We start from the raw sequence: 52626 nt of genomic DNA, 5'->3' as shown, positions 1-52626 counted from the left end.
TGTCGCGACTTCATTCTACCAGAGATCTGCAAACCATGTCTCTTTTTCTTTTTGCGAAACTTATTCTACCTTATCAGCTGATCCGGGAGCGCAAGCAGTACATCGGTGTATCAGGCCGTGAAGCTTATCAAGCCATGTGTGAGGACCTTGCTTTTGCTCAGCAATCCCTCAAAACCGTGCTCAATGATTACGCCGATCTGTTTCGGAAACGCTTTTCCGAGGGACTGTCCATCCGCAAAACGGCTGAGGCCATGCACCTGAATCGCGGCGCAATCGAGCGTCGGCAGATTGCACTCTATCGGGCGTTTGCTCAGCTTTTGCAGCAGCGGGACGAGGCAGACGGCGTCTGCCGGTTAATGCAGGAAACCGAGGAATTTTTTGAAGATATAATGGAATAACCAACGCCATTTTGAAGCGCTTGCCTGAACGGCAGGCGCTTCTTTTTTCTGCCGCTTGTGACAGAACCGTGACACCCCGCTTCATTTTGTCCGTTGTCTAGTGAAAGGGTTTTTAAGCAGGCACTTTGCTTTGCAGAAAAAGATTTTTGCATTCCCCCCAATTTCAAAAAAATTGTCCGTTGGAAAGTGAGAAGGACTTTGGAAAATTCTTTTCTGACGCCGCCTGACTTTTTCGACTTTTCTGTCCGATGGATTGTGAAAGGCAGACGAATGCTTCAAACCGTCTTTCAACCAAATTTTATCAAAACCAAAAGGAGAACCACCATGATCATTCACCACAACCATACCCGCATGACCGCCGTTCCCATGAAACTGCTGGGGAGGTAAGCCATGCCGGATCGCACACGACCCATCCGCAAGGAAATCTGCCTGAATGAACAGGAGCTGAGCCTGATCCAGCACAAAATGCGCCAGCTAGGAACCCACAATTTCGGCGCATACGCCCGCAAGATGCTGATCGACGGCTACATCATCAAGGTGGACTACACCGAGCAGAAAAAGCTGGCTGCCGCCGTCAGCAGGATCGCTGCAAACATAAACCAGATCTGCCGCCGCATCAACAGCACCGGGCATCTCTATGCAGACGACGTTGCCGAGCTGAAAGCACGGCAAGCCGAAATCTGGGAGCTGCTGAAAATGCGGCAGAAGGACGAGCTGTGACCACAACGGGGTTTTCCATGTGTGGCTTTTCCGGCACCGGTTTTCCAGGCAGTGGACAAGTTGACGCTCCGGAGGGTTCCGAAAACGGATTTCAGGACGACGGTTTCCGCGACGTTCATTTAGGCTGAATTTCATCCCCTAATCAATAAGAAATAAATCAAGATACAAGAAACTCATCCATCAATCCAATCAATACGCCTGATAGGATGGATAGGACAGGAGGTCAGATGAAAATATTCTGTAAGTTTACCACTGACAGCCCGGCGGCATCCTATGTGCCGCTTCCGAGGTTTCTGCTGCAAGACGAAACGCTCTGTGAGATCAGCAACGACGCAAAAGTGCTCTACGCGCTGCTGTTGGACAGAGCCAGCATCTCCCGGCAGAATGGCTATGTCGAGCCGGACGGCACCATCCGGCTGTACTTCACAGTGGAACAGGCACAGGCCAAGCTCCACCGCAGCCGCCAGAGCGCCACGCGGATTTTTCGAGAACTGGAGTACAGCGGCCTGATCGTCCGCCGCAAGCAGGGGCTGGGCAAGCCCGCCCTCATTACGCTGAATTACCCGGCGGATGCTAAACTCATCGCCAAGGAGGAAACGAATGCGCAGACTTGACCCCATCGAGCACCTGCCGGACGGCACGCTTTTCCGCCTGACGCCGGGACAAGTTCGCAGCGTGCGCAAGCTGGTCAAGCGCTGCTGCAACTTCGCAGACGGCGACTGCCTGCCGCTGGATGGCACCTGCCCACAGGCCATCTCCCACAGCCTGATCTGCCGCTGGTTCCGCCATGCCGTGCTGCCGGAGCAGCCGAAGCTGGAGCAGGCCATCCTCACCCCGAAGAAGCTGCACCGCTGTCAGGTCTGCGGCAAGGACTTCCTCGCCCGCTCTGGTCGGGCGAAATACTGCCGCGAATGCGCGGCCAAAGTCCACCGGCAGCAGAAAGCAAAATCCGCCCGCAGACGGCGCTCCGGCGTAGACAATTAGGTGCCGAAAAAGCCAGTGTTTCCAAGGCTTCCCGCACCGCAGAATGCACCGAGCAATACGATTTCCCCTGTATCCCCGAAAAACACGTTTTATCTGTCTACATACGCACCGGAAAACACGCATAGAGTGAAACAGCAAATGCTCTGGAAAGGAGGGCAGCGATGGAAGTATTTCTGATTTTCCCTAAATCACAGCAAGCAAACCAGGAGCTTGCACAGGAACTGGCGAAGTTCCAGTCCGAACAAGTGCTGAAGAGCGTCCAGAAGCTGCCCTGTTCCACGGAGCAGAAGCTGGAACTGGTAGATGCAGCAGTGAAGCACCTGAAAAAGCGGAAGTAATACATAAATCCGAGCAGACTGGCCTCAAGTGAAGCCGGTCTGCTCGGTTTTGTAGATGCTCCTTGCATATTCTTATTGATTTTCTTCTTTCAGAAGCCGTTTGAAAAGGGTCGGATAATTGCTTGCGCCGTAGGCAATATGGTAAACATAGACCGTTTCAGCAATCAGCCGATACACGCAGATATATTTTCCCGCGATGACATAGCGGTATCCGCCGTTTCGCAGTTCCTTATCCAGCGGGATATGGCCGGACAACGGGAACATCTTCAGACGGGAAAGCGTATCCAGAATCAGATTGGTGATGTTCCTCGCTGAGTTTGGCCCCACAAGGTTCATGTGGAGCTGCGCAATTTCTTCAAGCTCCCGCTGGGCGGGTTCCAGAATCACGAGATTAGCCACGCTGATAGATCGCCTCCAGCCGTTTCCTGGATTCCTCCAGCGTATAGGAGGGTGCATCGGAAAGCCGGGATGCCTCCGCCGCTTCCAACTTTATGCGCAGCTTTAAGGTTTCCTCTCGCTGTTCAAAGGCTTCAATGCTCATCACGACAAGATCACCCTCGCCGTTTTTTGTGATATAGATAGGTTCCGCTTCCTCATGCGCCAGATCAGAGATCGTGCCGTAGTCGTTGCGAAGCGCAGTAGAAGATTTGATAATCATGGGTCAACACCTCCTGAATTATTCTATGATAATTCTATCAGAATTATTCGCAATGTTCAAGCCTCTGCTTGAAATACTTCTCCCACGTGGATTTGAATATCTGCTTGCGGTTTTGCTCCCACTGCTTGAGACTGCCAAGGCTGACGCCCAGCTTGTCCGCATATTGTCTCTGCGTCAGCCCCAGTTTCGTTCGGATCGCCTTGATCTGCTCACCCTGACCATTTCTCAGAAATAGATTGTAGTCATCCAGAAGCATATCGACCGGCACTTCAAAAAGCTGCGCGATTTTCTCCATGTGCTCCGGTGAGTAGAAATCTTTTCCATATTCTTCGTAGTGAACATAGGTGCTCCGATCGATACCGGCGTAGTCCGCTACATCTCTTTGCCGCAGCCCTCTCTGGTATCGGAGCCATCGAAGCTTGTCCGCCGTTTCGGTGATTTCTGAGAAGTCCGAAAACCGTAAATTGAACTTTTCTGCGTCCTGAAACTTGTGCGGCAGCACCACTGGAAATTGCAAAATTTGGAGAGGGGCTACTTTTACTGCACCTGATACATTGGAAATCAGAATATAGCAGCGGAATTCCACTTGTGCCAGCAGGCGCCATTTTGCCTCAAAAGACACCCGTTCCGCCACCTCAATCGCCGATTGTTCTGCTACGATAGTATAGCATTTTCAATGCACCGGCTGGCATAGGTGGCCAGGCGCACGTTCTTATCCGCCTTGAAGGTGGAGATCCCCTTGATGAGCCCGATGGTGCCGATGGAGATCAGGTCGTCCTGGTCGTCGGTCTGGGTGTAATACTTCTTGATGATGTGGGCCACCAGGCGGAGATTGTGCTCGATCAGGACGTTCCGGGCCTCCAGATCCCCGGCGGCGCAGCGCTCCAGGTACATCCGCTCCTCCTCCGCCTTCAGGGGCCGCGGGAAAGAGCCCCCGTTCCCCCCGGAGAGCCGCAGTGTGACGAAGAGCCCGTTGAGCATCAGAAGCAGCCATGCTGTCAGCATACCATCACCCTCCATTTTTCTGCATGGTAAGGTATCCTATTCCTGTCCGGCACGTCCTTATGTTTGTTCCCTGTCCATACAGACATCCGCCCGGGCGCACATAGCGCACCCGGGCGGCTCTTTTGTGAGGCGGTTTACGTTCCGGCAGACACGGACTTCCGGATCTGGAGGAGAATCAGCAGCAGGCTGATCCCCAGCAGGATGTGGCCGATACCCGCCACGCCGGAGAGCGCGCCGTTCAGGGCGGAGGACAGGCTGGTCCCCAGCACCTGGACCACGCCCCAGAGCAGCAGGGTCAGGCCGGTCAGGTTCAGGCCCACGTGGTACACGGCCAGCACCTTTCCCGTGCCGGCGCCGGAAAAGCCCACGGCCTTCTCCAGCAGCAGGAGCAGCAGGAAAAAGGCCACGCCAAGGACAAAGTAGTGGGGGTGGATGGCGGAGAGCACAGTGCGGCCCGTGAAGCCATTGAACTTGGTGAATTCCCGGTAGAACACGCCGAAGATCATGGCGATCACGGCGTAGGCCACGGCAGTATTGGCATAGCGTTTCATACAGAATTCCTCCTTATTTTTCGTTCGTCATGGTCCGGTAGCCGATGAGCACGGTCCACACATAGGCGCAGGTCTTGGGGATCATCAGCATGCCGATCATGGGCACCACGTCGGCCCAGAGGACCACCGGGATATAGAAGGCGAAGCTGAGGACAATGGTCAGCCACATCCAGCGGAAGGCCCGGTCGTTCCGTTCCCCGGCGCTGCGGTAGAACAGGACGATGATCAGCACACCCAGCAGAGCAAAGGGGATGTTCCGCCAGATACCCCAGGACAGAGGTCCGGAGGCGCTGAGCCAGTCGTTCTGAGGCATCATGCACAGGAAAATCCGCAGACCAGCCAGGATGTACACGGCAGCGGTGACGCCGTGTTTTCCCTGAATCTGATAGCGCTGCCGCCAGACATAGTAGAGGAGCACATAGAAGATGGTCATGGTGATGGAGGTGATCCACTTGCCCAGCCCCAGGGGTACGGTGTAGTGCTCCAGACCGGTGGTGCACAGGGCCACCGCCCGGGGCACCAGGTGGAAGGCATCCCCCGCCCCCAGCACCACGGCCATCACGCCGAAGAGCCGGTACTGGTTCCGGCCTCCGCTGCCCCGGATCATGAGGATACCGATGGTAATGACTGAAATGAGATAGACCACGTCAAACAGGGTCTCTGCAATTGCCTGCATGGTAATGTTCCTTTCCTTGTTTTTCGTTCTTTCTCTATATCAACCGCACGCTGCCGCACGGACCGCCCTCCCGTAGTTCCGGCCGAACAGGCACCCGGCCAGCAGCAGGGCCGCCCCCAGGCCGGAGTAGAACACGGCGATAAACCGCTCCGGCGCCAGGCCGGAGGCCCGCAGGCCGATGCCGCCGGTCATCATCACCGCCATGATGGCAAAGGCCTTTCCGTCAAAAAATTTCAGAAAAAACTGGAGTTTTTCCTCCATGCCCGCAATGCGGCCGGTGTGCTTTTTCACCAGCCTCCCGAAGACAAAGCGCTGGAACAGCACAAAGACCACGGCGGACAGCAGCAGGTTCACCGCTGTGACATAGGCCGGGTAGGCCAGGACGCCGATCCGCAGGATATTGAATCCCGCCGCCCCCCACACCAGGCAGGCCAGCAGCAGGAGGGTATTCTTCTGTACTTTCATATCATATCGCTCCTTATCTGAACGCTGTTCATTTTGACTCTAAAAAAATCCCGCGCCCATCCCCGGGCCACAGGCCCGGAAAGATGGGAGAGCGGGGTATGTTCTGCTTCAAGGCTCCGGGGACAATCAGTAGACGGTTCTCCGGATCAGCTCCAGGACGGGGGACGGGTCATAGTCCTCCCGGAGCAGGGCGGACAGGAAGAGGGAAAACAGGATGTCCGCAAACTTTTCCGCCGTGAATTCACCGTCAAAGGCGCAAGTCCGGACTTTGGGGTCCCGCTTCAGTACGGCGCACAGTCCCCCCAGGATGTGCTGCCAGGTCTGCTCCATCCGCTCCCGGCCGCCGGCCTTCTCCATGCCCAGAAAGCCCATGGAGTGGAGGGTGAAGAACCCGGGATACGCCCGACAGCCGTACTCCATGCGCCCGTAGATCCAGGAGACGCAGGCCAGGGTGTCCCGGAACACCTCCTCCTGCTCCGGCAGGTGGAAGATGTCGCACCAGACGCTCTCCACCGTGGCGGACACCAGGTCGGCCTTGGAGGCAAAGTAGTTGTAGATGGACCCCACCGACACGCCGCAGGCGCCCGCCACGGAGCGGATGCTGACCGCGGACCAGCCCCGGCTGCGAATCAGCTCCCGGCTGGCGGCAAGGATCTCCTCTTTGGATGTGACAACGGTATTCATGGCCCGACCTCCAATATGAACAATGTTCATTATAGCGACGGCGCCCTGTCCTGTCAAGTATCCCGCTCAAATTTTTTCTCTTTCCCCATGCCGTTGTATCCGGCATGAAAATCACGTATAATGGGGATATCCTTCGCCGTCAGGCCAACCGAGGTGATAACCATGGACAATCCGGAACATCTGCTGGCCCATACCCTCCCCTTCTGGCCGGAGCTCAGTGCCGAAGAGCAGGATACCCTGAAACGGAGCCTTCTCTCCGCCGCCGTGCCCAAGGGCACGGTCACCCACCGGGCAGACCAGGAGTGCCAGGGCCTGCTTCTGCTCCTGTCCGGCCAGCTGCGGGTGTATCTTCTCTCCGAAGAGGGCCGGGAGGTCACCCTTTACCGGGTAAGAGCGGGAGAACTGTGCGTCATGTCCTCCTCCTGCCTGATGGACGCCATTGTGTTCGACGTGCTGATTGAGGCCATGGAGGACACCCAGGCCGTCACCATCCCGTCGGCCATCCTGTCCCCTATCCTCCAGAACCACCCCAGGGCCGAGCTTTTTCTCTATAAGACAGCCAGCGAGCGGTTCTCCGATATCATGTGGACCATGCAGCAGATCCTCTTTATGGGCATCGACCGGCGTGTGGCCATCTTTCTGTGGGATGAGATGCTGCGAAACGGCCCGGTCATCCCCCTTACCCACGACGAGATCGCCCGGTGCATCGGCAGCGCCCGGGAGGTGGTCACCAAGGTGCTCCGCTACTTTTCCCAGGAGGGCATCGTATCCCTCAGCCGGGGCAAGGTGACGGTCACCGACCGGGAAAAGCTGCGCGCCCTGACCTGAAGTGTAAGACAGTCACATACACCGCCCCCCGGTTCCGGTATACTGTACTGGAATCGGGGGGCGTCTGTCCGCCCGCCTGAAATCAGAGAGTTTTGGAGGTCTGTATGCTGTCAAAACGAGTTGCTGAGGTGAATCGGTCGCGCTGCGTGGCCTGTGGGGCCTGTGCAAAGGAATGTCCCAGAGGCGCTGTGGCAGTCCATCGGGGCTGCTTTGCCGCGGTGGAGCCGGTCCGCTGCGTGGGGTGCGGAAAATGCGCCAAGGTCTGCCCTGCGGACTGCATTACACTGCTGGAACGGGAGGGTCAGGCGTGAAAAAGACACATTGGTACGACTATCTCTGGCTCTGGTCCATTCTGTTCTTTGCCCTGGGCTTTTTCAACATCCTGTTTGCCTGGCTGGGCATGATCGACTTTCTCCTCCCCCTGGCCCTGGCCATTTTTGGGGGGAACAAGTTTTTCTGCAACAACCTGTGCGGACGGGGACAGCTCTTCTCCCTCCTGGGAGGACGGCTGAAGCTGTCCCGCGGAAAGCCCGCGCCCCGCTGGATGGCCTCCAAGGGCTTCCGGTACGGATTCCTGGTCTTTTTCCTGGCCATGTTCGGCAACATGCTGTTCCAGACCTGGCTGGTCTTTGCCGGAGCCTCCTCCCTGCGTGAGGTCATCAAGCTCTTCTGGACCATCCGGGTGCCCTGGGGCTGGACCTATACCGCCGGTATGGTCCCCGACTGGGTGGCCCAGTTCAGCTTCGGCTTCTACAGCCTGATGCTCACCTCCCTGCTCATCGGCCTCATTGTCATGGTCCTCTACCGGCCCAGAACCTGGTGCTCCTTCTGTCCCATGGGCACCATGACCCAGGGCGTGTGCAAGCTCCGGAACCGGGGTTGGAAGGAACAGGCCTGACATACCGCGGATTCTGTGCTATACTGGGAGCACATCACAGCGGAAGGGGTATGGATATGGACACCATACAGGAAAAGCTGTTTGCCCTCCAGGATCTGGACTACCGGCAGTTTCAGGCCAAGCTGATGCCCACCGTGGACCCGGAGCGGGTCATCGGTGTGCGGATGCCCGCCCTGCGGAAGCTGGCAAAGGAGCTGAAGGGCACGGCAGAGGCGGAGGCATTTCTCCAGACGCTTCCCCACCACTACTACGAGGAGAACAACCTCCACGGCCTGCTCCTGTGCGCCCGGTCCGGCTATGAGGAGACAGTGGCAGGACTGGATACCTTTCTCCCCCATGTGGACAACTGGGCCACCTGCGACCTGCTCTCCCCCAGGGCCTTCCGCTCCCACCCGCCCCAGCTCCCCGGGCAGATCCGGCGCTGGCTGGACAGCGGGGACACCTACACCGTCCGCTTCGGCCTGGAGATGCTGCTGTCCCTCTATCTGGACGAGTGTTTCCGCCCGGAGTACCTGGACTGGGCGGCGGAGGTGAGGAGCGAGGAGTACTATGTGCGGATGATGGTGGCCTGGTACTTCGCCACCGCCCTGGCCAAGCAGTACGACGCCGCCCTCCCCTATCTGACACTCCGCCGGCTGGACCAGTGGACCTATAACAAGACCATCCAGAAGGCGGTGGAGAGCTACCGCATCACCCCGGAACAGAAGGACGCGCTCCGGGCTCTGCGGTGGAAAAACAGCTGAAAAAAACGGAAGGCCTGACGGCCTTCCGTTTTTCATATCCAGGATGCTCAGCCCTTCAGCTGCTCCGCCGCCTTGATGAGGCGGAGGACATTGTCAGCGGTGAGGGTCATATTCTCCACGCTCTTGTACCGGGAGACCGAGAAGTCCTCGGGCAGGCGATTGATGGAGAACACGGCGGTGACGCCCATGCCGTAGGCCGGGTCGATGTCGTTGTCCGCGCCGCCCACGATGACGGTGACGGGCACGTTCTGGAGCTTGGCCCGCTTGGCCACGCCGATGACCACCTTGCCCCGGAGGGACTGGCTGTCGATCTTGCCCTCGCCGGTAAAGATCATGTCCGCGTCGGCGATGACGTCGGCAAAGCGGACGGTGTCCAGCACGGTCTCAATGCCCATCTGGAGCCGGGAGCCGAAGAAGGCCACCATGCCCGCGCCCATGGCGCCGGCGGCGCCGGAGCCGGGCATGAGGGCGATGTCCTGGCCCAGATCCCGCTGGATGACCTCGGCCAGGTGCTTGATTCCCTCGTCCAGGAAGAGGACCATCTCCGGGTCGGCGCCCTTCTGGGGGCCGAACACGTGGGAGGCGCCGGTGGGGCCGTACATGGGGTTGTCGATGTCGCACATGGTGACGATCTCCACGCCCTCCAGGCTCTTGTCCCGGCCGGACATGTCGATGCGGGCGATCTCGTGGGTGGTGCCGCCGGTGGGCACAAAGGTCTCACCCTTGTCGTTGTAGAACTTCACGCCCACAGCGGCGGCCGCGCCGCAGCCGCCGTCGTTGGTGGAGCTGCCGCCCAGGCCCACGATGATCTTCTTCACGCCCCCGGCCGCCGCGGCCAGGATCAGCTGGCCCACGCCGTAGGTGGTGGTCTTGCGGGGGTCCTTCCGGTCCTCCACCAGGGGCAGGCCGGCACAGGCAGCCATCTCGATGACAGCGGTCTCGCCGTTGTCGATGAGGCCGTAGAAGCCCTCCATGTCCTCAAAGTAGGGGTTCTTGACGGTGACCTTCACCTTCTCGCCGCCCAGGGCGGTGAGGAAGCAGTCCACGCTGCCCTCGCCGCCGTCGGCCACGGGGATGGACACCACCTGGCAGCCCGGGAAGTGCTCGGCCACCTTGCCGCCGATGATCTCGCAGATCTGGGCAGAGGACAGAGTGCCCTTGAAGGAGTCGGGAATCAGGACAACTTTTTTCACATATATTCCCCCTGAAGTGGAAAAGCCCGCCGCCGCACCTGCGGCGGCGGGCTCCCGTTGAATTTTGTCTGCCGGTTCAGGCTCAGATGACGATGACGGACACGCCGTCGGGGATGGCGCAGATGCTGGCGTTGGGGTTGCCCACGATCTCCTCGGCCTTCTTCAGGGCCTCCTCCAGGGAGTGGGCCGGGATCATGTGCAGGTCGGACACCATGTCGTCGGGGGCGTCGGAGATGTAGATGACGGTGGCGCGCATGAGCAGGCGGGCGAAGATCTGGGACTGCCACTGGTCAATGCGGGTCTGGTCCTTGGGGGTGGCCAGGAAGGTGGCCATCATCCGCTTCAGGTCCTTCTCCTCTTTGAAGGTCTTGTAGAACTCGGCGCCGCCGTGGCCGTCGTTGGACTTGGCCAGCATGATGATGACGCCGCCCTCCTTGACGGTGGCCTCGGCCGCGGTCATGCCCTTGACGGCCTGGTAGATGTTCTGGTCCAGGGGGTAGCCGCCGTTGGTGGAGATGACGATGTCGCTCATGACGGCGTCCACCTTGCACTTGGAGCTGAGGAACTCACGACCGGCGATGTGGGCCTGGTCCACGTCGCCGGAGACGGCGTAGATGACCTCCTTGTCGGAGTTGATGACCACGTTGCAGATAAAGGCCAGATGGGCGGCCCGGGCGGCGTAGAGCATGTCGATGTGGATGGGGTTACCGTCCACGATACCGGTGCGGGCCCGGTCGCTGGCGATGAACTCGGCGTTGTGGTTATAGATGACGGTCTTGCGGCTGGCGATGCCGGGCAGGATGCTCTTGCGGCCGCCGGAGAAGCCGGCGAAGAAGTGGGGCTCGATGAAGCCCTCGGCCACCAGCAGGTCGGCCTCCACGGCCAGACGGTCGATGATCAGCTCGCCGCCAGAGGGCAGCTTGCCCAGGCTGACCTGAGTGGGATCGTCGCAGTCGTGGACCACGATCTTCTCCTTCTCCACGATCTCGGGACCGAACTTGTTGATGAGCTCCTCCTTGGTGGTCTCACGGTGGCAGCCGGTGGAGATGAGGATGGTGATGTCGGCGTCGGGGTTGCCCTTGCGGATCTCAGCGAGCATCTGGGGCATGATGATCTTGCTGGGCACGGGACGGGTATGGTCGCTGGCGATGACCACCACCTTCTTCTTGCCCTCAGCCATGACGGACAGCTTGGGGGTGCCGATGGGGTGCTCCAGGGCCTGGCAGACCAGCTCCTCCTGGGACAGCTCAGGCTTGTAGTCGTGCATCTCGGAGGTCAGGACGGCGCTCAGCCGCTCCTGAGGGATGTCGATGGACAGGGTCTCCTTGCCATAAGGGAACTGAATGACGGGCATGGGTATTTCCTCCTTCACTGTGTTGGACGGCAATACAGGGCGGCGCAGGAGCCGCGCCCCACGTAAGAGAGAATGGTGGGGGCGGTCCTGATCGCCGCCCCGCGTACGACCGTCTATGTTTCTCAGAGCTTCTCGCCGATCTCAATGGCCTTGAGCAGGCTGTCCTCTTTTGCAATGCCCTTGCCCGCAATGTCAAAGGCAGTGCCGTGGTCCACGCTGGTGCGCACCACGTCCAGGCCAACGGTGATGTTGACGCCCGAGTCAAAGGCCAGCATCTTCAGGGGGATGTGCCCCTGGTCGTGGTACTGGGCCACCACCATGTCGAACTCGCCCTTTACCGCCCGCAGGAACACGGTGTCCGGCGGCACGGGTCCGGTGACGTTGATGCCCTCGGCCTTGCAGGCCTCAATGGCGGGGCCGATCTCCTTGATCTCCTCGTCGCCAAAGATGCCGTTCTCGCCCGCGTGGGGGTTGAGGCCGGCCACCGCGATGCGGGGATTCTCGTATCCCACCTTTTTCAGGGTGTCCCAGGACAGGTGGATCACGTCCATCTCCCGCTGCTTGGTGCACAGGTCGCAGGCCTGGCGGAGGGAGACGTGGGTGGTGACATGGATGGCCTTCAGCTTGTCGCTCCACAGCAGCATGGCGAAATGGTCGCCGTGGGTGAATTCGCCAAAGATCTCCGTGTGGCCGGCGTAGTTGTACCCGGCCAGGTGGAGGGCCTCCTTGTTGAGGGGGGCGGTGACCACGGAGGTGATCTCCTTGGCCAGGGCCGCGTCAATGGCCGCCTTCACGTAGAGGAAGGCGCACTTGCCGCCTGTGGCGCAGACCTTACCCACCGTAATGTCCTCCAGGGCGATGGGATTGGGGTCCACCACGTTGAGGCAGCCGTCTGCCGCCTCCGCCCCGTGGGAGACTGTACGGATGGTAAAGCCGTAGCCGAACTTCTCGTTGTAGTGCGCCAGCAGCGCGGCGCTGCCGAAGACCAGGCAGCGGTCCAGGTAGTCGCCTCTGGTTTTCAGGGCTTTCAGAATGATTTCCGGGCCGATCCCGCAGGGATCGCCCATGGTAATGCCAAAACGAGCCATTACTCGGGGATCACCTCCTTCAGTTTTCTCAGTGCAAAGGTGATGGCGTCCTCCTTGCCGAAGGCGCCCGCCTTGGTGACCACCTTCAGCCCGGCGAAGGGACCGCCGGACAGGCGCATCATGGGGATGCCCACCGCGATCTCGGTGACAATGGAGGAGCCCAGGCTCCGGGCCTCCATGAAGAAGCCCAGGGCGGTGTCGCCGCCGGTGAGGAACAGGCCGGACACCGGGGTCTGTTCCAGGATGAGCCGGGTCATCCCGCCCATGACCATCTGGGTGTAGCCGCTGACCTGCTCCCGGTTCAGGTTCAGCTTCTCGCCCACCGCCACCGAGCGGTCCAGCTCGGCCCGGTTGCAGGAGGCGGAGGAGGCCAGGATGGCGTCCTTGCCCTCCTTCAGCAGCGCCACGGTCTGCTCCACGTAGGTCTCCAGCTTCTGCTCGCCGGTGAGCAGCTCGGGAATGGGCACGCTGACCAGGGGGATGCCCTCACCGGCGGCAAAGTTGACCTGCTCCCGGCTGACAGCGCTGACGCTGGCCACCACGGCCAGGGCCGGGGGCACGTCCACCTCCACGCCCAGCAGATGGTCCGCCATGGCGGCGGTGCCCACCCACAGCGTCCGCTTTCCGGTGGCCACAGCCGCCCGGATGACAGAGCGCAGGTCCGCGTTGGTGGCGCTGTCGCAGGTGAAGACCCGACCGCCGGAGAAGTCGATCTCCCCGGCGGACACCTTGTCCTCGGAGATATGGGTCACCGGCTCGTCGTACACCGCCTGAAGCAGCTTGGTGATGTTGTCCTCCGTGACAGGGGTCTTGGGGTCCTTGGCCAGCTCGGTGCGGGTGATGGGGATTCCCTTGAGCAGGTGCACGCCCCCCACCGTGGTGCGGCCCAGGTCGGGCAGGGCCGGGGCAAAGACCACCAGCTCGCTGCCGTACAGCTGATCCACGGCCTTGATCTCGGCGGCCACGCTGCCCCGGAGGGTGGAGTCCACCTTTTTCATCACCCGGCCGAAGGACGTCAGGTCCACGCCCTTCAGTCCGGCGCGGACCGCGGCGGCAGCCTCCTCCGGCCCCAGGGCCCTGGACTCGGTGTCCAGGACGAAGGAGCCCTCGGAGGCGATAAAGTCGCTGGAGAAAACCACGCTGGTGGGGACGCCCCGCCGCTTCAGCTGTACGCCTGTGTCATTGGCGCCGGTAAAGTCATCCGCAACGATCAGATATCTGTTCAACGGGGTTCCCTCCTATGTACGAATCGTATACGTCTGTGCTGTCCGGACGGCCAATCAGACCATCTCGCCGTCAATGGCAGCCTTCTCCCGGTTGTCATCCACATAGCGCTCGGGGTGCTTCTTCCGCTCCACGCGGTCCAGGAAGGTGACCAGCAGGGGGCAGAGGATGGCGGTGACGATGATGGCGGCGGAAATCTGGACGGTGGCGGAGGCGGCCACAATGGCCAGAGTGGGGTCTGCGTTGGCCAGAGCCTCAGGGGTAGCGGCGGCGTTGCCGGCGGTGGTGCCGATGGCGGCGCCCACCTGGGGACGCTTCACGCGGCCGATCTTATACACCAGGTAGCCGATGAGGCCGGTGACAGCGGTGCAGACCACGCCCAGCAGGATGCCGGGGAGACCGGCGCTGATCAAGTTGGTGAAGGTGAGGCCGGCGCCCAGAGGGAAGGCGAAGAAGGGGATCATGATGGTGGCGCCGGGGGCGCAGAACTCCCGGATGTCCTCGTCGATGTTGCCCAGGATGCAGCCAACCACGATGGGGAGCACGCAGCCAACCAGGGTCATGAAGGGGATGTCGGCCATACCGGTGGCGCCCAGGGCCACCATGGTGAAGAAGGGACCGTCGTTGATGGACAGGATGGACACGGCGCCCACGTCGGTCTCGTCGCCGAACTCACCGGCCAGAGCGGCGTACAGGCCGCCGTTGGAGTTGGAGATGGCGCCCACGATGGCCAGAGGCGCGATGCCCAGGATGCCGTTGGGACCCCAGATCTTGTTGACCAGCACGCCCAGGATAATGCCCAGGCCGACCTTGACAACGGTCAAGACCACGCCCTTGGCCAGGGGGATACCGGCCCGCTTGACGTTGATCTGCGCGCCGTTGCAGAACAGGAACACTGCCAGGATGGGCATGGCGCCCGACTTCCACAGGTAGGACGTGAAGGTGCCGCTGCCGCCCAGGGTGATCAGGCCGGGCAGCCAGGTGTTGAAGGCAGCACCCAGAAGCAGGGGGACGATCATCAGACCGCCGGGGACTTTCTTGACCATTTTCAGAATATGCATTACGAAATCCCTCCTATTCAGCTTTGCCCGTCTCTCTCCGGGCCACGTACTATGTTTCAATGCAAATCCTGTGCCAAGTCGAAAACCCCTTATTTCCAGGAATTTTATGAACAAACTGCAAACAAGTGTTTAATATTGCAACGCATTTGTGTTTTAATTTGCAACTCATGTTGCTTTTTTAAACAGTACTTGTCTGCTCCTTGAGTCTTCTCCATAGAGTTGTATGATTTATGCCAAGAATTTCACAAGTCTTTTGGATATTTCCCCCTGTCCTCTGATAGACCATCTCAATGTACTTCTGCTCCAGGCTCCGCAGATCCAGCCCGTCCCAGTCAGGCGGGAGCACGTCGGTGCACACCGGCGCGCTCTCCTGCGCCGGCGGCTGGGCGGAGCGGTTCTCCGCCTCCCGCTCGGCCAGGATGGCGTCAAAAGAGGACAGGATGACGCACCGCTCGATGAGCCCCTCCAGCTCCCGGATGTTGCCCTCATACTTCCGGTTGAGCAGATAGCGCTCCACATCCGGGGTGGGCTCCAGCAGGGGCTTGCCGTATTTCTCCGAGTATTTGCGGATAAAGTAGCGGGTCAGGGCGGGGATGTCCTCCCGGCGGCGGTCCAGGGGCGGGATGCGGAGGGTGAGCACGTTGATGCGGTAGTACAGGTCCTTGCGGAACCGGCCCTCCTCCATCTCCCGCTTCAGGTACTTGTTGGAGGCGGTGATGATCTTCACGTCAATGGGGATGACCCGGCCGCCGCCCAGGCGCATGACCTGCTTCTCCTGGAGCACCCGGAGCAGGCGGCCCTGGAGCTCCATGGGGATCTCGCTGATCTCATCCAGGAACAGCGTGCCGTTGTGGGCCAGCTCGAACATGCCGGTCTTGCCCTTTTTCCGTGCGCCGGTGAAGGAGCCCTCCTCATATCCGAAGAACTCGCTCTCGATCAGAGACGGGGCGATGGCCGCGCAGTTCACCGCCACAAAGGGCCCCAGGTGGCGGCGGCTGTAGTTGTGGATGCTCTGGCAGAACAGCTCCTTGCCCACGCCGGAGGCGCCGCAGATGTGGATGGGGGTATCGTACATGGCGAATTTCTTGGCGGTCTTGATGCACTCGGCGATCTGGCGGCTGGCGTAGACGATGTCGTCAAAGGTGTACTTGGCGATAAACCCCTTCTCGCTCATGGAGCGTCGGATCTTCTCCTCCAGGTTCTGCACCTCGGTGACGTCCTGGAAGGTGGCCACCGCCCCCTTCACCTCCCCGTCCACCGTGATGGGCACCCGGTTGGTGACGATACGGGAGTCCCACAGGTTCTGCAACTCCCCCAGCTGGGGGATTCCGGTGGCCAGGATCTCGGGCAGCTTGGTGTTGGGCACCACGTCGGAGATGAGCCGTCCCCTGGCCCGCTCCTGGGGCACACCGAACACCTGCTCCGCCCGGCGGTTGTAAACCGTAATCTTCTCGTTCTCATCGATGGCGATGATGGCGTCGTGGACAAAGTCGGTGATGGTGGCGATCTGCTGGGCCCGGCGCTTCTCCTCTTTCGTGGCCCGGAGGATCCGCCGGGCCTCCTGGATGGCGGTGTGGATGGAGGCCTTCTGGGACTGGATCATGATGCCGTTGCAGTTGAGCTCCCGGATGATGCGGGTGATATTGGCGTCGCCGATGTAGGTCTTGATGCCCCGGCGCTTGTGGTCCTCAATGACGGCGTAGATGTCGCTCTCCCGCTTCAGCTCCACCAGCACCACCGGGTTGGGCAGCAGTTTGCGCAGCAGGTCGTACCCGTCCACCACGTTGGAATAGCCCACCACACCGATGGTCTCGTTGGGGTCGTCCACCTGCTCAAAGCTCTGGAGCACGTCGTAGGCCGACACCTTGATCTCCACCACCGGGATGGGGAAGGCCTCCTTCACCAACTGGTAGGTGCCGCCCCGGCTGACGATCAGCTCGGCGCCCTGGGCGATGGCCTGGCGGGCCACCTCCACACCCTCGCTCATGCTGCCCAGCAGCACCTCCACGTTGTGGTAGCCCTGCTCCCGGACGATCTCCTCCGCCCGCTCCTTCATCTCCCGCAGGGGCGTCAGCACCACGATCTCCTTCACAGCTCTCTCTCCTTCCGGGGAACCCGAATTCTGATTTCAGTATAGCGATTTCCCTCTGGAAATGCAAGAAAGAGCCTGTTTTCTCCCCCTTTCCCCCACCCACGTCCGCCACAGCGCCAGGGCCTCCGGCGAGAGCAGCAGGATAGCCGTCAGGTTGGGCAGGGCCATGAGGCCGTTGAAGATGTCCGCCATCTGCCACACGGCGGACATGTCCCCCGCGGCCCCCACCGCGATCATCACCAGGAACACCGACCGGTAGGCCGGACGCAGCCGGTGGGAGCCGGTGAGGTACTGGAGCCCCCGCTCGCCGTAGTAACTCCAGCCCAGCAGGGAGGTGAAGGCGAAGAGCAGCAGGCACACCGCCACGAATGCCCCGCCCCATGGGCCGTACACCGTGGAAAAGGCGGCGGCGGACAGGGGCGCGCCCAGCATGGCGTCGGACACCGTGCCATTTTGGATGGCGGCCAGGGCATCCGCCGGGTGGTAGACGCCGGTGGTGAGGATGACCAGGGCGGTCATGGTACACACCACCAGGGTGGCCACAAAGACCTCAAAGATGCCCCACATGCCCTGCTCGGCGGGCTCCTTCACGTCAGAGGCGGCGTGGGCCATGGCCGAGGAACCCATGCCCGCCTCGTTGGTGAACACCCCCCGGGCCACGCCGTACCGCATGGCCCGGGCCATGCCGTAGCCCAGGCCGCCGCCCACCGCCGCCGACGGGGTCAGGGCCCCGGTGACAATGGCCTCCAGCGCCCCGGGCAAAGCGGAGGCGTTGACCGCCAGCACCACCGCGCTGCCGCCGATGAACAGCAGGGCCATGGCGGGCACCAGCTTCTCGCTCACCGCGCCGATGCGGCCGATGCCCCCCAGGATGACCGCTCCGGTGAGGACTGCCGTCACCACCCCCACCGCCAGCCGGTCCCAGCCGAAGCTGTGCTCCAGCGCGGTGGCAATGGAGTTGGCCTGGACCATGTTGCCGCCCCCCAGGGAGGCCCCCACGCAGCACAGGGAGAACAGGCAGGCCAGCCCCCGGCTGCCCAGGCCGTGCTCCATATAGCACATGGGTCCCCCCTGCCAGCCCCCCTCGGGGGATGGCTCCCGGTAGCGGACGGCCAGGATCTTTTCCAGGCAGCCCGTCATCATGCTCAGAAAGGCGGACACCCACATCCAGAACACCGCCCCCGGACCGCCGTAGAAGATGGCGGTGGCCACCCCGGCGATGCTGCCCGTACCGATGGTGGAGGCCAGGGCGGTGGACAGGGCCTGGAGCTGGGTGATGCCCCGGCCCCTCTTTTTCTTATTTCCCAGGAATACCGACCCCAGGGTGGTCCTGAGCCACAGCGGCAGCCCGAAGAGCTGGAAAAACCCCGTCCGCACCGAACAGTACAGCCCCGCCAGCAGAAACAGCCCCAGCAGCCACGGGTTCCATATAAAGTCCCCCAGCCGCTCCAAAAACGCCATGGTACCACCTCCTCTGTCCACGGGTATGCGCTCCACGGTGGAATTATGAGGGCAGCCGCATAGGATGGAGGGAGTCTGGAAAACTGGGAGGGGACGCCTGTGTGTACCATCAGCCTGTGTATGATCGTGAAGGATGAGGAGGCCGTGCTGGGCCGGTGCCTGGAGAGCGCAGCGGATCTGGTGGACGAGATCATCATTGTGGATACCGGCAGCGCCGACGGGACCAAGGACATCGCCCGGCGGTTCACGGACAAGATCTTTGACTTTTTATGGGTGGACGACTTCGCCGCCGCCCGGAACTTCTCCTTTGACAAGGCCGGCGGCGACTACTACATGTGGCTGGACGCGGATGACGTGATCGAGGCGCCCGACCGGGTCCGGTTCCGGGCCATGCGGGAGGCGCTGCTACCGGAGGCCGACGTGGTCATGCTGCCCTACCACACCGCCTTTGACCCCCAGGGACAGCCCACCTTTACCTATTACCGGGAGCGGGTGGTGCGCAACGACCCCCGCTTCCGCTGGACCGGGGCGGTCCACGAGGCCATCACCCCTGCCGGCCAAGTCCGCTGGTCCGACGCGGCGGTGAGCCACAAAAAGGAGGGTTCCGGAGACCCGGACCGCAATCTGCGCATCTACGAGGCCCAGATGGCCGCGGGCAAGGCTCTGGACCCCAGAGGACAGTTCTACTACGCCCGGGAGCTGTGGTATCACGGCCGCTTTGCCGACGCGGCGGCGGAGCTGACCGCCTTTCTGGACAGCGGGAAGGGCTGGCTGGAGAACGAGATCGACGCCTGCCGCCTGCTGTCCAAGTGCATGGCCGCCCTGGGCCGGGGGGAGGACGCCCTCGCTCCCCTGCTCCGCAGCCTGGCCCTGGACACCCCTCGGGCCGAGGTGTGCTGCGATATCGGCGGCTGGTTTTTAGCCCGGGCGCGGTGGCGGCAGGCCGCCTTCTGGTATGAGCTGGCCCTCACCCGGAAGCGGGACGACACCTCCGGCGCCTTCGTCTCCCCTGACTGCTACGGCTACCTGCCTGCCATTCAGCTGTGCGTCTGCTGGTACCACCTGGGGGACGTGGAGAAGGCCAAAGCCTTCAACGAGCTGGCCGCGTCCTTCCGCCCCGAGGACCCATCTGTCCTCCACAACCGGACATTTTTCTCTTCTTTGTCTCCTGTTTGACGTTCCTTGACAACCTCCCCCCAAAAAGGGTATACTTTTTCGGTCGAATGTCTATTTTTACAACTCGCTTTACGCTGCTCTTGACGAATCCATACCAAAATAGTATAATTAGCATAAGCTAACCATTGCGGTATTGCAATCCGCCCGGCAACCAAATCTGTACCAAAGGAGACTTCTATGGAAGAAACGCGTATCGTACCGGAGTGGGACTCCTTCACCCCCGGCGTGTGGCAGAAGGAGATCAATGTCCGGGACTTCATCCAGAAGAATTACACCCCCTATGACGGCGACGAGTCCTTCCTGGCCGGTCCCACCGAGGACACCAAGGCCCTGTGGGACCAGGTCATGGACCTGTCCCGCCAGGAGCGGGAGAAGGGCGGCGTGCTGGACATGGACACCAGCATCGTCTCCACCATCACCTCCCACGGGCCGGGCTATCTGGACAAGCGCAGAGAGAAAATCGTGGGCTTCCAGACCGACAAGCCCTTCAAGCGGGCCCTGCAGCCCTACGGCGGCATCCGCATGGCGGTGAAGGCCTGTGAGCAGAACGGCTACCATGTGGACCCCCAGATCGTGGAGTTCTTCACCAAGCACCGCAAGACCCACAACGAGGGCGTATTCGACGCCTACACCCCCGAGATGCGGGCCTGCCGCTCCAGCCACATCATCACCGGCCTGCCCGACGCCTACGGACGGGGCCGCATCGTGGGCGACTACCGCCGCGTGGCCCTCTACGGCGTGGACCGGCTCATTGAGGACAAGCAGCACCAGAAGGACACCACCCGCATCATCATGTACTCCGGCGTCACCCGGGAGCGGGAGGAGCTGAGCGAGCAGATCAAGGCCCTCAAGGAGCTCAAGGAGCTGGGGCAGATCTACGGCTTTGACATCTCCCGGCCCGCCGCCAACGTGCAGGAGGCCATCCAGTGGCTCTACTTCGGCTACCTGGCCGCCATCAAGGAGCAGAACGGCGCGGCCATGAGCCTGGGCCGCACCTCCACCTTCCTGGACATCTACGCCCAGCGGGACCTGGCCGCCGGCACCTTCACCGAGGAGCAGATCCAGGAGTTTGTGGACCACTTCATCATGAAGCTGCGGCTGGTCAAGTTCGCCCGCACCCCCGAGTACAACGCCCTCTTCTCCGGCGACCCCACCTGGGTCACCGAGTCCATCGGCGGCATGGGCATCGACGGCCGGAGCATGGTCACCAAGATGTCCTACCGCTATCTCCACACCCTGGAGAACCTGGGCACCGCCCCCGAGCCCAACCTGACGGTGCTCTGGTCCACCCGGCTGCCTATCAACTTCAAGCGCTTCTGCGCCAAGACCTCCATCCTCTCCTCCTCCATCCAGTACGAGAACGACGACCTGATGCGGGTCACCCACGGCGACGACTACACCATCGCCTGCTGCGTGTCCAGCATGCGGGTGGGCAAGGAGATGCAGTTCTTCGGCGCCCGGGCCAACCTGGCCAAGTGCCTGCTGTACGCCATCAACGGCGGCGTGGACGAGATCTCCAAGAAGCAGGTGGGCCCCAAGTACCGGCCCATCACCAGCGAGTACCTGGACTACGACGAGGTGATTGACCGCTTCCAGGACATGATGAAGTGGCTGGCCAGCGTGTACGTCAACACCCTGAACATCATCCACTACATGCACGACAAGTACTGCTACGAGCGCATCCAGATGGCCCTCCACGACCGGAACGTGAAGCGGTGGTTCGCCACCGGCATCGCCGGGCTGTCCGTGGTGGCCGACTCCCTGTCCGCCATCAAGTACGCCAAGGTGCGCACCATCCGGGACGAAAACGGCATCGTGGTGGACTATGAGGTGGAGGGCGACTTCCCCAAGTACGGCAACGACGACGACCGGGTGGACTCCATCGCCTACAACGTGGTCCAGGGCTTTATGGACTACGTCCGGGGCAACCACACCTACCGGGGCGGCATCCCCACCACCTCCATCCTGACCATCACCTCCAACGTGGTCTACGGCAAGAACACCGGCTCCACTCCCGACGGCCGGAAGGCGGGCGAGCCCTTCGCCCCCGGCGCCAACCCCATGCACCGCCGGGACACCCACGGCGCCGTGGCCTCCCTCAGCTCGGTGTCCAAGCTGCCCTTTAAGGACGCCCAGGACGGCATCTCCAACACCTTCTCCATCATCCCCGGCGCCCTGGGCAAGGACGACCAGATCTTCTTCGACGACGCCATCACCTTTGAGATGGACCCGGACTGCGCCTGCTGCGAGCCCAACCTGAGCGACGAAGAGGAGTAAAACCGTACTTCATTCATCCCCCCGAAAGGAGCAAAGTTCCATGAACGTCACCGATTCCCAGATCGACAACCTGGTCTCCCTGCTGGACGGCTACGCCGAAAAGGGCGGCCACCATCTCAACGTCAACGTGTTCACCAAGGAGACCCTGCTGGACGCCCAGGCCCACCCGGAGAGGTACCCCCAGCTCACCGTCCGGGTGTCCGGCTACGCGGTCAACTTCCACAAGCTGACCAAGGAGCAGCAGGACGAGGTCATCGCCCGCACCTTCCATGAGAGCATGTAACACCGGCCGCATCCACTCGGTGGAGAGCTTCGGCACGGTGGACGGCCCCGGCGTCCGCTTTGTGGTGTTCTTCCAGGGCTGCCCCATGCGCTGCCTCTACTGCCACAACCCGGACACCTGGGCCACCGAGGGCGGCACCGAGATGACGGTGGACGAGCTGCTGGCCGCCTACGAGCGGAACAAGGGCTTTTACCGCCGGGGGGGCATCACCGCCACCGGCGGAGAGCCCCTGCTCCAGCTGCCCTTCCTCACTGCGCTGTTCACCGCCGCTAAAGAGCGGGGCATCCACACCTGCCTGGACACCTCGGGCATCGTGTACCGGCCTGAGCGGCAGGGGGAGTTCGACGCCCTCTTCGCCGTCACCGACCTGGTGCTGCTGGACGTGAAGCACGCCATCCCGGAGGGCCACCGCAACCTCACTGGCCACGACCAGGCCCCGGTGCTCTCCTTCGCCCGGGCTCTGGACCGGGCAAAGGTGCCCATGGTGGTGCGCCATGTGGTGGTGCCCGGCCTTACCGACGCCCCCCAGGAGCTGAAGGCCCTGGGCAGGCTCCTCGCCCCCTTCCGGAACCTGAAGGGGCTGGAGGTGCTGCCCTACCACACCATGGGCGCGGCCAAGTATGAGGCGTTGGGCATCCCCTATCCCCTCTCCGGCGTGCCCGCCATGGATAAGGACAAGGGCCGGGCCGCCCGGGACACCATCCTGGCCGAACTCCGCCAGGCCCACAGCGAAATGCGGAAATAAACTGCACAAAGCCCGGCTTCCCAATGGGAAGCCGGGCTTTCTGTCTGTATACGGTTTCGATGCCCCGTTCAGTCTCTGTCGGCAGAGGCGGCCTTCACCTGGAAGGTCAGCTCCACCGGCTGGGTCTGGGGGGCGGTGATGCGCAGGGTGGCGGCGCCCGTCCGGCCGGTGGTCCTGACGTAGGTGCCGCACATGCCGCCGTCAGAGCAGACCGTGTCCGGCCCGATGAGCTCCACAGGCCCGGACACCTCGAAGTGGACGGGCAGCTGGGCGTAGGGGGCGGTGGAGCCGTTCTCGTCCGCGATACGCACCCGGATGGCGGCGGCGTCGTAGGTGTCCCCCTCGGTGAGGGTGGAGGCGCTCACGTCGGCGCGGATGCTCAGTTTGGCGTTGGAGGACTTGGAGATCTCAGCCACCACCTTGCCGTCCTTCACCGCCTGGAAGCGGTACACCGGCGCGGAGGTGCCCCAGTTCTCAAAGTATTTGGCGTACAGCCGGGAGAAGGTGCCCGGACCGGCCAGATAGCGCACCGCCCGCAGACCGGTCTTGAGGATGTACTTGGCCGGGATCTTCACGCCGAAGCGCTGGATGGCCAGCAGGGAGTCCTTGAGGGCCTCGGCCTTGCGGTGGCTCCAGCCCTCCCCCTTCTCGATGGCGTCGCCGATGGTGTCGTTGAAGGGGATGGGCGGGTGCTTCAGGTGCTTCCAGCGCTTGCCGGTGGGGCGGTACTCGCCCAGCAGGCGGTCGTCCCGCCAGACCCGGACAAAGTCGGCGTTGGTGAAGATGTAGTTGTCTCCAATGCTGCCGGCGGGATAGTCGCCGATGTCCATCTCGGAGCCCACCGCCAGCACCGGCGCGCCGTCCCCGGCGGAGGAATACACCGCCGCGGCCAGCTTGTGGTTGCGGAACATGTCCAGCACGCCGTGGTAGCAGATGCGGTCGCCGGAGCCGAAGTCGCCGTGGGTGTAGTAGTCGGCCATGCACCAGCCGAAGCCGCCCGCCACCTCGTCCTTTCCGTAGATGGCGTCCAGCACGGTGGCAAACCGCAGGGCGTGGTCCAGCCGGTTGGCGGCGGTGTCAAAGGATTTTGTGGGGTACATGTGGCCGTTGTACTCGCTGATCAGATATCCCTTCTCCTTGCCCGGGGAGATGAGCCACTTGGGCAGCAGACCGGCGTTGTTGCCGGCGTGGGAGAAGTCGTTGAAGGCGTACACGTCCTCCAGCAGGCTGCTCTTCCAGAGGTACCGCACGCCGCTGGTCTGGCGGGAGGGGTCCAGCTCATGGGCGATGGCGTTGGTGCGGGTGTAGAAGGGGTCGTCGTCCTGGGACTCGTTGATGCGCACGCCCCACAGCACAATGGAGGGGTGGTTGCGGTACTGGAGGACCATGTCCCGGGTGTTGTCACAGGCCACGTCCTTCCAGTGCTCGCCGCCGATGTGCTGCCAGCCGGGCATCTCGGTGAACACCAGCAGGCCCAGCTCGTCGCAGGCGTCCAGGAAGTGGTGGGACTGGGGGTAGTGGCTGGTGCGCACCGCGTTGCACTGGAGCTCATACTTGAGGATCTCCGCGTCGTGGCGCTGGACCGAGGCGGGCATGGCGTAGCCCACGTAGGGGTAGCTCTGGTGCCGGTTCAGGCCCCGGATCTTCAGCTTCTTCCCGTTGAGGTAGAAGCCGTCCTTCTCAAAGCGGGCGGTGCGGAAGCCGAAGCGGACCTTCTTCACGTCCAGCACAGTACCGGCGGCGTCCTTCAGGGCGGCCTCCAGGGTGTAGAGGGCGGGGCTGTCGGGGGACCAGGGCTGTGCGCCGGCCACCTGACAGGAGAAATCGCGGATGGCCTCCGCCGCCTTGGCCGCGCCGGTAAAGACGGTCCGGCCCGCGCCGTCCAGAATGGTCAGGCCCACCGTGTCCGCCAGGGCGCTGTTCTCCACCGCCAGGTCCACCAGGGCCTTGTCCAGCTCCGGGGTGCGGACGAACACGTCGGACAGGAAGGCGGGCTCCTTCACCTCCAGGTACACCTCCCGGTAGATGCCGCCGAAGGTCATATAGTCGATGACGTGGCCGAAGGGGGGCTGGTCCAGGCTCTCCCGGGTGTCCAGCTTGACGGCCACTGTGTTCTCCTTCCCGTACGCCACCAGATCGGTCAGCTCCACGGTGAAGGCGGTGTAGCCGCAGGAGTGGCTGGCCGCCTCCCTGCCGTTGACGTACACGGTGGCCTGGTGGGCCGCGCCCTCCAGGGTGAGGAAGAGGCGCTTGCCCTGCCACTGCTCCGGCACGTCAAAGGTCCGGCGGTAGCCGCACACCATCTGGTAGTCGTGCTCGTCGGCATAGTGGAGAGGGAGCATCTTGCAGGTGTGGGGCAGCCGCACCATAGTGCTCTCCCCCGCTCCGTTGAGGAACGCCTCGTCAAAGGTCTCGGTAAACGCCCAGTCGTTGTTCCACGGAATGCGTCTTGTCAAATCCATCTTCCCCTTTACTCATTCTTCTCAGCCCGGCGCTCTCTCCGGCGCTGTTTTTGCCTGCATACAGAGTAGCACAAAAAATTTTCCCAGGGACAACGTGCCCGTGAACAGTTGGTTTTCTCCCGCAAGCCGCCGCTCGAACTGCTGAAAAGCACAAAAATAAACCCGGACTTTTTGGATATTCCTCCAAGTCCGGGCTTTAGGGAGTCTCTTCTATTCACTTAATGGGAGCAGGATCCGTAGTTCGAACCACGCTCCCTTGGCGGCCACCGTGGCCGAGCCGCCGTATTTCTTTGCCGTCTGGCGGATGCTCTTCAGGCCATAGCCGTGGTTCCGGCTGTCCGCCTTGGTGGTGATGGGCAGATCGCCGTCAAATTTCAGCTCTCCCGCGTAGGTGTTCTCCAGCCGGATGTGGACAAAGCCCTTTTGCCGCGCCACCGACAGGTGAATCAGCCGCTTCTCCAGGTCCTGCACCTTCTCCACGCTCTCGATGGCGTTGTCCAGGGCGTTGCCGAACAGGGTGCACAGGTCCATCTCGTCCATGAAGTCCAGCAGCGTGCCGTCCACCACGCTGGTCAGGCTGATGTCGTGCTGCTGGCAGTAGAGGCTCTTGCTGGTGAGCACTGTGTCCAGCACCTGGTTGCCCGTCTTGTTCTGGGCCTCGTAGGCCTTGATCTCCTCCTCCATCCGGTCCAGATAGGCGTTTTTCTTCTCTGTGTCCGCCTCCGCCCGGAGCACCGCGATCTGGTGCTTCAGGTCGTGGTACTTCCGGTTGATGAGCTCGATGCTCTCCTGGCTCTGCTGGTACTGGGTGTACTGGGCCTGGAGCACATTCTGGAGGGCGTCCACCTCCCGCCGGGCGTGGAGCTCGGAGAGCTGGACGTGGTAGCCGTGGAGGATGGCCATGCCCCCCAGGTCCACCAGGGTGCGGATGTTGAAGATCTCATAGACCCCCTGGCCGGAGAAGGGCGTGTTTTCCGTCACATAGCTCAGGTTGCTCAGGCCGTAGATGGCCGCGGCGATGGCAATGGAGGACCACATCTCCCGGGTGGTCAGCTCGGCGCTCTGGAGCGCCACATCGCTGTTCCGCCGCCGGAACTCCAGCAGATACACCAGCCCGAACACCGCCAGGTAGGTGCCCAACAGGACCGCCCACCGCATCAGGTAATTGGTGCCCTGTCCCTCTCCCGCAAAATACCAGTAGTAGCTGTACAGCTGCCACTCCAGGGAGGCGGCAAATTCCGCGATGATAAAGACCCGGACGCAGCAGTAGGCCGCGTTTTTCAGGGGGATACGGCAGCACAGCGCCAAAAATCCGAACATCATCAGCACTGCGCCGATAATACAGGGCAGGAACCAGCCCACAGGCAGATTGCCCGTCAGCCCGAGGAAGACGCACAGCACCGCCAGGAAGCCCCCCGCCGCACTCCACAGCTTCACGCCGTGGAACCGTTTGGGCAGCTGGGCCACGCAGACCATGCAGGCGGTCCACTCGGCCAGCGCGGTGTGGATTCGCGGGATGTTCCCCAGCAGCTCCTCGTTCATTTGCTCACCTCGCCCAGATAGTTGTTCAGGGCGTCCAGGAACGCCTTCTTTCTGGCCCGGCTCACCTGCACAATCTCCCCATGGACAACGGCACTGTCCTCCCTGATGCTGTCCACGTGCTCCAGGTTCACCAGATATCCCTTGTTGCAGCGGAAAAAGGCGCACTCCCCCAGGGTCTTTTCTGCCTCCCGCATGGTGCCGGTGGTGGTGATGAGCCCCTCGTCCGTGTGGTAGATGAGATCGTGATCCCGCACCTCCACAAACCACAGCCGGGACACGTCCAGCTTTCTGGTGCCGCCCCGCATGCTCACCGTCAGGTACTTCCGGGCCCGGTTGCCCAGCCGCTCCAGCGCCCGGTCGATCCGCTGAGAGAAAGCGAAATAGGTCAGGGGCTTGAGCACATAGTCCAGCGCGTCCACCGCATAGCCCTTGATGGCGTACTGGGGGGAGTTGGTGATGAAGATGATGATGACCTCCGGGTCCACCTTCCGGATCTCCTCGGCGGCGGTCATCCCGTCCATAAAGCGCATCTCAATATCCATGAGGATCACGTCGTACTCGCTCCTGTAGCCCAGGGCGATCTCGTCCCCGTCGGAAAACACCGTGATCTGGAGCCGCTCTCCCCGCTCCCGCTCGTAGCGGGAGAGGAACGACCGAAGGGTCTCCACATAGCTCTCCTCGTCCTCTACCAGGGCAATCCGTATCATGGCTGACGCCTCCTCCGGTTGGTACTTTGTTCCTTTTATCATACCATTCTCCGGCCTGTTTCGCAACAATTGCCGCGCAGGCAAAGCGGGGGCCGGAGGCATAAAGCCTCCGGCCCCCGGACAGAACAGGATTTTCCGCTCAGGCGAAGAACTTGGACAGGGGCCGCTTCTCCTCCACGGCCTTGATCATGTCGGCCATCTTGGACTGGTCTCCCACCAGGATCACGCCGCACAGCCGGCCGCCGGTGAAGTAGTACCGCTCCAGATTGCCCTGGACGTCGTCCCGGATCTCCACGGTCTGATAGGCGGTGCCGGGGACCTTGCCCGGGTCGCCCAGGGAGAAGAGCTCGGTGTCCATGCCGTGGAAGGCCAGGATGGGAGAGATGGTCTTGTAGGCGGCCAGATCGCCGGTGGCGCAGGCGCCGGCCACCTTGCCCTGCTCCTGGGCCTCGGGCCAGAGGGCGAAGTTGACGCCGCCAAACTGGGCGCAGTCGCCGCAGGCGTACACGCCGGGCAGGTTGGTCTCCATGTTCTCGCCCACAACGATGGCACGGTCGGTCTCCACGCCGGCGGCCTTGGCGATGGCCGTGTTGGCCCGGACGCCGCAGGACACCACCACCAGGTCGGCGGGGATGACCTCGCCGGTGCCCAGCTTCACGCCGGTCACCTTGCCGTCGCCCTCAATGGCCGCGATCTGGACGCCGGTCTCCACCCGGACGCCCACCTTGTCGCACTGCTTGAGCAGCAGCTGTGCCGCCGCGTCGTCCAGCTGGCGGCCCATGAGCTGGGGCGCCAGCTCCAGCACGGTCACCTCGCACTTGGCCTTGCGCAGCTCCCAGGCCGCCTCCAGGCCCAGCACGCCGCCGCCGATGACCACGGCCCGCTTCAGGGCGCTGCCCATGGCCTGGATCTTCTCCACGTCGGCCACCCGGCGGATGGCCACCACGCCGGCCTGGTCATGGCCGGGGATGGGCGGGATGAAGCACTCGCTGCCCAAGGCAAAGATAAGCTTGGTGTAGGGCAGGGCGTCGCCGCCGTCCAGGGTGACGGTTTTGCCCTCCGTATCCACGGCGGTGACCTGCCGGTTCAGGATCTGCACGATGTTGTTGGCCTCGTACCAGCCGGCGGGATGGAGGGCCATCTGCTCCTCGGTCAGGCCGGAGAGCATGGCCTTGGTGAGCATGGGCCGCTGGTAGGCGGGGCCCTCGTTGGAGATGAGCAGGATGCGGCCGGTCTTGTCCCGCTCCCGGATGGCCTCCGCCGCGCTGACGCCGGCGCAGCCGTTGCCCAAGATGACGTAGCTGTTCTGGGTGTCGTTGCGGAAGGTGGTCTTCTCCTCCTCCACCTCCACGAACTTGTCCCGGCCCACGCCGCACACCGGGCAGGAGTCCAGGGAGGCGTCGAAAATCTCGCCGCACACCAGGCACTTCACCAGCTTGCGGCCGCCCTTGGCGGGGGCGGCGGCCTTCTGCTCATCCAGCTTCACGTAGTGCTCAGGGCCCACGCCGCACACCGGGCAGCGCTCCTTGGAGCCGTCGAACACGGCGCCGCAGATCTTGCAGCGCACCTTCTCCCCGGCCTTGGGAGCGGCGGGGGCGGCCTCCTGGTCCAGGGGCACAAAGAACTCGGGGCCCACCTTGCACACGGGGCAGACATCCATGCCCTCGTCGAACACGGCGCCGCACACCTTGCACTTCACCTTCCGGGCAGGGGCCCGCTTGACGGGCGTCTGGTTGTCCAGCAGGGTGCGGCCGAAGTTCTGGCCGAACTCCCTGGCCTGCTCCATCTGCCCCTCGCTGGGCTTGAACCGGACCCGGAAGGGCTCCACGGTCTTCATCTTCAGCTGCTTGAGCCGCTCCATGATGTGGGGCACGCCCTCGCCGCTCCAGCCGTAGCTGCCGAAGGCACTGGCCAGCTTGCCGCCGTGGGTGGTGGCGAACATGCCGGTGGTCAGGTCCCAGATGGGCTTGAGGGCCTCGCCCACAATGGTGGGCGTGCCCAGCAGGAAGCCGTCGGCGTACAGCAGCTCCTCGGCCACCTTGGCCGCGTCGGCCTCCACCATGTCATAGGTGCGCACGTCGATGTCGCCGCTCTCCTTGACGCCCTGGGCGATGGCCTGGGCCAGCTTGCCGGTGTAGCCGTAGGCGCTGACGTAGGGGATGATGACAGTGGTCCTGGGGTTGGGGTTGATGACGGTGGACCACTCCTCGTAGGTGTCCAGCATCCAGGGGATGTTGCAGTCCAGCACCGGGCCGTGGCCGGGGCAGATCATGTCCAGCTCCAGCTGGCGCACCCGCTTGAGGGCGGCGAGCATAAAGCGCTTGTAAGGCCCGATGATGCAGTCAAAGTAGTACTTGGTGGCCCGGAGATAGCCCTCCCGGTCGGTGACCTTGCTGGCCACCACCTCGTCCATGGCGTAGTGGGAGCCGAAGGAGTCGCAGGTGACCAGGGTCTTGTCCTCCCGGATGTAGGTGTACATGGTGTCGGGCCAGTGGAGGTTGGGGACCACGATGAACTCCAGGGTCTTGCCGTCCAGCTCCAGGGTCTGGCCGTCCTTGATGGCGATGGAGTAGAAGTCCTTGTTGACGATCTCCTTCAGGAACCCCAGGGCGCAGCCGGTGGCCACGATCTTCAGGCGGGGGTTCAGGTCCAGCAGCCGCTCGATGCTGCCCGAGTGGTCGGGCTCGGTGTGGCTCACCACCAGGTAGTCCACCTCTTCGATGGGGGTGATCTCCCCCACCTTCCGCAGCCAGTCGTCGCAGCACTTGGCCTTGGCGGTCTCAAAGAGCACGGTGTGCTTGCCGGTCTTGAGGACATAGGAGTTGTAGGTGGTGCCGAACTCGGTGTACATGATGATGTCGAACACCCGCAGGTCGTGGTCAATGGCGCCGGTGAAATAGAATCCCTTTTTCAGCTCAAACGCTTCCATGTTTCATCGTCCTTTCTCTTGCCCCGGTGCGGGGCGCATGTTTTCTGTGTCTCAGTGCTTCCGCACACAATTGTCTCATGGCTGGGGCGGTTATATCCGGAAGGCAAACAGCTTCTCCGGCGGCACCTCCAGGGCGTCGCAGATGGCAAAGACCACGTCCAGGGATACGGCGCAGTCGGCGGTCTCGATCCGGCTCATATGGGTGCGGCTGACGTTGATCCGCTCGGCCAGACGGCTCTGGGAGATCCCCCGCTCCTTCCGGTAGTAGGCGATGTTCAGTCCCAGATACTTGTATTTTTGGAGCTGTTCCTTCCGCATGATATCACCCTGTATAGTATACTTTTCCGCTATGATTTAGGCCACAACGTGAAAGTGTAATTTTGAAACATGTAAAGTTGCAAAATTAGTGTATTACAGAACTGACAAAACCGCAAGCCGATTTTGTATCGGGAGATGGAGCGCGCCCGCCGCGGGGACTGCGGCGGGCGCGTCGGCTCAGATCGATTGTCTCAGACCAGGGTGGCGGGGTCCACCTGCTCCAGCCACCGGAGGGCGGCGGCGGAGACGGTGCGCAGGGCGTCGTCCCCGAAGGGGGTGTCCAGCCCGGCGGAGGCCACCAGCTCGGTGAAGGTGCGGGTGCCCGCCAGCTTCACCAGGCCCAGGTACTTCTTCCAAGCGCCGGCCCGGTCGGCCTGCATCAGGTTCCAGAACTCCAGGGCCACCGTCTGGGCCAGGCAGTAGTCGATATAGTAGAAGGGCCGCTCGTAGATGTGGCTCTGGCGCTGCCAGCCCTTGGCGTCGCCGTAGAAGGGGATCTCACCCAGCTTCATCCAGGGCATGTAGACCCCCAGCAGTTCCTTCCACACCTCGTGGCGCTGGGCGGGGGTCATGTCCGGGTTCTCGTACACGATGTGCTGGAAGTGGTCCACCATGGTGCCGTAGGGGATGAAGGTGATGGCGTCGGACAGGTGCTTGTAGCGGAACTTGTCCGCCTGGGGCCCGAAGAACTTCTCCGACCAGGGCCAGGCGAAGAACTCCATGGACATGGAGTGGATCTCGCAGGACTCATAGGTGGGGCTGTGGTTCTCCATGGGCACCATGTCCCGGGCCACATAGGCGGCGAAGGCGTGGCCCGCCTCGTGGGTCATGACCTCCACGTCGCCCTGGGTGCCGTTGAAGTTGGCGAAGATAAAGGGGCTGTGGTAGTCGGGAATATCGGTGCAGTAGCCGCCGCCTGCCTTGCCGGTGCGGGAGAGCACGTCCAGCAGCTCCCCGTCCATCATGAAGTCGATGAACTCCGCCGTCTCAGGGGACAGGTCGTGGTAGAATCCCACGCCCTGGGCCAGGATGTCGTCGGGGCCGCCCTGGGGCACCGCGTTGCCGCCCCGGTAAAAGAGGGCGGCGTCGGCAAAGTTCAGGGGGTACTCCTTGCCCAGCCGCTTGGCCTGGGCCTTCACCACCTGCTCCGCCGCGGGCACCAAGTACTTCACCACGGCGGAGCGGAACTTCTCCACGTCCTCCTTGGTGTAGCTGTTGCGGCTCATGCGGTAGTAGCCCAGCTCCACGTAGTTGTCGTATCCCATCTCCCGGGCCTGGCGGGTGCGGACCTGGACCAGCTCGTCATAGAGAGCGTCCAGCTCCTTGCCGTGCTCCAGGTAGAAGTTGCCCTCCGCCTCCCAGGCGGCCCGGCGGCGGTCGTCGTCCGGGTCCTGCTTGAAGGGGGTCAGCTGGGACAGGGTGTACACGCCCCCCTCAAAGGGGATCTGGGCGGAGGCGATGAGCTTTGCATAGTCCAGCGTCAGGGCGTTCTCCCGCTGCATCTGGGGCACGATGGAGGGGATGAAGGTCTTGAGTTCCATCTCCATGTTCTTCAGGAACAGCCCGCCGTACTCCGCCTCAAAGTCCGGCCGGAAGGGAGAGGCCAGCAGAACCTTCTGGAACTCCTGCTGCACCTCCCGCAGGAGGGGCAGGTGCTCGGCCATGAAGCGGGCCTCCTCGTCGTAATAGGCGTCCCGGGTGTCAATGGTGTGTCGGATATAGGCCAGGGTGTCTGCGGTGTAGAGGTGGCTCTGCAGCTCCTGCAGCTTCAAAAATGCGGCCTTGGCCTCCTCATAGCAGCCCGCCCCCTTCAGCGCCTCCGTGCAGGCGATGATCTCGGCCTTGGCGGCCTCCAGGTCGGGCCGGGTGTAGGTCATGTCGGAAAATTTCATTTTCTTACGCTCCTTTCCGTCAGCCCCTCCCCTGCTCTGGGCGGGAGAGGGTCCAGATTCCATATTAGGGCACAACCGCGCCTTTGGCAAGGATTATTTTTCCGCACGCCATCCAAAAAATGCGCAGAAAACCGCCCCCGGCCGGTTGGCCGGGGGCGGTAAGGAAGGAACTGGGATTACTGGGCGTAAGCCGCGGCGTTGGCGCCGGCGATGCGGCCCCAGGCGAAGCAGTTGGCCAGGGTGAAGCCCATGTAGGCGCTGTTGGCGCTGGCCTCGCCGGCCACGTACAGGCCGGGGATGCTGGTGCCGTCGGCCCGGATGACCTCGGCGTTCTCGTTGCGGGCGATGCCGCCGTAGGTGATGATCTCGCAGGGCACCAGGGGGATGGCCACGTAGGGGGCGGTCAGCTTGGCCAGCTCGTCGCCGGTGCGGCGGAACTCCTGGTCATAGCCGGCGTCCACGTAGGCGTTGAAGTTGTTGATGGTCTCCTCCAGCCCGGCGGCGTCCACGCCCAGGTTGGCGGCGAACTCCTCGATGGTGTTGCCGGTGACGTACTCCAGGTCCAGGTTGCGCTTGGTCTTGCCGTTGGTGGCGTCAATGGCGGCCTGGTCGGAGATGGCCCAGACGTAGCCCAGGCCGTCCTTGTGCATCTGGTCGAACACGGGGCTGTTGAGCTTCTGGGTCATGTAGCCCTGGTCCTTCTCGTTGACAAAACGCTTGCCCTCGGCGCCCACCATGATCACGTTGGGCAGGGACATGAAGCCGTTGTTGTTGGCAGTGGCGGAGGTGCCGTTGTGCTCGGCCATGATGGTGTAGTCCTTGAGGACGCACATCATGTCGTCGGTGTGGGTGGTGGCGGCGCCCACGTTGCTGGCCATGATGATGCCGTCGCCGGTGGAGCCGGGGAAGCCGATGCCGAAGGTGCCGGCCAGCTCGGGGGTGAAGCGGGCGGTGAGCTCGGGGTTGTAGGCGTAGCCGCCGGTGCAGATGACCACGCTCTTGGCGGTGATGGTGAACTCGCTGCCGCCCTTCTCGGCCTTCACGCCGCCCACGCTGCCGTCGGCGTTCATGACCAGCTCAGTGGCCTTGGTCTCCAGCATGAGCTCCACGCCGGCGTCGTCCAGGGTCTTGCTGAAGGGCTCGGCCATGCCGGCGCCCGCGCCGTCCACCTGGTGCATCATCTGCAGGGGGCCGTAGCCCACCTTCACGTCGGTGAAGTTCAGACCCACCCGGTCGGCCAGCCAGTTGATGGTCTCGCCGCTCTTCTCCAGGGTGATGGTGGTGAGCACCGGGTCCAGATGGTAGGAGGCGTTGCTCATCAGGTTGTCGTACATCTCGTCGAAGGTGAGCTCAATGCCCATCTCCTTCTGCAGGTCGCTGCCGTAGGCGCCGATGACGCCCTGGGAGGTGAAGGTGGTGCCGCCGATGGAGGCCATCTTCTCCAGCAGGATGACGGTGCCGGCGCCCTGGTCCTTGGCCTCGATGGCGGCGCACAGGCCGGCGCCGCCCGCGCCGATGACCACCACGTCGGCGGTCATGTCGCCGGTGGTCTCGGTCTCGTCGGACTGGACGGGCACCTGCTTAAGGGCCTCCACATCGCCGCCGGCCTCGGTGATGGCGGCGGCCACGGCGGTCAGGATGGCGTTGCTGGTGTTGGTGGCGCCGCTGACGGTGTCAACACCCAGGGACTGGTTGTCCACGATGGCCTTGGGGATGCGCTCCAGGGCGGGGGTGGCGATGCTCTCGGTCTCGGACTGCTCGGTCACCACCACGCTGGTGATGGCGCTGTCGCTGACGGTGACCTCAACGGTCACAGGGCCGTTGTTGCCGTCGGCAGTGCCGGTGTAGGTACCGGCGGTGTAGGCGCCGGCAGGAGCGGGGTTGCCGCTGGGGTTCTCGGAGCTCTGGGGCTGGCTGTTACAGCCGGCCAGCATGCCCACCAGGAGCGCGGAGCCGAGCAAGAGGCTGATTCCTTTTTTCAGATTCATTGAGGTGTTCCTCCTTCTTCTTTCCTGAGCTGTCTTTCCCTCGGTTCAGGTTGTCAAGATTATAACATTTTTCTCACCCTCTTACAAGCTAAATTTGACAAATTATTTGCATTTTTGTCCATTAGTTATTTTATTTTTTGTATTTGTTGCACATTTCTTTCGTTATCTTGCGGTCAGAATCTCCGCCGCAGCAAGAACACAGGTGAATTGACAGGCGTACCTTCCGCCGATATACTGAACGTAAGAAATTATGGGGAGGCGCGGCCCATGGACGACTATATCAGGCTGAAAAAGTCCAACTGCAAGAACTGCTACAAGTGCATCCGCAACTGTCCCGTCAAGTCCATCCGGTTCTCCGACCACCAGGCCAACATCGTCCCCGACGAGTGCATCCTCTGCGGCCGGTGCTTTGTGGCCTGCCCCCAGAACGCCAAGGAGGTGCGGGACGACCTGCCCGCCGCCCGGGCCCTGCTCGCCGGCGGCGCGCCGGTGTATGCCAGCGTGGCCCCCTCCTTTGTGGCCGCCTGGGACGGGGTGACCATCTCCTCCATGGAGAACGCCCTGAAGGCCCTGGGCTTTGCCGGGGCCGAGGAGACCGCCCTGGGGGCCACCATGGTCAAGACGGAGTACGAGCACCTGACCGCCGCCGGGGAACAGCAGGTCATCATCTCCACCTGCTGCCACACGGTGAACCTGCTGGTGCAGAAGCACTTCCCCGAGGTGCTGCCCGCCCTGGCCAAAGTGGTGTCCCCCATGCAGGCCCACTGCCGGGACCTGAAGCGGCGGCACCCCGGGTGCCGCACCGTGTTCATCGGCCCCTGCATCTCCAAAAAGGATGAGGCCGAGTCCTACCCCGGCATTGTGGACTGCGTGCTCACCTTTGAGGAGCTGTCCGCCTGGCTGGAGCAGTCAGGCGTGACCCTGGAGCAGGGGACTGACGGCAACCAGGAGAGCCGGGCCCGGCTCTTCCCCACCACCGGCGGCATCCTGCGCACCATGGCGGAGCGGAACCCGGACTACGCCTACCTGGCGGTGGACGGCATCGACAACTGCATCACCGCCCTGCGGGACATCGCCGAGGGCCGGATGGGCAAGTGCTTCATCGAGATGTCCGCCTGTCCCGGCAGCTGCATCGGCGGTCCGGCCATGGGCAAGAACCGCCGGGCTGCGGTGCGGGACTTTGTCACCGTGGACCGGTACGCCGGCCCCGCCGACTTCCCCTTCGAGCCCCTGCCGCCGGAGAAGATGAACAAGCGCTTTCCCCTGCTGCTCAGCGGACAGGTCAAGCCGGGCAGCGCCGCCATTGAGGAGGTGCTGCGGCAGATGGGCAAGACCCGCCCCTCCGACGAGCTCAACTGCGGCACCTGCGGGTACGACACCTGCCGGGAGAAGGCGGCGGCCGTGCTGGCGGGCAAGGCGGACATCACCATGTGCCTGCCCTACCTGAAGGAGCGGGCCGAGTCCTTCTCCGACCACATCATCCAGAACACCCCCAACGCCATCGTGGTCTTTGACGATACCCTGGTCATCCAGCAGGTCAACGACGCGGCCTGCCGTCTGCTGGGGGCCGGGCCGGAGGAGCTGAAGGGCACCCAGCCCGGGGGGCTCCTGGCCCCGGAGGTCTACGCGGAGACCCTCCAGCTGGGCCGCCCTTACCACCAGAAATGCCTCTACCTCCAGGATTATGACAAATATGTGGAGCAGATGGTCACCTACGACGAGGGCTACCATATCCTCATCTGCATCATGCGGGACATCACCGCCGAGGAGCGGGAGCGGGAGCGCCGGGAGGCGGTGAACGCCATCACCCTGGAGGTGGCGGACAACGTCATCGCCAAGCAGATGCGCACCGTCCAGGAGATCGCCTCCCTGCTGGGGGAGACGGCGGCGGAGACCAAGGTGGCCCTCACCAAGCTGAAGGAGAGCCTGGGCCATGAGTGAACTGATTCCCGACGTGGGCTATGTGAGCCTGAACAAATTCGGCGAGCAGCTGTGCGGCGACCACGTGGAGATCGTGGACGGCGGAGACGGCAGCCTGGTGGTGGTGCTGGCCGACGGGCTGGGCTCGGGCGTGAAGGCCAGCATCCTGTCCACCCTGACGGCCAAGATCATCTCCACCATGATGGCCAACGGCCTGTCCCTGGCCGACTGCGTGGACACCATTGCCGCCACCCTGCCGGTGTGCTCGGAGCGGCAGGTGGCCTACTCCACCTTCACCATCCTGCGCTTTGCCGGGGGCAAGACAGCCCAGATCATCCAGTACGATAACCCCCACGTCATCCTCCTGCGGGACGGCCACCCCTACGCCTACCCCCAGGACATGGTGGAGATCGACGGCAAGAAGATCTACCAGGCCAGCCTTGACCTGATGGAAAACGACACCTTTGTGGCCTTCAGCGACGGGGCCCTCCACGCCAGCGTGGGGCCGGTGCTGGACCTGACCTGGGACCGGTGGGCCATCGGCCAGTTTCTGGAGACCATGTACGACCCCCACGCCACCGCCAAGACCGTGTCCTCCGTTCTGGCCGGAGAGTGCAAGCGGCTCTACGGCGAGCGGCCCGGGGACGACACCACGGTGTGCACCGTCCGGCTCCGACGGCGGCAGTCCGTCAGCCTGATGCTGGGCCCCTCCCGTGACCCGGACGACGAGGAGGCCATGCTCACCGCCTTTTTCGCCGAGCCGGGCAAGCACATCGTCTCCGGCGGCACCACCTCTGCCCTGGCCGCCCGGCACCTGGGCCGTGAGCTGGACACCACCCTCCCCGCCTACGTGGACCCGGAGATCCCGCCCACAGCCAGGCTGGAGGGGGTGGACCTGGTCACCGAGGGGGTGGTCACCCTGGGGCGGGTGGTGGAGTACGCCAGGGACTACCTGGGGGACAACGCCCGGTACAGCCAGTGGGGCTATAAAAAGGACGGGGCCTCCCTGGCCGCCCGGATGCTCTTTGAGGACGCCACCCACGTCAACCTGTACATCGGCCGGGCGGTCAACCCGGCCCACCAGGCCGCCGGCCTGCCCATCGGATTCGACCGGAAGATGCAGATCGCCGACCAGCTCTCCGACTGTCTCAAGCAGATGGGAAAGACGGTCAAGATGTACAAATTCTGACCAAAAGGCTGATTTTTTGTGGAGAGGAGGGATTTTGTGTTCCGAATCGCCATCGCGGAGGACGACGAGGCCTGCGCCCGGCAGCTGCGGGAGTACCTGGACCGGTACGGCCGGGAGAACGGCGAGGAGCTGGAGGTCCGGTGGTTCCCCGACGGCCTGGAGCTGGTGGAGGAGTACCGCCCCATCTACGACCTGATCCTTCTGGACATCGAGATGCCCCACCTGGACGGCATGACCGCCGCCCAGAAGATCCGCCGCGCGGACAGCGAGGTGCTCATCCTCTTCATCACCAACATGGCCAAGTACGCCATCAGCGGCTACGAGGTGGAGGCCCTGGGCTTCATGCTCAAGCCGGTGAACTACTTCTCCCTGTCCCTCAAGCTGAAAAAGGCCTTCTCCTACCTCCACAGCCGGGCCCAGAAGAGCCTGATGGTCCCCACTCAGGAGGGGATGCAGAAGATCTCCGCCTCAGACATCCGCTACGCGGAGGTGGCGGACCACCGGCTCCAAATTCATACCGCCCAGGGGGTATACACCATGCGGGGCACCCTCCAGGAGCTGGAGGAAGAGCTGGAGGGTCAGCACTTTGCCCGGTGCAACAAGGGCTATCTGGTCAACCTGCGCCACATCCATCTCATCAAGAGCGACCGGGTGGTCGTGGCCGGGGGCGACGAGCTGCTCATGAGCCGCAGGAAGAAGGAGGAATTCCTCCTGGCGGTGACCGAATACTATGGAAAAGGGGGCCGGTAGATGGAATTTCTCGACTTAGTGGACGATTTTCTCAAGCAGACCATACAGACCCGGGACCTGCTGCTGGCCTGCGGGCTCTTCGCCATCCCCCTGGCCAAGCGCCCCCACCTGTGGGTCAAGCTGGCACTGGGTATCCCCGCCTCCCTGGCCCTCTCCTGCCTCATCCCCCATGGCACCTTCAGCTACCTGCTGGAGCTGCTGGTGGTCATCGCCCTGGTGTGGCTGTGCTGCGACCTGCCGGTGACCGACGCCGTGTACTGCGGCGTGTGCGGGTACGCCTGCCAGCACATCGCCTACGCCGTCTACTCCATTATCCGGGCCCTGCTCCCCGGCGTGTCCTGGGAGAATCCGCCCGGTCTCTCCCTCCCCTATTTTCTGATCTATCCCCCGGTCTTTGTCCTGCTCTACTTTCTCTTCGGCCGGAACCTGGCCGGCGGCGGCCGGTACGATGTGGACGTACACCAGACCCTGTTCTCCTCCATCGGCACCCTGGCGGTGGTGTGGCTCCTCAGCACCGTGGCCCAGACCCTGGCGGCGGGCAATCCAGGCATCAGCATCGTGTGCCATCTGTACGGCATCTTCTGCTGCGTGTCCATGTTCTGGGGGCAGGTCAACCAGCGCAACCGCTCCCGGCTGGAGCGGGAGCTGGTGCTCCAGCAGCAGCTCGCCCGCCAGCAGCGGGAGCAGTACGAGCTCACCCAGGAGACCATCGACATCATCAACCGCAAGTGCCACGACCTGAAGCACCAGGTGGCCGCCCTGCGGAACATCTCCTCGGAGGAACAGCGGGAGGCCCACCTGTCCGAGATCGAGCGCTCCATCCAGATCTACGACTCCACCCTGGAGACGGGCAGCCGGGTGCTGGACACAGTGCTCACCGAGAAGAGCCTGTACTGCGGCGCCCACCAGATCACCATGACCTGCATGGCCGACGGACGGCGGCTCTCCTTCCTGGACGATGTGGACGTGTACACCATCTTTGGCAACGCCATCGACAACGCCATTGAGAGCGTCAGCGGCCTGACCGACCCGGAGAAGCGGGCCATCGCCGTGTCGGTGTGGAGCAAGAGCGGCCTGCTGCTCATCCAGTTTGAGAACTACTATGAGAAGGAGCTCCGCTTTGAAAACGGCATTCCGGCCACCACAAAGGCGGACAAGGCGGACCACGGCTTCGGCATCCGCTCCATCGGCTACACCGTGAAGAAGTACGGCGGCCACCTGACCATCAGCGCCGAGGACCACCTGTTCCTGCTGAGCATCTCCATTCCCCTGCCCTGACACAGCAAAACTCCCCGCCGCAGTGTGCGGCGGGGAGTTTTTGTGCCTCCAGGCTCAATAGTCCGGGTCCAGAGAGGTGCGCAGGGTGGAGTGGTCGAAGCTCAGGTTGGCGGTGCCGTCGCCATTGTCGGTCCAGATGCCCTCGATGTGAGAGGGGCCCTGGGGCGGCATCTCGCTGTACTGGTCAAAGCGGAAGGTGCCGTCGGTGTACAGCTCCAGGGTGCCGTCCTTGATGGCAAAGGGGCGGTTGTCGCTGGTCATGCTGTAGGTGTAGGCGGAGCCGGCGGAGGCGGCGGTGGGCGTGGCGGTGAAGTTGAAGCTGATGGAGCTGTTGCCGCAGTTGAACACGCCGCCGTTGGTCAGGTCAAAGCGGTCCACGTACTGGGGATAGCTGAAGGAGTTGCGGGCAATGCCGTCGGTGTAGTAGTAGTTGGCGGAGATCACGTTGTGGCCGTCAAAGGTGACGCCCTGGGCCACCTGGGTGGTGTCCGAGGTGGGATTGGTGACAAAGGCGCTCTCGCTGTGGGCCACCGCGGTGATGTCATAGGTGGCGCCCGGGGTCAGGGCGTCGGAGACCGCGTTGTAGTGGTCGGCGGACAGGTCCTCCACCGTGACCACCACCGCGTCGGCGGCGTCGGCCGTGTTGGTGAAGGTCACCTCCACGGTGTCCGGGTAGACCTGGTACATGTAGTCGGCGATGTTGGACACCTGGACGTCAACGGTGCCGTCAAAGGTGTTCCACAGGTAATCCACCACCGGGGCGTCCTGGGCGCCGGAGAAGGAGTAGGTGGCGGTGGCGGCGGTGGACATGGCGTGGGCGGAGTCGTTCAGGCTGGGGAAGGCGAACACCTTCACCAGGTACTCGCCGTAGCCGTACTGGACCAGGTCGTCGATGTTGCCCGAGTAGGTCTCGCCGCCGGTGCCGGTGGCGGCGATGGAGTTGCTGGAGAAGAGGAAGGGGTCGCTGTCGCCGGTGGCGTCGGGGGCGCAGAAGTAGACCAGGTAGTAGTCCGCGTTGGCCACGCCGGTGAAGGAGTAGTCCCCGTTCTCGCTGAGGGTGAAGTCGGCAGGGGCGTCCAGCTTGGCGGCCGTGCTCTGGCTCTCCGTGGCGGAGCCGCCGGCGGAGGTGCTGCTGGCGAACCAGTCGTCCATGACGGCCCCCACCTCGTCGTAGTAGGTGTTGATGTTGTCCAGGGCCGTGGTGGCGCAGGAGGTGCACAGCAGGCCCAGCACGCCCGCCGTGAGCAGCAGGCTGAGAAGTTTACGCGGTTTCATTCAAGCCGCCTCCTTTCTGGTGAAGCAGGAGGCAATCCCCAGGATGGCCGTGGCGAAGCAGAGCAGAATGATGGCCACCACAGGCACCAGGGAGCCCCGGGCGCCGTACATGGTGATGTTGTTGAGCCGGTCGGCCCAGACGGGGTAGCTGTTGAGGAAGAACAGGCCCACGCCGTAGGACACCAGGAGCACCTGGACCAGGTTGAGGAACTCGGTGGCCTTCTTGTCCACCAGGGCATAGGCCAGTCCGCAGACCGCGCCCAGCAGAAGGGCCAGGACCACGATGGAGTCCATATAGCTGTAGATGGCGCCGTAGATGATAAACGCGACCAGAGCAACCAGATTGACCGCCGCGGCGATCAGGCTCAGCTTCGCGCTGATGCTTTTTCCCTTCATACCTTACTTCACCTCCGCAGTGTGCTTTTTCTTGTACACCATGACGGCGCTGGCGGCGGTGCAGACCACAAAGCCCACGCCCAGCACTGCTGTGGCGATCAGCAGGGCCTTCTGCCAGCCGGGTACGATGGTGAGGATGGTGCTGCCGTTGGTCAGGCCGTTGACCGACCAGGTCCGGCTGAGGACATACAGGTCGTGCTTGGCGGCCTCACGCAGGTAGGAGAGGATGGCGGTGTCGCCGCCGTCGATGAGCCCCTGGATGGCGTTGCGGTAGGCGCCGGCGTCCAGGCAGTAGTAGTCCTGACCGGTGACCAGGAACTCGGCGAAGTGGTTCTTGTAGGCGTAGGAGGAGTAGCCATCGGAGGTGACGTGGCCCTTGAAGCCCCACTCGCCCCGGAGCACGCCGTCCAGCAGGGCGGGGTTGGCGTTGTTGGGCACGCAGCCGATGCGGTTGAATGCGGTCATGACGCTCAGGGCGCCGCCCTCACAGAAGGCCCCCTCAAAGGCCCGGAGATAGTTCTCACGCAGGGCCTGCTCGTTGGTGAAGGTGGCCACGCCGTCACGGGCGTAGTCCTGGTCGTTGAGGGCGAAGTGCTTGATGCAGAAGGTGGTGCCCACGGCCTGCATGGCGGCAGCCTCGTGGGTGCCCACGATGTAGCCGAAGTTGCCGTCCTCAGACCAGTACTGGTGGTTGCGCCCGCCGAAGGGGGTGCGGTGCAGGTCGCCGCCGCCGTACCAGATCTCGGTGGCGCCGCAGAACAGGGACTCGATGCCCAGCAGGCGGCCCCGCTGGTCAAACCGCTCGGTGTTCCAGGTGCGGGAGGTGGTGACCTCGGACACCCAGCCGATGCAGCTGGCATTGTTGCACACCAGGTTGCCGATGCCGGTGTTGTCGTCGGTACGGTTGGCGCCGGGCATGCCCACGCTCTCAATGGGGTCGTAGCCGTCGTTGTCGGAGATCAGGCTGAGCATCTCGTCGATGGACAGCTGGTCCAGGAAGGCGTCCCAGGTCTCCTCGTCGTCAAAGTCGGTGTAGTACAGGTCGGCGAAGGTGAGGCCGTTGTCCGCGCCGGTGGTGAAGGTCTCGCCGGTGTCATAATCCGCGGCGCTGTACCAGTCGGGGATCATGTCCTCCAGCATCTCCTCGGTCATGGCCACCTCGATGGCCTCGGCGGGGTAGGTGCCCTCCCAGTCGGAGCGGGAGAGGTAGGTGAAGTCGTAGTCGTAGTAGTTGATGTCGGCCTTGTCAAAGAGGTTGGTGACCTCCACGCCGGTGAACCGGGACAGGTCATAGCTCTCGGTGTCCAGCTCGGCCTGGTTCCAGGTGTGGGTCTTGGCGGCATCGCCGTCGTAGTCCATGCCGTTGGCGGTGGTGCAGCCCTTGGCGGCCAGGATGTTGTTCAGCGCGTCGTGGGCGCTGGTGCCGATGGCCAGGTAGTAGTCCCCGGCGCTGAGGATGTATCCGGCGGCGCCGTAGGTGTCGTAGCTGGCCAGGAAGTAGCGGTCCACCTCAACGGTGACGGTCTCGCTGGCGCCCGGCTCCAGGGTGCCGGTCTTGCCCATGCCCACAAACTGGACGGCCGCCTTCTCCACGTTGTTCTGCTTCTCGTAGTCGCCGTAGGGGGTCTGGGCATAGACCTCCACCACGTCCATACCGGCTACATCGCCGGTATTGGTCACGGTGACCTCCACCAGGTAGGAGTCGGTGTTAGGGTCGTACTCCACGCCGTCCAGGGTCTGCTCAAAGGTGGTGTAGCTCAGACCGTAGCCGAAGGGGAACACCACCTCGTCGGTGTAGCTCCAGGCGCTGCCGGTGGAGGAGCCCACGGCGCTGGAGGCGTTGCCCGCACCCAGGACGGTGTCCTCGTAGCGGGTCTCATAGTACTTGTAGCCGGTGTAGATGCCCTCGGCGTAGAGGATCCAGTTGCTCTCCGAGGTGCCGTCGGCGCCCCAGTCCGCGTCATTGGCGGCCACCCAGTCCAGGTTGGACCACTGCTGGGTGTTGTTGCCCGCATAGGTGACGGCGGGAGCGGACAGGGAGTTGGCGGCGTAGGTGTCCACCACGCGGCCGGAGGGATTGGCGGCGCCCACCATCAGGTTGACCACGCCGGTGTAGCCCACCGCGCCGGGACGGCCCACCAGCATGCAGGCGTCCACGCCGTAGTCGTCCAGCCAGTCCAGCTCCATGGCCTGCTCGGAGTTGATGAGCACGATGATGGAGCCGAACACGCCGGCCTCCTTCTGGCTCTGGAGGTAGGCCATCAGATCGGCCTCGTTGTCGGACAGGCCCAGATAGTGGTTGCCGTCGTCGTTGTAGAGGGATGCGTCGTTGCTCTCGCTGCCCGCCCGGGACAGAACCACGATGGCCGCGTCGTTGCAGCTGCTCTGCCAGGAGCTCTCCTGGGCCTTCACGTCGGCGATGGGGGCCTCCATCACAGAGGTGATGCTGGTGGTACCCAGGTCGGCGTAGGCGGTGTCGCCCAGGGTGGCGTTCACGTTCTCCGCGCCCAGGGCGTCCTGAAGGGCGGAGGTCAGGGTGGAGGCCACGATGGACTCAAAGGGGGTGCGGGTGGAGGTGCCGATGGGGTGGAACGCACCGTTGCCGAAGACGGTCACACCGGCCCCCTCCGCCAGAGGCAGAGCCCCGTTGTTGGTCAGGAGCACGGTGCCCTCCTCGGCCTGCTTGATGTTCTCGGCGGCCACGTCCATCTCCAGCATCAGGGCCGCCTGGTTGTTGTTGGGGTCGGTGCCGTACTCGTTGTCATAGACCACCGCGTCGGCCGCCGCGGCGTCGTCATTGTGGATGATCTGGGTGGTGGAGACGCCCAGGGCCTGGTTGATGACGCCCGCATAGTGGAAGGTCAGCGTGGTTGCGGCGGTGCACAGGAAAAACAGAAACGCCATGATTCCGGCCACGCCGCGCAAGATTGCCGCTTTTCTTTTCATATACGTCCTCCTCTGCTTGTTCTTGTTGTGCCAGGATGTTCCTCTTTTTCTTCCTCCTCCGTCAAAAGTTCAGAGGGCCGTCCGCCCTCCGTGCTGCGGAGCATGTCTCCCGTGACACGTTCTGTCTGTCAGTATAGATATTTACCGCCGGTTCGGCGCGGTTTTGTCTCAAGCGGTTTATTTGCCGCCCGAAACGGTCAAAGCGGGCAAGAAAAAGCGCAGCTGTTTTGGTCATTTTCGCCAAAACAACTGCGCTGAAAACAGCAAAATGCCCCGCCGGGCGTGTCCCATTACAGGCACATCCGGCGGGGCAAAAGAGTTCTTTTTCTATTAAAGCAGGACCAGGCCGTATTTTTTCGCCATCTCGGCCAGGAATTCCGGCTCCAGGTCGCCGGTGCCGTCCCAGAAGGCCCGGCCCTGGTACACCCGCAGGGCCTGCTCCAGCAGCTCGGGCACGTCGGACCACAGGCACAGGGCATCCCGGATGGCGTACTGGTTCTCCGCAAAGACGGCCACGTCGTCCTCCTCCAGAATGGCGATCTTCAGCGCCCCCTGGGGACAGATCTCCTCCGCCTCCAAGATCTCCTCCATCAGGTCGGGGGTACACTCGATGGTCTCCCCTACGTCCACGTCGGGGGTGATGAACCGGGCCTCCTTCTCGCTGGCGCAGGGGATCACGTCCGGGTCGCGCTCCGGCGGCACAAAGCGGGAGAGGTCCACCTGCTCCAGGTCCCGGCTCAGGGCGGCCACGCCCTCGCCGCTGATGCCTCCGCCGCAGGCAAAGACCCGAACCCCCGCCTCTGCCAGCGTCTGGGGCGCGGGCATGGCGCTGTCCGCCACCACCGCCAGAGGGATGGTTGCGTAGGGCGTCAGCCGCTGGAGCTGCTCCAGCAGCACCTCCGCCCCCTCGCCGCAGGACAGCCCGAAGGCGGCCGCGCCCATGCCCTGCATCACGATCAGGGCGGCCAGCACGTCGGTGCCCGACTCCGTGCGCCCCTCCTCGTCGCAGCGGGCCAGCACCACCACCGGCTTCCCCGAGGCCTGTCCCACCGCCAGCATGGCGGCCCGCTCCTCGGCCATGGTCATGCCCTCCGCCAGCAGGAACAGGTCCACGCCCGCCTCCTCCAGGGCGGCGGCCTGTTCGGCATAGGCCGTCACCAATTCCTCAAAGGTCACGTCGCCGAAGGGCTCCAGCTCCTGCCCGGCGGGCCCCATGCCCCCGGCCACCAGGACCTCCGGCCCCACCGCCCGGCGGGTCAGCTCCACCAGGGTGCGGTTGTACCCACGCACGTCCTCCTCCCCGTCCCGGCGGGGCAGGCGGAACCGGTTGCCCCGAAAGGTGGGCGCCGCCACCGCGCCGCAGCCGGCCGCGGCCCAGGACCGCTGGAGCAGGTTCAGCTTCTCCCGGTGCCCGGGGAGCCAGGTGCTCTCCCGGCCGCCGTCCGTCCCGCCGTCCTCGGCGCCGCCGATGAGAAGAGGCACAGGTATGTCCATGGAATCGTTTCCTCCTTGGGCTTCATATATTTGGAATTCAGTATACCGGGTTCTGCCTGAAATTGCAAGGCAATCTTCCCGCTGCCGGGCAAAATACGGCAGAAGGGCGGACGCCGCTCTCTGCGGCGTCCGCCCCGGGTGGTTCAGTCTGGAGTTTGGTGCCCGTCTCAGCGGAACAGGGGCAGCAGGGCCGCGCCGATGATGCCCGCGTCGTTGCCCAGCTGGGCCAGAGTGAGGATGGTGCGGCGCTTGCTGTCCCGGGCGTAGTCCTCCCGGTCCACGATGGCCCGCACAGGCCCCATCAGGGTCTCGCCGGCGCCGGCCACACCGCCGCCCACGCAGAAGATCTCGGGCTGGAAGATGTTGATCAGGCTGGTGATGCCGCAGGCCAGATAGGACTGGTACTCCTCCACCAGCTCCTTGGCCAGCAGGTCCCCCTGGGAGGCCGCGTCAAACACGGTGCGGGCCTCCACCTTGTCCAGGTCGCCGTCGGCCAGCTTCCACAGCAGGGTCTCCCGGTTGTCCTGCATCCGCTCCCGGGCCCGCTTGATGATGGCGGTGGCGGAGGCGTAGGTCTCAAAACAGCCCCGGCGGCCGCAGGTGCACAGCCGGCCGTTGTACTCGATGACGAAGTGGCCCACTTCCAGACCGGCGTAGTTGAAGCCGGTGTACAGCTTGCCGTCCAGCACGGCGCCGCCGCCCACGCCGGTGCCCAGGGTGATGGCCACCATGGACTGGCTGCCCTTGCCCGCGCCGGCGGCATACTCGCCCAGAGCCGCGGCGTTGGCGTCGTTCTCGATGTAGACCTCCTTGCCCAGGCGGGCCTTGAGCATGTCGGCCAGGGGCACGTTGTGGAAGTCCAGGTTGGACCAGTACTCCACGATGCCGTTCTTGGGGTCAATGACGCCGGGGGAGCCGATGCCCACCGACGCAATATCATCCATGGTGAAACCGCCGGCGGTCAGCGCCTGCCGGGCCGCCTCGGCCATGGCGGCGGCAACGGCCTCCGCGCCGGTACGGGGCGTGGAGATCTTGCCCCGGCTGAGAATGGTGCCCGCTTCATCCACTACGGCGGCCGCCACATTGATGCCGCCCAGGTCAATGCCCAGATACTTCATAAGAAAAAGTCCTCCCTTTTTCTGCTTTGTTCTCCGCAGCCGCTCCCCACTCCCTCTTGACCCTGTCCCTGAGGACCGGGCCCATAAAAGCGGCCGCGCTGCCGCACCGGACCAGCGCGGCATTTTCTTCTCTATTATAGCGAAAAAAGCCGTGCCCCACAAGAGGGCACGGCCGTTTCCGCTGTAAAAATAATCCTTTCTCCAAGGGCATTTCAGAGGCAATCTGTGAAAACAGGTTCTGTTTTACCTGTATTTTCCCATTTTGTCCGCTCTTTTTCCACCTGCTGCGGTGAAAATGCTTCTCTCTGCACCGTCTTACGCGGTGGGGACCGCTCTATTCAGCCCCGCAGCCGCTGCGCATGTGTTTTTTTCGCTGTTGCGGCGCTTGGTGGACAGGTGGACCGCCAGGGTGACGCAGCCGCTGAGGAGCAGGAAGGCGTAAAAGCTGATGCCCCGGGACACCAGCACCGCCGGCGTCACCAGGGAGGTGCCGAAAAACAGGGCGAACAGGGTGACAAAGCCGCCCTCGGTGGCGCCCACCGCGCCGGGCAGGGGCAGCGAGGAGGTGGCCAGGGTGAGCAGGGCCTGGGCGCCCACCAGCTCCATGGCCCCGTGGCCGCTCAGGCCGAAGGCCTTGTACACCACAAAGGGCACCAGGAACAGGGCGGTGAGCTGCACCAGGTTCAGCCCCAGCAGCACGGGCACCAGAGCGGCGTTTTTCTTAAAGCACTCCGCGCCGGAGCGGTACTCCGCCATCTGCCGCTCCAGCTTCTCCGCCGCGGCGGCCCGGTCCCGGACCAGCCGCAGCCGGGCGCCCAGGTTCAGCAGGCCGTTCATCAGCCGCCGGGCTGCGTTGGGCAGGAACATGAAGCAGAGCATCCCGGCGGTGAGGGCCAGCATGACCACCCCGCCGTAGAGCAGCAGCAGGCCCATGCCGGGGCCCATGGCGGTTATGAGGCCCGGCATGGCGATGGCCGTAACGGCTGCGTACAGGAGCACGGTCACCTGGTAGCACACGGCGATCATCATCATGTTCAGGGCCCCGTGGGCGGGGGGCACGCCGTTTTTGCTCATGTAGTAGATCTGGGCGGGCTGGCCGCCGGTGGCGGAGGGGGTGATGGAGCTGACGTAGAACCCCACAAAGGAGAAGCCCAGGCAGCGGCGGTAGGGCAGCGGATGGCCCAGGCGGCCCAGGATCAGCTTGGAGCACATGGCCTCGCTGCCCACAAAGACGAACATCAGCCCCAGGCCCAGGACCACATAGCCCGGCTTCACCCGGCCCAGCACTTCCAGCAGCTGGGAGACCGGCTGATTGCGCAGCAGCAGGTAAAAGGTCAGGGCAATGAGCCCCAGCAGCAGGATGCCTCCCGCCAGACGTTTTCCCTTACTCATGGGTGTGCACCTGCCTCCAGCCCCACGCCAGCCGCCCCGCCAGGACCAGCAGCGCGGCCAGGGCGGTCAGGGCCGCAAAGCGCCCCGCAGATTTCCTTTTCTTCATCACGCGCACGCTCCCTTCATCACACGCAGGGTCTCCAGAATGGCGCCCAGGCTGTTCTCCGCCAGCTGGCCCTTCAGACGGCGCATATTGTCCGCCATGGCCGAGAGCTTCTCCCGGTCGTAGATCAGATCGCGGATCGCCTCCAGGCAGTCCTCGATCTCCTTGGCCGCCACGGCGCCGATGCCGGCGCGGAGCAGGAACCGGGCGTTGTTGATCTCCTGCTGGAGGAAAGGCTCCCAGGTCAGCAGGGGCAGTTCGGAAAAAATGCTCTCAAACATGGTGATGCCGCCGGGCTTGGAGAGCATCAGATCCGCCTGGGCCATGTAGTCGTACACCCGGTCGGTGTACCCCACCACATGGATGTGCTCGTACTTCCCGTCCAGCCGTTCCCGCAGCTTCTCGTTCCGGCCGGCAATGATGGTGGTCTCCACCCCGGGCAGGGCGTTGAGCTCCTCATAGAACCGGTCCTTCCGGGGCAGCAGGCCCAGGCCGCCGCCCATAATGAGCAGGTGCCGCCGCTGGCCGTCCCGGCGGTGGGGGGTGGTCTTGAACTGGGCCTTCACCGGTATGCCGGTGGCCACGATGATGGCCGGGTCCACGCCCTTCCTGGCCAGCCGCTCCCGCAGCTCGGGGGTGCCCACCAGATAGCAGTCGGTGCCGCTGTTGATCCACTCGCCGTGGACGGACAGATCGGTGATGCAGGTGACCAGAGGCAGCGCCGCGCCGGTCTCCTGCTTGTAGCGGGACACCAGCTGGGCGCAGAGGGGGTGGGTGGCCACCACCATGTCTGGCTCCTCCTCCCCCAGCAGGGTGGACAGACGGTCCAGGAAGTGCCACTCGAAGGGCGGATGGGCGTCGCTCTCCATGTTCTCGGTCATCTTGTAATAAGTATTGTAAATCCCGCTGCCGTGGGTGACCAGCAGGGAAAATCCCTTGTACCACGCCTCAGAGGCGCTGGGTACGGCGTAATCGATAAAGTCCAGCACCTTGACCTCCGTGCCGGGCTCCTCGTCCTGGAACTGCTGCGCCAGAGACTGGGAGGCCGACCAGTGGCCCATGCCGAATTTTCCCGTCAGAATCAGGACCTTCATGTCCAACCCTCCTGTCGTTGCCTGTCTTTTCCTCTTTACAGGTCTGAGTATAGCCCGCTAATCTTTAGAAAACCCTGCCCCAAAGCTTAAAGAATCATTAAGAAAAAGGAAAACCTTCCGCGCGTTTTAGATGGATTTATATTCCACAAGTAAAAATTTGCACAGATAACAAAACTTTTATTCATTCGTTACAATACACATAAATAATGAATTAATAACAAAGCAAGCCCCCGTCGGAATGTTCTGGCGGGGGCTTGCTTCTTATTCTCTCGTATTTTCGGTTCCGGCTCCAGCCTGCTCACCAGCGCTGTCCACGGCGTCCAGGCTAATCTGGAGCAGCTTGGTCAACCACGCGGGGACCGGCGCGCCCATCAGGACAGCGTTCTCCACGATGCTGCCCAGCTCAGTGAGGCAGTACCATACCAATACCAGCGGGCAGACGATGCCCCGGAAGGCCACAGGCAGCTGCACCACCGGCAGGTTGTCCAGTACCAGACTCAGCAGCAGGTCTGCGGCTGCTGCCACCAGGACCACCACTACCTCGCCGGCCTTGTGCCACACACCAGAACGGGCCGCAGACGAGGACCACTCTCCGTTTTTACAGGCGGCCGCGCTGCCGGTCAGGTAGTCCAGCAGCATCAGGCCCACCCACGCGAACGCCAGCCAGCCGAACCAGCCCCAGAAGGCCGTCAGCGCACCCAGAACGGCGGCCACAGCGGCCTTGATTGCGGTCAGATTATCCATATGTATCTCCTCACTTTCCGGCCTTGACGGCCTCATAAAAGCGCCTGAACATTACCGCCACCTCCTGGCGGGTACTGGCCGCCGTGGGCCGGGTGCCGTCCAGCAGACCCATGGCCTTGGCCCACGCCCAGGCCTCCGCCGCCCAGTCGGCGGGCTGCTCCGCTGCGGGCTGCTGGGGCTCCTCCGGCTCCGTCTGGCCGTCCCCGCCCAAGGCCGCCTTGACGGCGGCGCGGAAGTCGTCCATGGTCTTGCCGTGCCTGGGCCACCAGTGCTCCACGTCGGCGTGGTTGGAGGCGATGCCCGCCCGGTAGCCCTCCGCGTGGCAGAGGATGTCCTGCTCCGGGTCCAGCTTGTACTCCTTGCAGAGGTAGGCGCACAGGGCCACGGCGCGGGCCCACACGGCCTCGAAGTAGTCCGCCGTCTCCTCCGGGTCGTAGGCCATGAGGGAGCCGGGCTGGGCCGCTGCCGCCGCCAGGGTGGCGGGACCACAGGAGCCGTCCTGAGTGAGTCCCAGGGCGGACTGGGCGGCCCTGGTGGCCGTCTCGGTGGCCGGGCCGAAGCTGCCGTCCACCTCCCCGGTGTACAGTCCCATCCGCTGGAGCTCCTGCTGCCAACGCTTGACGGCCCAGGCGCTCATGCCCTTGGCCCCACGGTACAGAGGCGCCCACTCTACCGGCAGCAGACGGCACTGGTCGGGCTCGCAGATCTCAAAGGCAATGTGGGTGTCGTTGGCGGTTGCACCGCTGGTGCCGGTTCCGGCGTGCCAGCCACGGCAGGTCCAGGGCAGGGTCTGGAGTGTCTGGCCGTCGTCCACCATGGCGTGGACTGCCGCCGTGGCCTGGGCACTGTCCCAGCCGGCCCGGAGCTGGCCGGCCATGGCGCCGGGGGTGCCTGTGCTGTGCACCATGATGCCCTTGGGGGTGATGGTGCGGCCCGCCTTGCAGCAGGCGCTGTTGGTCATGATTGCCTGGGTGATCTCGTCCACGGGCTTGTCCTCCTTGTCGTTGTCCTCTTCCTCCAGCCAGAGGCACAGGTAGCTGTCCACGGGGCGGGCGGAGTCGATGACCTGGCCGCCGCCGAAGTCGCACTGAGCACTGCCGCCGCCGTCCAGCATGACGGCCGTCTCCGCCCCCAGGGCGTACAGCTCCGCCCGCAGCTCCTCGGGAGTTGCCGCGTCCGCCGTGCCGTCGCCGGAGACGTACAGGATCAGGTGCTCCCCGTCCAGGGCCATGGCCGTGCGGCCCCGGCGGCTGCCCAGCTCCGCGCCGTAGCTCAGGGCGTCTTGGATGCCCACCATGGGGGTGAGCAGCTCATAGCCGCCGATGTAGTTGGCCCGCTCATCGGCGGGCAGCGCGGTCAGTGCGATATCGCCGCCGGAGTCCCAGGCATAGCCCCAGCAGCCCCAGCTCTCTTTTGCCCGCACCACCCCGTCTGCCTTCAGGTGGTGGGTGGGGTGGTTGATGCTGTCAAAAAATCCGGCGTTGCAGATGAGGTCGGGCTGCTCCGCCGCCTTGACCTGCTCCAGGCTCCGGCCGCCGCCGGTGACCAGGGCCAGTCGCTTGATGTGTCCAAGTCGGACACGCTGGATGTACTTGCTCATGATACCACCTCCCACTGCCACAGCCCGGCGGTGCCGGGAGTCCAGACGCAAGGAAGCATGTCTGATTTACACAGGTATGTCTTGCCCTCGTAGGAGTAGTATTTGCCGTTGTAGCTGTCCATACCGTACACCCACGGGATAGGGTCATACTGCGTTCCGGCGTGCTCACGCTCAATGGGTCGGTAGATTGCAAACATCCCGTCTGCGTCCGGAGGCTGGTGCGCCTGCGGTGTCACAGACTGTACAACACGGTATGTTTGTCCATTGCATGTCAGGCATACCCCGGCGGAAATTTCGGTACCAGCGGCCAGCAGCTCCTCCCAGGTTGGAAGGAGATCAGGGACAGACAGGGCCACCGCGTCGGTGAGTGTGGTTACAGAACGCGCTATAGCTCGCATGAGGGTGACACCTTGTTCCTGCGTGCTGGGCGGGGGTGCGGGTTGGTTGGCAGCAGCCTCCCATGCCGCGATCTCCTCCGGTGTGGCGTCCCTGTATTCAGCTCCGTCAAATACTCTCAAATCGATACCCCCTCAGTACAATTCTCGTCCCGGCTTCCACATTCCCGGCCGAGTTCTTTACAGCAATCG

The 52626-nt window shown here is 63.3% G+C and carries 46 protein-coding genes and 4 pseudogenes; 17 read left to right on the top strand and 33 right to left on the bottom strand.

Going from position 1 to position 52626, the window contains the following annotated elements; translation table 11 throughout:
- Positions 1-398, top strand: a pseudogene (locus Q0K23_RS06365) (hypothetical protein); the annotation flags it as partial.
- 81 nt (positions 399-479) lie between these two features.
- On the opposite strand, the gene Q0K23_RS06360 reads toward Q0K23_RS06365, so the two are convergent.
- Positions 480-743 (bottom strand): hypothetical protein, encoded by a 264-nt coding sequence (locus tag Q0K23_RS06360; RefSeq protein WP_294519426.1) that lies wholly within the window; start codon positions 741-743, stop codon positions 480-482.
- Between the two features lie 45 nt (positions 744-788).
- On the opposite strand from Q0K23_RS06360, the gene Q0K23_RS06355 reads away from it, so the two are divergent.
- From Q0K23_RS06355 to Q0K23_RS06340, 4 genes are all read left to right on the top strand, one after another.
- Positions 789-1118, top strand: coding sequence for a MobC family plasmid mobilization relaxosome protein (locus Q0K23_RS06355; RefSeq protein ID WP_294519423.1), 330 nt, complete (start codon positions 789-791; stop codon positions 1116-1118).
- 227 nt (positions 1119-1345) lie between these two features.
- Positions 1346-1732 (top strand): replication initiator protein A, encoded by a 387-nt coding sequence (locus Q0K23_RS06350; protein WP_294519421.1) that lies wholly within the window; start codon positions 1346-1348, stop codon positions 1730-1732.
- Positions 1719-2102, top strand: coding sequence for a cysteine-rich VLP protein (locus tag Q0K23_RS06345; protein WP_294519418.1), 384 nt, complete (start codon positions 1719-1721; stop codon positions 2100-2102). Before Q0K23_RS06350 ends, Q0K23_RS06345 begins: the two co-directional genes overlap by 14 nt.
- Positions 2103-2263: 161 nt before the next feature.
- Positions 2264-2440, top strand: coding sequence for a hypothetical protein (locus Q0K23_RS06340; RefSeq protein ID WP_294519416.1), 177 nt, complete (start codon positions 2264-2266; stop codon positions 2438-2440).
- A gap of 72 nt (positions 2441-2512) precedes the next feature.
- On the opposite strand, the gene Q0K23_RS06335 is transcribed toward Q0K23_RS06340, so the two are convergent.
- From Q0K23_RS06335 to Q0K23_RS06300, 8 genes and pseudogenes are all read right to left on the bottom strand, one after another.
- Positions 2513-2839 (bottom strand): type II toxin-antitoxin system RelE/ParE family toxin, encoded by a 327-nt coding sequence (locus Q0K23_RS06335; RefSeq protein ID WP_294519413.1) that lies wholly within the window; start codon positions 2837-2839, stop codon positions 2513-2515.
- Positions 2832-3098 (bottom strand): type II toxin-antitoxin system Phd/YefM family antitoxin, encoded by a 267-nt coding sequence (locus Q0K23_RS06330; RefSeq protein ID WP_294519409.1) that lies wholly within the window; start codon positions 3096-3098, stop codon positions 2832-2834. Before Q0K23_RS06330 ends, Q0K23_RS06335 begins: the two co-directional genes overlap by 8 nt.
- A gap of 43 nt (positions 3099-3141) precedes the next feature.
- Complete coding sequence (locus Q0K23_RS06325; RefSeq protein WP_294519407.1) at positions 3142-3720, bottom strand: helix-turn-helix domain-containing protein; 579 nt, start codon at positions 3718-3720, stop codon at positions 3142-3144.
- Between the two features lie 38 nt (positions 3721-3758).
- Positions 3759-4103, bottom strand: a pseudogene (locus tag Q0K23_RS06320) (sigma factor); the annotation flags it as partial.
- A 134-nt stretch (positions 4104-4237) separates the two neighbouring features.
- A complete protein-coding gene (locus tag Q0K23_RS06315; RefSeq protein ID WP_294519404.1) occupies positions 4238-4654 on the bottom strand; it encodes a DUF2871 family protein in 417 nt (138 codons plus the stop codon).
- A 13-nt stretch (positions 4655-4667) separates the two neighbouring features.
- The gene (locus Q0K23_RS06310; RefSeq protein WP_294519401.1) at positions 4668-5330 is read right to left on the bottom strand and encodes a hypothetical protein; all 663 of its coding nucleotides are present in this window, start codon (positions 5328-5330) and stop codon (positions 4668-4670) included.
- Between the two features lie 39 nt (positions 5331-5369).
- On the bottom strand, positions 5370-5795 hold the full coding sequence (locus Q0K23_RS06305; RefSeq protein ID WP_294519400.1) for a hypothetical protein: 426 nt from the start codon (positions 5793-5795) through the stop codon (positions 5370-5372).
- Between the two features lie 126 nt (positions 5796-5921).
- Positions 5922-6479 carry a TetR/AcrR family transcriptional regulator gene (locus tag Q0K23_RS06300; protein ID WP_294519397.1) on the bottom strand — a complete coding sequence of 186 codons (558 nt, stop codon included), beginning with the start codon at positions 6477-6479 and terminating at the stop codon, positions 5922-5924.
- Between the two features lie 162 nt (positions 6480-6641).
- Here Q0K23_RS06300 and Q0K23_RS06295 point away from each other — a divergent pair, with 162 nt between their 5' ends.
- The 4 genes from Q0K23_RS06295 (at position 6642) to Q0K23_RS06280 (ending at position 8948) form a co-directional block, all read left to right on the top strand.
- Positions 6642-7307, top strand: a complete 666-nt coding sequence (locus tag Q0K23_RS06295) for a Crp/Fnr family transcriptional regulator (protein WP_294519394.1) — start codon at positions 6642-6644, stop codon at positions 7305-7307.
- A 104-nt stretch (positions 7308-7411) separates the two neighbouring features.
- A complete protein-coding gene (locus Q0K23_RS06290) occupies positions 7412-7618 on the top strand; it encodes a 4Fe-4S binding protein (RefSeq protein WP_294519391.1) in 207 nt (68 codons plus the stop codon).
- Positions 7615-8205, top strand: coding sequence for a 4Fe-4S binding protein (locus tag Q0K23_RS06285; protein ID WP_349231027.1), 591 nt, complete (start codon positions 7615-7617; stop codon positions 8203-8205). Before Q0K23_RS06290 ends, Q0K23_RS06285 begins: the two co-directional genes overlap by 4 nt.
- Positions 8206-8255: 50 nt before the next feature.
- On the top strand, positions 8256-8948 hold the full coding sequence (locus Q0K23_RS06280; protein ID WP_294519385.1) for a DNA alkylation repair protein: 693 nt from the start codon (positions 8256-8258) through the stop codon (positions 8946-8948).
- A 47-nt stretch (positions 8949-8995) separates the two neighbouring features.
- Here Q0K23_RS06280 and Q0K23_RS06275 read toward each other — a convergent pair whose 3' ends face one another.
- The 7 genes from Q0K23_RS06275 to Q0K23_RS06245 form a co-directional block, all read right to left on the bottom strand.
- The gene (locus Q0K23_RS06275; RefSeq protein WP_294519382.1) at positions 8996-10141 is read right to left on the bottom strand and encodes a glycerate kinase; all 1146 of its coding nucleotides are present in this window, start codon (positions 10139-10141) and stop codon (positions 8996-8998) included.
- Positions 10142-10223: 82 nt separating this feature from the next.
- A complete protein-coding gene (gene larA / locus Q0K23_RS06270) occupies positions 10224-11495 on the bottom strand; it encodes a nickel-dependent lactate racemase (RefSeq protein WP_294519379.1) in 1272 nt (423 codons plus the stop codon).
- A 122-nt stretch (positions 11496-11617) separates the two neighbouring features.
- Positions 11618-12583: a 4-hydroxythreonine-4-phosphate dehydrogenase PdxA gene (pdxA, locus tag Q0K23_RS06265; RefSeq protein ID WP_294519376.1), complete on the bottom strand. Its 966-nt coding sequence runs from the start codon at positions 12581-12583 to the stop codon at positions 11618-11620.
- Positions 12583-13809, bottom strand: a complete 1227-nt coding sequence (locus Q0K23_RS06260; protein ID WP_294519373.1) for a four-carbon acid sugar kinase family protein — start codon at positions 13807-13809, stop codon at positions 12583-12585. Before Q0K23_RS06260 ends, pdxA begins: the two co-directional genes overlap by 1 nt.
- 54 nt (positions 13810-13863) lie before the next feature.
- Positions 13864-14868 carry a 2-keto-3-deoxygluconate permease gene (locus tag Q0K23_RS06255; protein WP_294519370.1) on the bottom strand — a complete coding sequence of 335 codons (1005 nt, stop codon included), beginning with the start codon at positions 14866-14868 and terminating at the stop codon, positions 13864-13866.
- A gap of 178 nt (positions 14869-15046) precedes the next feature.
- A complete protein-coding gene (locus tag Q0K23_RS06250) occupies positions 15047-16960 on the bottom strand; it encodes a sigma-54-dependent Fis family transcriptional regulator (RefSeq protein ID WP_294519367.1) in 1914 nt (637 codons plus the stop codon).
- Positions 16961-16996: 36 nt separating this feature from the next.
- The gene (locus Q0K23_RS06245; protein ID WP_294519364.1) at positions 16997-18421 is read right to left on the bottom strand and encodes a sodium:alanine symporter family protein; all 1425 of its coding nucleotides are present in this window, start codon (positions 18419-18421) and stop codon (positions 16997-16999) included.
- Positions 18422-18520: 99 nt separating this feature from the next.
- On the opposite strand from Q0K23_RS06245, the gene Q0K23_RS06240 reads away from it, so the two are divergent.
- The 4 genes from Q0K23_RS06240 to pflA all read left to right on the top strand — a co-directional run bounded on the left by Q0K23_RS06240 (position 18521) and on the right by pflA (position 22902).
- Positions 18521-19597, top strand: coding sequence for a glycosyltransferase family 2 protein (locus Q0K23_RS06240; RefSeq protein ID WP_294519361.1), 1077 nt, complete (start codon positions 18521-18523; stop codon positions 19595-19597).
- 192 nt (positions 19598-19789) lie between these two features.
- On the top strand, positions 19790-21874 hold the full coding sequence (gene pflB, locus Q0K23_RS06235) for a formate C-acetyltransferase (protein ID WP_294519428.1): 2085 nt from the start codon (positions 19790-19792) through the stop codon (positions 21872-21874).
- Between the two features lie 40 nt (positions 21875-21914).
- A complete protein-coding gene (gene grcA3, locus Q0K23_RS06230) occupies positions 21915-22157 on the top strand; it encodes an autonomous glycyl radical cofactor GrcA3 (RefSeq protein WP_294519357.1) in 243 nt (80 codons plus the stop codon).
- Positions 22144-22902: a pyruvate formate-lyase-activating protein gene (pflA, locus tag Q0K23_RS06225; protein ID WP_294519353.1), complete on the top strand. Its 759-nt coding sequence runs from the start codon at positions 22144-22146 to the stop codon at positions 22900-22902. The genes grcA3 and pflA overlap by 14 nt, the downstream gene beginning before the upstream one ends.
- A gap of 68 nt (positions 22903-22970) precedes the next feature.
- Here pflA and Q0K23_RS06220 read toward each other — a convergent pair whose 3' ends face one another.
- From Q0K23_RS06220 to Q0K23_RS06190, 7 genes are all read right to left on the bottom strand, one after another.
- Positions 22971-25364 (bottom strand): glycoside hydrolase family 2 TIM barrel-domain containing protein, encoded by a 2394-nt coding sequence (locus Q0K23_RS06220; RefSeq protein WP_294519350.1) that lies wholly within the window; start codon positions 25362-25364, stop codon positions 22971-22973.
- A gap of 210 nt (positions 25365-25574) precedes the next feature.
- Positions 25575-26906, bottom strand: coding sequence for an ATP-binding protein (locus tag Q0K23_RS06215; protein WP_294519347.1), 1332 nt, complete (start codon positions 26904-26906; stop codon positions 25575-25577).
- Positions 26903-27613, bottom strand: coding sequence for a LytTR family DNA-binding domain-containing protein (locus Q0K23_RS06210; RefSeq protein ID WP_294519344.1), 711 nt, complete (start codon positions 27611-27613; stop codon positions 26903-26905). Before Q0K23_RS06210 ends, Q0K23_RS06215 begins: the two co-directional genes overlap by 4 nt.
- A gap of 139 nt (positions 27614-27752) precedes the next feature.
- Positions 27753-30542 (bottom strand): FAD-dependent oxidoreductase, encoded by a 2790-nt coding sequence (locus tag Q0K23_RS06205; RefSeq protein ID WP_294519340.1) that lies wholly within the window; start codon positions 30540-30542, stop codon positions 27753-27755.
- Positions 30543-30632: 90 nt separating this feature from the next.
- The gene (locus tag Q0K23_RS06200) at positions 30633-30860 is read right to left on the bottom strand and encodes a helix-turn-helix transcriptional regulator (RefSeq protein WP_294519337.1); all 228 of its coding nucleotides are present in this window, start codon (positions 30858-30860) and stop codon (positions 30633-30635) included.
- A gap of 191 nt (positions 30861-31051) precedes the next feature.
- Positions 31052-32752: a M3 family oligoendopeptidase gene (locus Q0K23_RS06195; RefSeq protein ID WP_294519334.1), complete on the bottom strand. Its 1701-nt coding sequence runs from the start codon at positions 32750-32752 to the stop codon at positions 31052-31054.
- Positions 32753-32928: 176 nt separating this feature from the next.
- Positions 32929-34740: an FAD-dependent oxidoreductase gene (locus Q0K23_RS06190; protein ID WP_294519330.1), complete on the bottom strand. Its 1812-nt coding sequence runs from the start codon at positions 34738-34740 to the stop codon at positions 32929-32931.
- 267 nt (positions 34741-35007) lie between these two features.
- Between Q0K23_RS06190 and Q0K23_RS06185 the strand changes: the two genes are divergently transcribed.
- The 4 genes from Q0K23_RS06185 to Q0K23_RS06170 are packed head-to-tail and all read left to right on the top strand — an operon-like array spanning position 35008 to position 39877.
- Positions 35008-36681 carry a [Fe-Fe] hydrogenase large subunit C-terminal domain-containing protein gene (locus Q0K23_RS06185; RefSeq protein WP_294519327.1) on the top strand — a complete coding sequence of 558 codons (1674 nt, stop codon included), beginning with the start codon at positions 35008-35010 and terminating at the stop codon, positions 36679-36681.
- Entirely contained in the window at positions 36674-37849 is a 1176-nt protein-coding gene (locus Q0K23_RS06180; RefSeq protein WP_294519324.1) for a SpoIIE family protein phosphatase, read from the top strand. Before Q0K23_RS06185 ends, Q0K23_RS06180 begins: the two co-directional genes overlap by 8 nt.
- A 36-nt stretch (positions 37850-37885) precedes the next feature.
- Complete coding sequence (locus Q0K23_RS06175) at positions 37886-38599, top strand: LytTR family DNA-binding domain-containing protein (RefSeq protein ID WP_294519321.1); 714 nt, start codon at positions 37886-37888, stop codon at positions 38597-38599.
- Positions 38600-39877: an ATP-binding protein gene (locus Q0K23_RS06170; protein WP_294519318.1), complete on the top strand. Its 1278-nt coding sequence runs from the start codon at positions 38600-38602 to the stop codon at positions 39875-39877.
- 54 nt (positions 39878-39931) lie between these two features.
- On the opposite strand, the gene Q0K23_RS06165 is transcribed toward Q0K23_RS06170, so the two are convergent.
- The 10 genes and pseudogenes from Q0K23_RS06165 to Q0K23_RS12715 all read right to left on the bottom strand — a co-directional run.
- Positions 39932-41152 carry a hypothetical protein gene (locus tag Q0K23_RS06165; RefSeq protein ID WP_294519315.1) on the bottom strand — a complete coding sequence of 407 codons (1221 nt, stop codon included), beginning with the start codon at positions 41150-41152 and terminating at the stop codon, positions 39932-39934.
- Positions 41153-41548 (bottom strand): hypothetical protein, encoded by a 396-nt coding sequence (locus Q0K23_RS06160; protein WP_294519312.1) that lies wholly within the window; start codon positions 41546-41548, stop codon positions 41153-41155.
- 3 nt (positions 41549-41551) lie between these two features.
- The gene (locus tag Q0K23_RS06155; RefSeq protein ID WP_294519309.1) at positions 41552-44494 is read right to left on the bottom strand and encodes a glycoside hydrolase family 3 C-terminal domain-containing protein; all 2943 of its coding nucleotides are present in this window, start codon (positions 44492-44494) and stop codon (positions 41552-41554) included.
- Between the two features lie 330 nt (positions 44495-44824).
- A complete protein-coding gene (locus tag Q0K23_RS06150) occupies positions 44825-45988 on the bottom strand; it encodes a homocysteine S-methyltransferase family protein (RefSeq protein ID WP_294519306.1) in 1164 nt (387 codons plus the stop codon).
- Positions 45989-46155: 167 nt separating this feature from the next.
- A complete protein-coding gene (locus tag Q0K23_RS06145; protein ID WP_294519303.1) occupies positions 46156-47106 on the bottom strand; it encodes an ROK family protein in 951 nt (316 codons plus the stop codon).
- Positions 47107-47421: 315 nt separating this feature from the next.
- The gene (locus Q0K23_RS06140; protein ID WP_294519301.1) at positions 47422-48498 is read right to left on the bottom strand and encodes a lysylphosphatidylglycerol synthase transmembrane domain-containing protein; all 1077 of its coding nucleotides are present in this window, start codon (positions 48496-48498) and stop codon (positions 47422-47424) included.
- A 105-nt stretch (positions 48499-48603) separates the two neighbouring features.
- Positions 48604-49695 carry a glycosyltransferase gene (locus Q0K23_RS06135; protein WP_294519298.1) on the bottom strand — a complete coding sequence of 364 codons (1092 nt, stop codon included), beginning with the start codon at positions 49693-49695 and terminating at the stop codon, positions 48604-48606.
- A gap of 261 nt (positions 49696-49956) precedes the next feature.
- Entirely contained in the window at positions 49957-50439 is a 483-nt protein-coding gene (locus Q0K23_RS06130) for a phage holin family protein (protein ID WP_294519295.1), read from the bottom strand.
- Between the two features lie 208 nt (positions 50440-50647).
- A pseudogene (locus Q0K23_RS12720) lies at positions 50648-50827 on the bottom strand (N-acetylmuramoyl-L-alanine amidase); the annotation flags it as partial.
- Positions 50828-50917: 90 nt separating this feature from the next.
- Positions 50918-52039: pseudogene (locus Q0K23_RS12715) on the bottom strand (peptidoglycan-binding protein); the annotation flags it as partial.
- Positions 52040-52626: the final 587 nt, after the last annotated feature.

Source organism: uncultured Pseudoflavonifractor sp., from assembly GCF_944387275.1.
In the GTDB taxonomy this organism is placed as follows: domain Bacteria; phylum Bacillota; class Clostridia; order Oscillospirales; family Oscillospiraceae; genus Pseudoflavonifractor; species Pseudoflavonifractor intestinihominis.
Note: the sequence above shows the minus strand (reverse complement) of the source record. Positions and strands in the feature narration are given on the sequence as shown.

What these genes read in the sequence shown, in the direction of transcription:
- Q0K23_RS06195 (WP_294519334.1), bottom strand. Translation starts at nt 32,752, where the DNA reads ATGAAATTTTCCGACATGACCTACACCCGGCCCGACCTGGAGGCCGCC.
- Q0K23_RS06340 (WP_294519416.1), top strand. Translation starts at nt 2,264, where the DNA reads ATGGAAGTATTTCTGATTTTCCCTAAATCACAGCAAGCAAACCAGGAG.
- Q0K23_RS06300 (WP_294519397.1), bottom strand. Translation starts at nt 6,479, where the DNA reads ATGAATACCGTTGTCACATCCAAAGAGGAGATCCTTGCCGCCAGCCGG.
- Q0K23_RS06145 (WP_294519303.1), bottom strand. Translation starts at nt 47,106, where the DNA reads ATGAAGTATCTGGGCATTGACCTGGGCGGCATCAATGTGGCGGCCGCC.
- Q0K23_RS06220 (WP_294519350.1), bottom strand. Translation starts at nt 25,364, where the DNA reads ATGGATTTGACAAGACGCATTCCGTGGAACAACGACTGGGCGTTTACC.
- Q0K23_RS06305 (WP_294519400.1), bottom strand. Translation starts at nt 5,795, where the DNA reads ATGAAAGTACAGAAGAATACCCTCCTGCTGCTGGCCTGCCTGGTGTGG.
- Q0K23_RS06140 (WP_294519301.1), bottom strand. Translation starts at nt 48,498, where the DNA reads ATGAGTAAGGGAAAACGTCTGGCGGGAGGCATCCTGCTGCTGGGGCTC.
- Q0K23_RS06345 (WP_294519418.1), top strand. Translation starts at nt 1,719, where the DNA reads ATGCGCAGACTTGACCCCATCGAGCACCTGCCGGACGGCACGCTTTTC.
- Q0K23_RS06165 (WP_294519315.1), bottom strand. Translation starts at nt 41,152, where the DNA reads ATGAAACCGCGTAAACTTCTCAGCCTGCTGCTCACGGCGGGCGTGCTG.
- Q0K23_RS06200 (WP_294519337.1), bottom strand. Translation starts at nt 30,860, where the DNA reads ATGCGGAAGGAACAGCTCCAAAAATACAAGTATCTGGGACTGAACATC.
- Q0K23_RS06135 (WP_294519298.1), bottom strand. Translation starts at nt 49,695, where the DNA reads ATGAAGGTCCTGATTCTGACGGGAAAATTCGGCATGGGCCACTGGTCG.
- pflA (WP_294519353.1), top strand. Translation starts at nt 22,144, where the DNA reads ATGAGAGCATGTAACACCGGCCGCATCCACTCGGTGGAGAGCTTCGGC.
- grcA3 (WP_294519357.1), top strand. Translation starts at nt 21,915, where the DNA reads ATGAACGTCACCGATTCCCAGATCGACAACCTGGTCTCCCTGCTGGAC.
- Q0K23_RS06280 (WP_294519385.1), top strand. Translation starts at nt 8,256, where the DNA reads ATGGATATGGACACCATACAGGAAAAGCTGTTTGCCCTCCAGGATCTG.
- Q0K23_RS06215 (WP_294519347.1), bottom strand. Translation starts at nt 26,906, where the DNA reads ATGAACGAGGAGCTGCTGGGGAACATCCCGCGAATCCACACCGCGCTG.
- Q0K23_RS06185 (WP_294519327.1), top strand. Translation starts at nt 35,008, where the DNA reads ATGGACGACTATATCAGGCTGAAAAAGTCCAACTGCAAGAACTGCTAC.
- Q0K23_RS06310 (WP_294519401.1), bottom strand. Translation starts at nt 5,330, where the DNA reads ATGCAGGCAATTGCAGAGACCCTGTTTGACGTGGTCTATCTCATTTCA.
- Q0K23_RS06360 (WP_294519426.1), bottom strand. Translation starts at nt 743, where the DNA reads ATGGTTGTGGTGAATGATCATGGTGGTTCTCCTTTTGGTTTTGATAAA.
- Q0K23_RS06295 (WP_294519394.1), top strand. Translation starts at nt 6,642, where the DNA reads ATGGACAATCCGGAACATCTGCTGGCCCATACCCTCCCCTTCTGGCCG.
- pdxA (WP_294519376.1), bottom strand. Translation starts at nt 12,583, where the DNA reads ATGGCTCGTTTTGGCATTACCATGGGCGATCCCTGCGGGATCGGCCCG.
- Q0K23_RS06130 (WP_294519295.1), bottom strand. Translation starts at nt 50,439, where the DNA reads ATGGATAATCTGACCGCAATCAAGGCCGCTGTGGCCGCCGTTCTGGGT.
- Q0K23_RS06355 (WP_294519423.1), top strand. Translation starts at nt 789, where the DNA reads ATGCCGGATCGCACACGACCCATCCGCAAGGAAATCTGCCTGAATGAA.
- Q0K23_RS06160 (WP_294519312.1), bottom strand. Translation starts at nt 41,548, where the DNA reads ATGAAGGGAAAAAGCATCAGCGCGAAGCTGAGCCTGATCGCCGCGGCG.
- Q0K23_RS06350 (WP_294519421.1), top strand. Translation starts at nt 1,346, where the DNA reads ATGAAAATATTCTGTAAGTTTACCACTGACAGCCCGGCGGCATCCTAT.
- Q0K23_RS06255 (WP_294519370.1), bottom strand. Translation starts at nt 14,868, where the DNA reads ATGCATATTCTGAAAATGGTCAAGAAAGTCCCCGGCGGTCTGATGATC.
- larA (WP_294519379.1), bottom strand. Translation starts at nt 11,495, where the DNA reads ATGCCCGTCATTCAGTTCCCTTATGGCAAGGAGACCCTGTCCATCGAC.
- Q0K23_RS06330 (WP_294519409.1), bottom strand. Translation starts at nt 3,098, where the DNA reads ATGATTATCAAATCTTCTACTGCGCTTCGCAACGACTACGGCACGATC.
- Q0K23_RS06170 (WP_294519318.1), top strand. Translation starts at nt 38,600, where the DNA reads ATGGAATTTCTCGACTTAGTGGACGATTTTCTCAAGCAGACCATACAG.
- Q0K23_RS06205 (WP_294519340.1), bottom strand. Translation starts at nt 30,542, where the DNA reads ATGGAAGCGTTTGAGCTGAAAAAGGGATTCTATTTCACCGGCGCCATT.
- Q0K23_RS06150 (WP_294519306.1), bottom strand. Translation starts at nt 45,988, where the DNA reads ATGGACATACCTGTGCCTCTTCTCATCGGCGGCGCCGAGGACGGCGGG.
- Q0K23_RS06210 (WP_294519344.1), bottom strand. Translation starts at nt 27,613, where the DNA reads ATGATACGGATTGCCCTGGTAGAGGACGAGGAGAGCTATGTGGAGACC.
- Q0K23_RS06245 (WP_294519364.1), bottom strand. Translation starts at nt 18,421, where the DNA reads ATGGCGTTTTTGGAGCGGCTGGGGGACTTTATATGGAACCCGTGGCTG.
- Q0K23_RS06180 (WP_294519324.1), top strand. Translation starts at nt 36,674, where the DNA reads ATGAGTGAACTGATTCCCGACGTGGGCTATGTGAGCCTGAACAAATTC.
- Q0K23_RS06190 (WP_294519330.1), bottom strand. Translation starts at nt 34,740, where the DNA reads ATGAATCTGAAAAAAGGAATCAGCCTCTTGCTCGGCTCCGCGCTCCTG.
- Q0K23_RS06315 (WP_294519404.1), bottom strand. Translation starts at nt 4,654, where the DNA reads ATGAAACGCTATGCCAATACTGCCGTGGCCTACGCCGTGATCGCCATG.
- Q0K23_RS06155 (WP_294519309.1), bottom strand. Translation starts at nt 44,494, where the DNA reads ATGAAAAGAAAAGCGGCAATCTTGCGCGGCGTGGCCGGAATCATGGCG.
- Q0K23_RS06290 (WP_294519391.1), top strand. Translation starts at nt 7,412, where the DNA reads ATGCTGTCAAAACGAGTTGCTGAGGTGAATCGGTCGCGCTGCGTGGCC.